Raw genomic sequence first — 57,671 nt, forward strand, 5'->3', positions numbered from 1 at the left:
ATTCACTTACCGTCATGATTGAGCTTACCGTTTCAACAACCTGCTTCCCTTCTTCGTCTGAGAGCTTATGTTCAGCAAACATTTCATTATGAAGACTTAACACAAACTGACTCTCTGGACTAGCGGCCTTGTAGATCGGAATGGCTTTTGGACGATTGAAGATGTGAATGACGTCATAAGCTTCCTCTTTAGCTAGATGCGAGGCAACATGGTAAAAATAGTTCGCTCTCGGAACGCGAATATACTTAATCTGATCAATCTCCTCGGTTGTAGGGAGGGAAGGATCACTAACGGAGAAGATGGTCAGGTTATATTTATCGGACAAAAAAGGACTGACGCCATCAATCATCATTTGAATAGCGCCGCCTTTAATGGCTGGAGAAGGAAGTTTCTCAGTACAAACGAATGCTAAATTCACAAAGGATCCCTCCCGGAAAGGTACAGTTCCTCTAAATCTTCAATTTCGTAACGCAATCCTTCTTTTAATGAGATCTGAGGTTGATAGTTTAAAATCGTTTGCGCTTTTGTAATATCAGCCCATGTTTGGAGCGGTTCACCTTTTGCTTTGTTTGTAAATATCACTTGCGCTTTTTTGTTCATTAATTGTTCCAGAAGATGAATGACTTCAAGAACGGATGCCCGTTCTTTACCTCCTATGTTAATCGTTTCACCTATCACATCTTGAGCACGACAAACGGCAGATGTTGCCTTCACACAGTCATTCACATAAGTGAAATCTCTCGTCTGCTGACCATCTCCGTAAACGGTAAGAGGCTGATCGAGGAGCAGTTGTTTAATAAACCGATGAAAGGCCATGTCTAGTCGCTGTCGAGGGCCATACACAGTGAAATAACGAAGGATAACTATAGGAACATCGTAATACTGATGATAAACTCTGCAAAGGTGTTCACCTGTTAGTTTTGTAATGCCATAGGGCGATAAAGGAATTGGTCTCATCTCTTCTGAGACGCTGCCACTTTTTTCACCATAGACGGATGACGTAGAGATATAGATGAATTTCTTGAGGGATTCATTTTTGCAGGCATCTAATAGGTTCTGTGTCAATAACGCATTATGAAGAAGATAAGTCTCAAAGTCTTTTCCCCAGCTTGATCGGACACCAGGAATACCCGCTAGATGATAAATGACGTCCACGTTGTGTATAAGGTCTGAAAGGTCGCAAGTCAATAGGTCAAGTTCGATTGAAGTAAAACGGTCGTTTTTTAGAAGAGTTGTATTTCTCGTTTTCATGTTTCGATCAACGCCAATTACGGTGTCATGTGGGTTTTGTTGCAGTAATTCCATACATAAATGTGAGCCTATAAAACCTCCTGCACCTGTGACTAAAATGTTCATGGACGAGCCACCCCCAAGTACCGTAATCCTGATGCACTGATGGCTTCTTGGTCGAGGGTATTTCTTCCATCTAGTATGATGTTTCCTTTCATCAAGTGCTTCACCCTATTCCAATCGGCCTGGTTAAATTCATCCCACTCAGTAGCGACAATTAACGCGTCTGACTGATAAACGGCATTGTAAATGTTGTTTTCTTCTTTTATGTGATTGTTGTGAGATGTGGCTTTAGGATCATACGCGATAATCGTACATCCTTTTTCAATCAGGCGTTCACATAGCGTAATCGCTCTTGAGTCTCGTATGTCATCCGTATTCGGTTTAAAGGAAAGCCCCCAAACGGTAATTTGTTTGCCTTTAAAGCCATTTAATGGTTCAGCTAATTTATTTACGTAGACATCCACTTGTTGATGATTGACTTTCCTAACAGCATCTAGCAAGTTCGTTTTAATCCTTTTCTTTCGAGCAGCAAAGCTGATGGCATCTAAATCTTTCGGAAAGCAAGATCCGCCATACCCTAATCCTGATTGAAGAAAATGGGGGCCAATTCTAGGATCGAGACCAATCGCCTTCGTCACATCAAGAATGTTTACATTATATCCATCACAAATTCGCGCAAATTCATTAATAAATGAAATTTTTGTTGCAAGAAAAGCGTTTGATGCATATTTCACCAATTCAGCTCCAGTTAAAGTCGTTTCAATACATGGCGCTTGTAAACTCTCGTAGAGCTGCTTTACCTTGTTTATCGCTTGTTTCGATTTTGATCCGACCACGACTTTATCGGGATGAAATGAATCATAGACTGCGGTGCCTTCTCTTAGAAATTCAGGGTTCGAAACAATTTCGAACATTTTCTCATCTACTCCCTGATCGATTAGGTACTGATGAAACCACTCGTTACTTCCTGGTGGCACTGTGCTTTTGACAATAATCAATTTATGAGAAGTAATGTTCATTGCAATATGTTCAAACACTTTTTTTATAGCACTTAAATCACTATCTCCATTCGGTTTAGAAGGTGTTCCGACAGCAATCAAAAGAATCGGTGAGTTAAGAATACAGGCTTCACGGTCATCAGAAAAAACTAACCGGCCTCGCTGATGGTTTTTTATTAATAATTCTTCTAAGCCTGGTTCGTGGATTGGAGATTTCCCTTTATTTAAGATCTCAATTTTAGAGATATCTTTATCAATCACATGGACGTTATGACCAAGATCTGAAAGTAGGGCAGAAGTTGTTAACCCAACATAACCTGCTCCAACAGTACAAATTTCCATCTAGAATTCCCTCCAGTAGCAGCTCTCTATACAGCATCACCTTATATCGTATTAGGCCTTATAGGTAAGGTGTGTTGAAATAGCCGTTTTCGGAGATAATTAGGCGATTGTCTAAGGAGGTAAGTATGTAAAATAATGAACATAAAGAAAAAACCTGGTTAAACGCTCCAGGTTTTACTAAATTATCAATTAACCATTAACTAAGCGAATGGCTTCAATTTTATTACAATCTGCGATAAATGTACTCGTTTCATCTAAAAAAGTTGCACAGCACGTTTTAGAATCAAAGCATGTAAAGACAAGGTTAGTAAAGTCTTCACCTGACAAGATAATATCAACTATTCTACCAGCGGTTAGTTTTCTTAGCATGTTACAAATACAACTATTGCAATGATTATCTGAATGATTCGAAGCTTTTCCACACTCATTAAATAAGCTCATTTCTAATCCCCCCTTTTCAAAACTCATAATTGTTAGAGATACTATACTTTATTTATAAATTGGAGAATTGCTTGTTTATAAGCCTATTAATCAAAATTGTTTGGAGCTAGTTCTATTCAGTTTTATAATTTTTTTTTATTTAGAAGGTATTGTCCTATACAGATTTTAGCTGACTACATAAACATGAAGGGAGTAGACTTTTTACTTATTTCAAAAGGAGGCAAAATAATGGCAAGTTCACCAGTTGTAAAATACCGGAAGTTAATTGGGGTACCTCTTACCGAAGTAATTGTTCTCGGTGCTGATGAGGACTTAGTTTTAATGAACGTTGTAATGGTAGAAGTTGGGCGTGATTATGCAGTATTAAATCAGGGTGGTTCCGGTGGCTTAGGAACAGTTATTGTTCCATTAGATAAAATCGTTGCCATCGTTTAAGTAAAGAGCTCCTTTAGGGGCTTTTTTCTAATTACACGAAAGAGGCGGTAGTGATCAAAAAGATTAAATTATTATTTATTACAAAAGACTTAACTGATTACATTGAAAAAAGCACGATTTATTTAGTGGAGGAGCTAAGGGAGTTAACAGATTTAGTTATTTGGTCGAATGATGGACACATTGACTCCATATTAACTGAAGTAGGGTTTACCCCGGATTTTATTTTGCTGAATGATTTCAAGTCAGATTACTCTCCACAGATTCATGGGTTGAAGAATTGTGGCATCCCAAGGGCGATCATCATGCATGACTTGCATTACAGGCGTTCTTCTCGGAAAAAATTTATCGAAAAAGAAGATATTAATCATATTTTTTCTATTTATAGAGATAAGTTTAATCAGTGGTATCCCGAATACAAAGACTTCATGACCTGGTTTCCGCATCACGTACCTACAACGATCTATAAAGATTATCACTTAGAAAAAGATCGGAAATTGCTCCTAATGGGCAGTACCGATCGAGAACTTTATCCGCTTCGTCATATGATAGCACAGCAGCTTAAAGGCAATCCGGATTTTATTGATTATTCTCATCCTGGTTATCTTCCCATGAATCATAAGAAAGCTGGATATAAAGTAGAGCACGAATATGCCAGAGAAATAAATCGCGCTCGCATCTTTTTTACATGTGATTCGAATTTTCATTATCCTGTCTTGAAGTATTTCGAAGTGCTCGGTTGTAGAACGTTATTGTTAGCTTCAGGTTCACAGGAACTAAAAGACCTTGGTTTTATTGATGGAAAAACATTTGTAGAGATTAACCAACAGAATTTTATGGAGAAGGCTACCTTTTACTTAAATGAAGAGGTTATTTCAAAAGAAATTGTGATGAATGGGGCAAGGTTAATTGAAGAAAAGCACTCCACTGAAATACGAGCAACGCAACTCGTGCAAAAAATCATATCACTTATAGACGATAAGTAGTTATAAAAAAACTTTCCATATGAGTGATTGGAAAGTTTTTTAGTAGCTTAAGATTTTTGTGAGATTTGTTTTAGCATTTTAGTAAAGTTTTCGTTATATTTTTTGGGATCAAGCGTGCTTTTAATTTTTTTATTTGCCTGTTTAACTAGTTGATTTTTCATTTCCGCATTATTAAATACTTCTAGGCATTCTGACGTAGCTTTATCTAAATCATCAATGTTTATTATTTTACCCGTCTCGTTATGAGTAAGAAAACTTCTTATTCCATCTGAATCAGTACTTACTACAGGACATTGGCAACTCATTGCTTCGACAACTGCATAACCAAACCCCTCTACCTGTGATGTAGCACATAGGAATCCTCCTGAGTCTGCAATAATAGAATAATAAATCGCCATTTCTTGATGTGGGATATTAGAGTGTACAGTTACAATTTCTTCTAAATGATGCTGCTGAATAAATTGTTGGAACTTTGTTTTTTCGCTTTCAGAAGCAAGCGTAGCGTCCTGAAACATCCAAACGTTAATATTTGAATTTTTACTCAAAATCATATTTACTAGTTGAAGAAATCCGTACCAATTTTTATTCGGTTCTAATCGTCCTACCCATCCAATAATAGGGTTCTTTGCATGAAATGTAGAGGTTACATAATGAAAATGGTCTGTATCAAAACAATTGTGAAAAGAGTAAGACTTTACATTTGGAATAAAGGTTTGACATAACTGTTCAAGATGCGAGGTCCGAGGATAAAAAACAGCATTAGCGTATGTTTGAATAAATGGTTGCGCGCTGACCATCCAGTTTCTTGCTTCTTTTTCTGTTCCAAGACCCTGAATTTCATATAATAGGGGTCCTGAGTAGCCTAGTTCACGAATTCGTTTTAAAAACAGATGATCCGAACATATCATTACTGCTGAATAATTTTGTTTTTCCAATAGAAGCTTTATTTCTTGATTATCGTTTGTAACATATACAGGTATATCACAGATATTGTGATAGCCGGTACCTTGTTGCATGTATAGAAGTTCGCAAAAAATCCCTGCTTCTTTTAATGCCTTACATCTTTGCCGGTTTAATGTTTCAACTCCACCGCTTGGCAAGTAATAAACAAATAAAACCTTCATAAACGATCTCCTCCTAACTAACGCACCTCTTACACAACGTATGCTAAAATATATACTTTTCTACTAAACACGAGACCAAATCGACCTCGTGTTTAAAAAAGCTTTGTTATAAGAAATCCCATTCCATTTGGTATAGCTTATCCTATGCTCCACAAAATGAAAGGAATAGACAAGTCTCTAGATAAGTAAAAAAATGATTTCACTAAACTAGGAGATTGTCCCTTGCAAGCTATTCCAATCATCATAAATTATCTAGTACAACAAAGTAATGTAGAAACGAGGTCAGAGATGAAAGTTGCGACAATTCTTGGAACGCGACCAGAAATTATTCGATTAAGCCTCATTATTGAAAAGCTTGATCGTTTAGCAGAAGAGCATATTGTCATTCATACAGGCCAGAATTCCGTGCATTCACTTAAAGAAGTTTTCTTTAAAGAAATGGGAATTCGTACACCTGATTATACGTTGAAAGGAAATACATCTTCTCTAGGAGAACAGCTTTCCATTATGTTTAAAAATGTTGAACAAATTCTGTTAAAGCACCGTCCAGATCGTATCTTAATCCTTGGCGATACGAATTCAGCCCTATGTGCCTTATTAGGTGAAAGGCTCAATATTCCGGTAACTCACATGGAAGCTGGTAATCGATGTTTTGATTTAAACGTACCAGAAGAAAAGAATCGAAAAGTAATTGATGCGATTTCAAGCTATAACCTTCCTTATACCGTTCAAAGTAAGGAAAACTTACTGCGAGAAGGTTTTCCTTCAAACCGTATCTATGTAACTGGTAATCCGATCTTCGAGGTGTTAACACATTATAAGAAAGAAATTGAGCGAAGTCAGATCCTTCACACACTTAACTTACAAAAACAAGATTACTTTTTAGTTACCGTGCATCGCGCTGAGAATGTTGATAATGCCACAAACCTTTCTGAGATTCTTAATGGTTTATCAATGATTGCGGATCAGCATAACAAAAGAATGATTTGTAGTATCCATCCAAGAACGAGGTCAAAGCTAACTTCAGATCAATTACACCAGTTAAACTCGTTGATTGAATTACATGAACCGTTTGGTTTTTTTGATTTCATTCAACTTGAAAAGTCAGCTTTTTGTGTGTTGACAGATAGCGGTACAGTTCAAGAAGAATGTTGCTTGTTTCATATTCCAGCTGTAACAGTCAGAACGACAACTGAAAGGCCTGAAACAATTTCTTGTGGAAGTAACATCGTTTCAGGACTTAATGCAAAGCAAATAAAAGAAGCTACAAATGTCATGATCAATAGTCAGCGGAATTGGTCTTTTCCAACAGGCTATGATGACCCGGATGTATCTGACCGAGTTGTGAAATTTGTATTAGGAGGAATGAAGATTGTTCCGTAATAAAGTCATTTTAGTCACAGGGGGAACGGGGTCGTGGGGTAACGAACTGGTAAAGCAGCTCTTGCAAAAATCTCCTGCTGAAATTAGGATTTTTTCTCGTAATGAAACAAGTCAGGTTGAAATGAAGAGGAAATTTCAACAGAGTCCCCTGCTCACTTTTGTTATTGGTGATATCAAAGAACGAGAAGCACTACTTGATGCGAGTAAAGGGGTTGACTATATCTTCCATCTAGCGGCGTTAAAACACGTTCCCGTTTGTGAAGATCAACCGATTGAAGCATTAAATACAAATGTCATTGGCACTCAGAATGTGATACGTGTGGCCATTGATAATAAAGTGAAGAAAGTGATTTATATCTCAACAGACAAAGCAGCCAATCCTTCAAATTTCTACGGTTTTTCCAAAGCAATGGGTGAGCGTTTAATTATCCATGCGAATACGTTGAAATCTGATACAACGTTTGTTTGTGTTCGTGGAGGAAATGTTTTAGGAACAAACGGCAGTGTTATTCATGTTTTTAATAATCAAATTCGATCAAATCGAGAGATCGGGATAACGCATCCGGATATGACCCGCTTTTTCTTAACACTTGCAGATGCGATAAAGTTATTATTTAAAGCAACCTATGAAAGTCGCGGTGGAGAGATCTTCGTCATGAAGATGCCGACATGCAAAATTTATGATCTAGCTGAAGTGTTAATCGATGCATCAGGTGTTCAGGGGGTTAAGATCGTTGAACAGGGAATACGACCAGGTGAAAAGCTTCATGAAATCTTATTCTCTGAATATGAAAGTCAAACAACCCTTTATTATGATCAAGAATATTTTGTTATTTTACCATCAATCGAAATTAAAGGTCTTGAAGAACATTATGCAGCATTCAAACCTGTTAAGTTAACAAACTACAATTCAAGCGAAGATCTTATGACAAAGGATGAAATAAAGGCGATGCTGATTAAAGGTGGTTTTATGTAATGAAAATTCTTGTGCTCGGTGGAAAAGGAATGGCGGGGCACGTGATCGTTAAATACCTTAAAGATCAACGGAAATCAGATCAAATTCTCTATACTTCAAGGGATCCATTGGATATAGAAGGATTCTATCTTGATGTTTTAAGTCAAAGCGAGTTAGAGACGCTCATTGACAAAACGGAGCCGGATTTAGTGATTAATGCAATTGGCGTACTAAATAACGATGCAGAAAAAAATGAGCAGAAGGCATTCAAAATAAATGCGCTACTGCCACACCAGCTTGTAAAACTAATGAATCGAAGACGTGGTAAGGTGATTCATATTAGTACAGACTGCGTTTTTTCAGGAAAAAAAGGGAGTTATACCGAGTCAGATGCTCCCGATGGAGATAGCGTCTATGCACGTACAAAAGCAATAGGGGAGATTACTCAAGCACCACACCTAACGATACGAACCTCCATTATTGGACCAGAATTAAAAGCGGATGGCATTGGTTTATTTCTATGGTTTATGAGTCAAAAAGGAGAAATACCAGGATATCAAAAGGTTTTTTGGAATGGGGTTACTACGTTAGAACTTGCCCGGGTAATCAACCAGTTAATTGATGAACAGGTGGAAGGACTCATTCATCTCCATTCAAAAAACACGATTTCAAAATATGAGCTGTTAAAATTGATGAAGGAAATATTTGAGAAAAAAGATGTATCGATTATTCCTTCAAATCCCTTCTTTTTAGATCGTACCATTCTAAATACACGCGAAGACTTTCGTTATACGGGTCCTTCGTACTGGGAAATGCTAATTGAACTTAAGAAATGGATGAACAACAGTGGGTAAGCCAATTCTTCTGATTACAGGGGCTGATGGATATACAGGTAGACATGCTTTAAACTACTTCAAAGATTATCATGTTATTGGAGTAACGAGAAAAAAGAATGAATCGAAAAACAAACACTTCGCTGATTTAACTAATGAAGAAAATGTTAATCGATTGATTGAGCTCATAAAACCGGATATGGTCCTTCATTTAGCTGGTCAGAACCATGTAGGAAAGTCCTGGGAATCTCCCGTATCTACAATTCAAACCAACTTTATGTCTACGTTGTATTTACTATCTGCCGTGAAAAATTATGCTTCAAAAGCTAAGGTTTTAGTAGTCGGATCAGCTTTGCAAACAGAAAGCTCATACCCACACCCTTATAGTTACAGCAAGTCGCTGCAGGGAGAATTATTAAAGGTTTGGCAACAATTCTACGGAGGAAATGCAATCTTTGTCAAAACAACAAATTTAATTGGACCGGGACCATCGACGGGCGTATGTGCAAATATTGCTAGGAGCATTGTCGATCTGGAAAATAAAAAAATAGATAACGAGGCAATCCTTTACCTTCAAAATAAACAAGTTATGAGAGATTATGTGGATGTCCGTGATGCCGTACGTGCCTATCATCTCATTTTAGAACAAGGTAAGCCTGGCCAAGAATTCGAGATTAATTCAGGAGAAGTACGTTCACTTGAAGAGATTTCACGTATTTTTCAGGAATTATCTAAGGTCCCATTTACAGTTCAATTTGCTGAAAATAAGCATGATCAACCCAAGTTACTAACTAGTTTAGCTTTGAAGAGACTAGGATGGGAACGAGGATTCGATATTCGTACTTCTTTAGAAGATACGCTAAATTATTTTAGAAAGTTTTATAGAAATGAAGGAGGAGATGGCATTTGAAGAAAGTCTCCATTATTATTCCTTTTTATAATTGTGAATACATCGATAAAGCAATAGACAGTGCATTAGGGCAAACGTATAGCAATATTGAAGTCATTGTGGTTAACGATGGGTCAACGACTTTCGCTGAAAAAATTGTTCCCTATTACAATTCAATTCGTTATATTGAACAAAGTAATAAAGGTACTGCAGGGGCTTTAAATACAGGAATTAAAGCAGCTACTGGTGATTACTTCACCTGGCTTAGTGCCGATGATCTCTACGCAAAAGATAAAGTTGAAAAGCAATTAGCTTTTTTAGTGAAAAACAAAGCCATAATCGGCTATACTTCTTACAAACTAATTGACCACAACGGGGATATAACAAGTGATTCGGTGGGCGTATCGTTTCCAAGTCGACTTGCTTTTCTTAGACACTTAAAAAAAGGCTGTGCGATTAATGGATGCACCGTTATGGTTGAAATGCAGCTATTGAGAGAGTTAAATGGTTTTGATGAAGCACTGCCTTACACACACGATTACGATCTATGGGTAAGAATTGCTGAACGATACCACTTTGTTTACCAGAATGAATGTCTTGTCTATTATCGCGTTCATAATGAAATGGGAACAAAGAAATTTCCTGAGGCGATTCGAGTGGAGCTAGCAAGTGTTCGACGAAAGCATCGTTCTGCGCTTAGTTTGGCGATTCAAGCGGAACGGAGGAAGTTATGAAATTTACTTTTCCGATCCTTACTCTTTGCAAAGGCGGCGCTCAGCGAATGCTTGCTGAGCTTGCGAATGGATTAGTTGACCGAGGACATGAAGTGATTATTCTCATGCCTTCATCAGGAGTGATTGAATATTCGGTTCAGGCAGATATAAAACGCATCCCCAATTCATACGAGTTAAAAGAACAAGATTATCCTAAAGCAGATGTGATTGTATCAAATTACTATACGTTAGTTAATGAAGCTCAAAAAGCGAGTTTAAACCAAAAAGGGATTCATATCAGGTTAAGCCTCTGCTATGAACCTACTTTTTTACCTAAACAAGACCTTTCGTTTCCAAGCTATCACGTAACACCCCATCTCCTAGTGCTGTCAAAGTGGCATCGTGACTTAATTCAACTCAATCATGGAATTAAAGGAAAAATCGTTCCCGTAGGTATAAGTAAAGATTTTCACAACCAAAATATACGGTCACAAAACAAAGTTCCCAACGTAACAGCAATTATTAGAAAGCCCGAGGGTGGTTTTTCATGGCATCGAGAACAGGAATATTTGTTGAATCAACTCATGATTGTGCGAAAAGCAAATCCAGAGGTTCAGCTAACCTTAATTACGCCACCAAATGAACTATACACTTCACCTACCCTTCAATCCATAAAAGCTTCAGGATTGTATACCTTTCGTACACCCGCAGAGGATCAAGAATTAGCATATTATTACAACCAATCGGACATCTTTGTGAATTCTTCTACTTATGACACAGCTTCACTTCCGAGTCTTGAAGCGATGAAATGTGGTGCGGCGTTAGTAACCACATATAATGGCGGTAATGCTGATTATTGTGCCGATGGTATCAATTCGTTAATTTCGTTTCGTTATGAAGACCGACTTTGTTCAGATATTCTAAAGCTTTTAAATCAACCTAATTTGAGACGGAAATTAGCACAAAAAGGAGAAGAAGAAGCGGCGAAGTGGACCTGGAATCGAAGTGTTCAAGCGATGGAAGAAGCTATTACACAACTATTAAAAACGACTTAATTTTGTCGTTTTTTTTATGTCGGTTGTTTTAACCGCCTGATTATCAACGTACAAGTTACTGTCATGATTTCTCTCGAATAACTTAGAAGGAAAGATAAAGGGGGGAGAATGGCTTGATTAAGAAGGCAATCATACCGGCGGCTGGATATGGAACGAGGAGCCTGCCTATTACAAAAGTGATCCCTAAAGAAATGTTTCCAATCGGTGGAAAACCTGCCATTCAATATGTCGTGGAGGAGGCAGTAGCTGCAGGCATTGAAGAAATTTTAATCGTCGTATCTAGGTCCAAGAATTTAATTATGGACTATTTCGACGAGTCACTAGAGCTTGAAGCTTTCCTGAAGAAAATGAACAAAATCCATTTGTTAGAGAAAACGAAATTACCAGATGTGCACATTCAGTATATCAGACAGCCTTATGCAAGAGGCCTGGGTGATGCGATCTTACACGGAAAGCATTTTGCGAACAATCAACCAGTAGCTGTGCTTTTACCCGATGATATTTTTATTGGTAAAGGTAAACTGGCGCTTGAGGAATTGCTTGAATTATATAAAGAAAAAAGAACGAACGTTATTGGGATCAAAAGCGTTGATAAACAGAATTTGAAAGACTATGGGGTTATAAAAGGAAAAGAAGTGGCAAACAACATTTATCAAATATCCGATATCGTTGAGAAGCCTGTTTATGATCCTCCTTCAAATCTTGCTGTAACAGGTAGGTACATTTTTAATGCATCTATTTTTCGTTATCTTGAAGGGTTAACAACAGGAAGAAATGGAGAAATGCAGCTAACCGATGCCATTAATGCTTCATTAAAGGAAGAAACCTGTTTTGCACGCGAATGCCTGTCAGAGAGATACGATATTGGAAAGGAAAAAGAGTACATTTCTCTTGTAAATAAGATACTAGAAAGTTGATTGTCTAAAATGCTTTGGAGTGAAAGGATTGTGGTTAGTTTGAAAGGAGTAATATTAGCGGGAGGAAGTGGCACTCGACTTTCACCCATTACGAAAATCGTGAATAAACATTTCTTACCTGTAGGGAAGTATCCGATGATTTATTGGGCACTATTAAAGCTGAAGGAAGCTAACGTAGAGAACGTGCTTTTAATTATTAATGAAGACGATCAGCCTCTCTATGACAAGTTGATTGGTGACGGAAGGGAACTAGGTCTGAATGTCACTTATAAAATTCAGGATGAACCACTCGGAATTGCTCACGGTGTTTCCTTAGCGAAATCGTTTGTTGGAGATTCTAAGTTCATCGTCTTATTAGGTGATAATTTATTTCAAGATTCGTTAAAAAAGGCAGTAAGTGATTTTGAGAAAGATCAAAAAGTGGCTCATGTCTTTTTGAAGAAAGTGACGAACCCTATCGCTTATGGGATTGCGGAAATTGATTTGAAAACGAACAAGATTAGCGCCATTGAAGAAAAACCTGTCAATCCTAAATCCGATCTTTGTGTGACTGGAATCTATCTATATGATGCTAGTGTTTTTCGCTATATGAAGCAGCTGGTGCCTTCACAACGAGGGGAATTAGAGATCACGGACTTAAACAATCTACTCATTAAAGAAGGACAATTAGGGTATCAAATGTTAAATGGCTGGTGGATTGATGCGGGTACTCATGAAAGCCTTTACTATGCAAATCAGCTAATCAATGGTGATCGAAAGGAGTCTAAACATGAGTAAACAAATTCTTGTCACCGGAGGGGCGGGTTTTATAGGGTCAAACTTTGTTCGGTTGCTTTTAGAGACAACTGATTGGTATGTCACCAATATCGATGCCTTAACTTATGCGGCTCATCCAACCATAGTGAGTGAATGGTCAAACCGAAAGAACTATCGGTTCATGAAAATCGATATCGCTGACATAGAACAATTAGAAAAAGCATTTGATGTTACCTATGATGTTGTGATCAACTTTGCTGCTGAAACACATGTTGATCGAAGTATCGAGGATGCTAATGCTTTTGTTCGTTCAAATGTGATTGGTGTATCACATTTACTCCATTTGGTGAAGCAAGGGAAAGCAAAAAAGTATATTCAAATCTCAACAGACGAGGTATACGGATCCTTAACTTCGAAGAAAAAGCCTTTCAAAGAAACTTCCAAGCTTTCACCTAATAACCCTTATTCAGCAACAAAGGCAAGTGCAGACCTACTTGTTCAATCCTTCTACCGCACGTATGATCTTCCAGTTATTATTACGAGATGCTCAAATAATTATGGACCGTATCAAAATAAAGAAAAGCTTATCCCGAAAATTATTGAGCATATATCGTTAAATAAAAAAATACCTATTTATGGAGATGGGTTAAATATACGAGAATGGCTTTATGTTGAAGATCATTGTCGAGCGATTAAAAAGGTGATGTTGTCAGGTGAAGTCGGTGAAGTATACAACATCGGCTGTCATCAGGAAAGAACAAATCTTGAGGTCGTTCACTTTATTTTGAATTATATGGGAGGGAAGGAAGAATTAATCGAGTTAGTGAAGGATCGTCAGGGCCATGATTTTAGATACGCACTTAACTACAGTAAACTTAGTAAGCTTGGCTGGATGCCGCTCGTCTCTTTTGAAGAAGGGATGTCAAAAACGATTGATTGGTATGTTCAAGGTTAGAACAGATAAACCTCTTTCATGAGGAGGAAATCAATTGAAAATACTAATTACCGGTGGAGAAGGTCAAGTGGGTAGAGCTTTGTGTAACAAATTTCCAGGTAAAGATGTGATTGCCCTTGGAAAACAAACCTTAGATATTTCGAATAAGGATCAAGTGATAACTCTGTTTCTTGATGTGAAACCTGATATCGTTTTTCACTGTGCCGCATTTACTCAAGTTGATCAATGTGAAAAGGATAAGAAAAAACCTTATGAAGTAAATGGTATTGCAACAGGGCTAATTGCTCAAGCATGTGAAAAGGCTGGAGCAAAACTCATTTATTATAGCAGTGATTATGTGTTTAATGGAGAGAAAAACAAGCCGTATATTGAAAATGATCAAACAGATCCCCTATCAACCTATGGAATGAGTAAATGGATCGGAGAGAGACTTGTGCAGCAGTTATCTTCGAATGCAACCATTATTCGTACTTCATGGGTTTTTGGTCATGGAGGGAAAAACTTTGTAAATACGATGGTGAATTTGGCTAAACAACAAAAGGTGATCCGTGTCATAGATGATCAAGTCGGTTCTCCAACCTATGCGGAAGATTTAGCAGAGTATTCCGCGTCCATCATGCTTCACACTCCAGGCATTTATCATGTGACGAATGGGGGTTCATGTAGCTGGTATGACTTTGCAAAAAGGATTTACGAAGAAAGCGGCTATGATCCATCACTGATTCAACCCATTTCATCACTAAATTATGGCGCTCAAACGAAACGACCAAAATATTCTGTTCTAGATCATCAAAAGCTACTGGAGCTTGGCTTACAGGCTCCTCGAAAATGGGAAGCCGCCTTAAACGAATATGTAAAAAAGGAGTTTGGAAATGATTGAGGGAGTGAAAATAAAGCCAATCCAAAGACACTGTGATGACAGAGGTTTTTTCGCTGAGCTCGTTCGAGATGATGAACCAGAATTATTAACGAAATTCGGGCAAGCATCGTGGTCAATGAGTTATCCAGGAGTGATTAAAGCCTTTCATTATCATGAAAAGCAAGACGACTTGTGGTTTTTTCCTTCTGGTCACGCTCAGGTGGTGTTGTTTGATCTAAGAAAGGATGCTTCCTCTTATGGTATGACAGATGTTTACTATATGGGGGAATCTAATCAATGTCTGCTGCTTATACCTAAAGGGGTAGCACATGGTTATCGGGTTTTAGGTGAGGTGCCAGCCACCATTATTTATTTTACTACTGAATCCTACGATGCTAGTAAGCCGGATGAATTTCGAATTCCATGGAATTCTGAGGAAGTTGGATTTGATTGGGAAACCAAACATAAATGAAGGTGGGAGGATGCGATGAATCGTTTTTGGGGCAGTGTGATCAAGCCCATCTTACTTTCATTAAAGTTAAATAAAATCATTGAGATTGGAGCATATAAAGGTGAAACAACCTTTCGATTACTAGAATATTGTAAAAATGTTGAAGGGAATTTAATTGTTATCGATCCCTTACCTTTATTTAACGAGGAAGAGATTAATCAAATGTACAAAGGAAGCTATCAATTATACAAAAAAACAAGCTTAGAAGTTTTACCTATGCTTAATGACTATCAAGCTGTTTTGATTGATGGAGATCATAACTGGTATACGGTTTATAACGAATTAAAAGTGATTGAAAAGAAGAGTCTTTTTAATGAGAGCAAGTTTCCGATCGTATTTCTGCATGATACGGAATGGCCATACGGGAGAAGAGATATGTATTATAATCCAGAAAAAATCCCAAAAGAATTTAGAAATCCTTATAAAACAAGTGGTATAAAACAAGGGCAATCAGAATTAGTAAGGAGTCTCGATGCGGTTAATGTTCAGTTGAACAATGCACAATTTGAAGGCGGGAAACAAAATGGGGTATTAACGGCTATTGAGGATTTTTTGGAAGAAACATCAATCCCTTTAAAACTATTAAGACTCCACTCCAACAATGGGCTAGGTATCTTATGTCAAATAGATCCTTATGAGGAAAAGGTGATTCGTTATATCTTGAATGACTCAAACCTTTAAGTTAAATGACTGCTATAGAAAGAAGGTGTGGCCATGGCAGAGAAGTATAGTAGGTTGGCTTTTGATGAGAACTATTATAGAACAGGTTTAGGTGATATTCCTTATGATAGAGATATTCAGGGAGGAAAATGGCTTAACTTCTTTTCTACTATTGCAGATCAAGTTTTGTTAAATAATGACATCAGCAGGGTTCTAGAAGTTGGTTGTGCAAAGGGGTTTTTAGTTGAATGTTTAAGAGACAGAGGTGCTGAAGCATATGGATTTGATGTATCTGAATACGCCATTTCTACTGTAAGAAATGATATTAAGCCTTTTTGTAATATAGGATCTGCGGATGATCCTAGTCAATATAATGGTGTGTATGATGTGATAATTTGTATAGAAATTTTAGAGCATCTTACTGAAGAAATGGGTATGAAAGCCATCGATTTGATGTGTAAGCATACTAAGAAAATCCTTTTTTCTTCCTCACCTGATGATTATGAAGAAAAAACACATATCAATGTTCAACCCCCAGAATATTGGGATCTCCAGTTTGCAAAACATGGCTTTATGAGAAGTTTAGAAATGTGGCCAGAGCAGGTAGTGGCTAGCCATACTGTTCTTTATGTAAAAGAAGAGGACTTGAAAATCCCTGCAGAAATCCAAATGATGGAAAAAGAACTTACGCGAATAGAAAAATTGTATCCTATTAAAGGTCAAGAAGAAGAGTTTGATATTATCAAAGCACAACTAGCTTATGAGCTTGATAGGGTCATTCACAAAAAAAGTGTCATTAATACAAAGCTCAAATACGTTGGAACTGAAATTCATACGTTAAACAATTTGGATAAGAAAACGGTTAGTAATGATGTAGATTTAGAACAAATGCAATCGTTCATCTTTGAAAAAGAGGTCGTTTTAAAGGAAACTAATGAATTTCTAATGAATTTATTACAAACCATTAATAAAAAATTGGTATATTGCCATCAATCCTTTGACGAAAAAGCGTTGCTTTGGGAAAAAGGGAAAAACAATTGGCTTATTAATACATGTGTAAACGATCCTTTAGAAAAGTTAAAACACGAAAATGAGATGAAACGATTTACTCGAAAACCGCTAATAAGTATTCTGCTTCCTGTATATATCATTGACCATCGTATTTTGAGAGAGACGATTTCAAGCGTAAGGAATCAAACTTATCAAAACTGGCAGTTATGTATTGTTTATGCTGATAAGAAAAATAGAGATAACTTAAGTTATCTTAAAACCATCGCAAGAGAAGATCATCGAATTGATTTAATGTGTTTAGAGAAAAATGAAGGTATTTCTAAAAATACAAACCACTGTCTTAAAATGGCTCGAGGAGAATACATTGCGTTTCTAGATCATGATGACTTAATCACTGAGGACGCCCTTTATGAAGTAGTCAAAGCAATAAACGAGAATGAAAAGGCGGACATTCTCTTTTCAGATCGGGATCTGATTAATCAAAATTCTGATGTTAGATCTTCTCCATTATTTAAGCATGCTTGGTCTTGGGTAACCATGCTATCCGCTAATTATGTCATCCACTTTACTGTGATGAATAAAACGCTATTTGAAAAAATTGGCGAAATTGATGCACATTGTGACGGTGCTCAGGATTGGGATCTTTTTTTAAAGGCATCAGAATTTGCTCGAGAAATTGTTCATATTCCTAAAATTCTTTACCATTGGAGAGTAATCCCATCCTCTGCAAGTTCAGGCATACAAGCTAAACCATATGTTTTAGAAGCGCAAATGAAAGCTCTAAACCGCTACGTAACAAAAAGCGGGTTTGATGCAAGTATTCAAAGGAATGCTATGGGATTTATCCAATTGAACTGGCACTTGAAGCAAAGGAAACCTTTTGAAGTAGTGATTTATTTTGATGAGAAATATAACGAGGATTTATTAAAAAAGACACTAACTTCACTTGAAAATCAATATTGCAAACCGAAAAAAGTGACTATTATTGTACCGGCTGGATTTGATGAGTTGAAACTAAAACTAGATGAACGATTTACATTACTAAAGGAAGACTCGTTTAAGAAATTAGGGGAATTGGAAGTTTTTAAACAACCCTCTGATGGTTATCTCATGATCTTATGCGCAGGTGTGAAGTTTAATAGTAAAAATACAACTAGTCAGCTCATAGCCTGGTTAGAAGAAGGAGGATTTGAAGGGGCTTCAGGAAAAATAATAAATCAAAATCAATTGATTGAAAACGCAGGGTATGTGATGGCCCCAGATGACCAATTGATTGAACCATATAAAGGTTTTGATGAAAATGCCAATACAACATATGGGAGTGTGAATTGGTATCGCGAATACCTTGCAGTATCGGAAGCTTGTATCATGATGAAGCCAAAGTGTTTTAGTAAAAAAATAGCAGAAAAACAGCGTTTGGATAGAAAGAACATTCTTGAAGCTCAATTAGCTATATGTACAGAAGATGATGTGAGAATGGTATATGATCCATTTACCATGATTGAAACGTTCATTCCTTTCATTACCCCTACTACTAATGTGAAAACATCACGACAAGATAGCTATTACAACAGCGCAATTTGGGATTGGAACAGGGATTATCTCAAAAAAAATCATGCAGACCGAAAGGCAAAACTACTGAGTGGAGTGAAGGTTAAAACTGGCGCTGGCATCGAAATTGGCCCCTTAACGAATCCAGTTGTTACGAAAAAAGAGGGCGCTGTGTATTATATTGACCATACAAGTAAAGATGAACTAATTAAAAAATACCGTCATGATCCTAATATAGATATTACACAAATCAATGATGTGGACTTCATATGGGGAGAAAAAACGTTAAGAGAAGCGATTTCACGTGATTTAACGTTTGATTATGTGGTGGCTTCACATGTTATTGAACATGTACCTGATGTGATTGGTTGGCTAGACGAAATGAACGAGATATTAAATGTAGGAGGACATATTTGCCTTGCTATTCCTGATAAACGTTATACGTTCGATTATCAAAGGCAGCTGACTACAGTTGCTGAACTGATTGATTCATACCTGAACAAACTAAGAAGGCCAAGTCCAAGACAAATTATTGATTTTTATGCAAATGCGATAAAAATTGATACCTATGATGCGTGGAATGGAAATATTGTAGTTGAGAAATGTGAGCGTTTTGGCTCAGAGGAGACTGGTTTAAAATTAGCACAAACTAGTATGAATGAAGGTATTTATGTAGATGTCCATTGTTCCGTATTCACGTTTAATTCATTTTTTAAAGTATTAGAGACATTGTTTTTGCTCGATCTGTTGAATTTTAGAGTCGCAATGGCCTATGGCCCTGAGATCTATTCAAATGAATTTATCGTGGTTTTAGAAAAGCTTCCTCAAATTGATAATTTAGAAAAAAAGCGTCGCATTCAACTACATTCGTTATCGCGTTTTCGAAATCTATAGGTTTTAACGGTGGTGAAGGTAAAGGACTACTCATAGATGTCTATGGTTAGTCTTTTATTTCTGTTAAGCCGTGTTAAAGGAGGAATTGATTTGTCAGATCTAATTACGGTAATTCTTACGAGCTATAATAAACCGGATTTAGTAGAAAAAAGCATTCAAAGCGTGATTAATCAAACCATATCAAATTGGGAATTATGGCTTATGGATGATCATTCAAATAAAGAAACTCAAAACATTATTAAAACATATTTAAACGATAAGCGAATCAATTTCTTTAACAGTAACATTAAGAATGAAGATCGTTACAAGAAAACAAGATACGCTACATTAATTAATAAAGCAATTTCTCTTTCTAAAGGAAAGTACATTACGTACCTTACTGATGATACCACCTATCGATCGAATCGTTTAAAGGTAATGGCAGAATATCTTAATCAAAATCCTTCGCATCATATCGTTTATGGTGGTCAATTACTACAATATGTTGATGAAAGTTTTAATATCTTTTATGAAAGTGAGAGCAAGGCAAAAGAAATCTTATCGAATGCAAGTAATAAGGTCGATCATTGTTCTGTCATGCACACGCGCGAAATTGCTGAAAAAGTGTATTCAACGTACGAGAGTTATTGGAATGATGACCCTATATTTTGGCATAATGCCGATGCTGAGTTCTGGAACCGTTTAACAGACTTCGCCCCCTTTTATCCAGTAGACGGCAGTTTTGAAGTGGCCCTAAAGACCCCGTCTTCTTTTCAGGTACTAAACAAAGATGTCCCAGACCCTTTACCTAATGGTGTTCTTGTTAGAGGGTTATCGCAGGATATTTATTTAATAGATAACCAGAAAAAAAGGTTAATAAATGCAAAATGGTTTAACTACTTTAAATACCAACCATCTAAAATTGTTCAAATACCTGATCCACTTTTATATAAATATGAAACTGGAAAGTCCGTCAATATGAGTGACTTACCATACCAAATTCTAATGAAGGAGGACGGGGTTGAACAATACTTTTTGTATCAAAACAATCAAAAGAGAAAGATTCCAAATAGAGAAGTTCTTCAATTTTTTTCGCTTAATCAAATGTTAGCAGTAGAACTTTCTCCTACTTTTATTTCATCCATATCTTCTGGCAGTCCTCTTTCTTCAAAGATCAATCAACTTCAATTCCTACCGGATGGAAGGCTGTTCTCTTATAAAGATGAATTGTACTTGAGTCAAAATAACCATTTGCATAATATTGATGTTAACGTGGCTTTAAAATTAAAGTTTAATATCAGAGAAGCCATTAAGTTAAATGCTGAAGAATTCGGAAGTTATCAATTAGGGAATTCATTCATTTGGACGTTTAAAACATATTAACCCTTTTTCTTTTCGACAGTGGTGAAAATGTAGTCCAAGGAATGAGAGATCGTATAATGCTCTGATACTTTTTTCTCAGCATTCTTAGCGATCGTTTTTCTCAAATCATCATTTTTTAAGTAAAAGGTTACTGTTTCTAATAATTCTTTGTCGCCTTCAAAAAATACAACTTCTTTCTTATTTTTTAGATGAATAGGCAAATCTAGAACGGGTGTGATTAATTGAAATGATTGACATGCAGCAATATCAAAAGTTCGGTTGTTTACACTCTTAGGAATGACACCACTTGAATTAGAGTTGACTTCAAGATTAAACGGACGGTGTATATTTAAATTGATTTTCGCATTAGAAAAGTAATGAGAGGCAAGTTCGGGCTTTACCCAAGGGATAATAGTAAGCGAATCTCGATGAATATAGTTCCATAGAATATCTGCCCATTCAGGGCCAACGACTGTCATTTTATAATTGGAGTTATTTAATAAATATTTGACCAATTGAATCCTATTTGGATAAGGACTACCAATTAAGCAAATATCACTGGCATAATTCATATTTTGCGCTCTTTTTTTATGGATACCACAGTCTGTGCCAAGTGGCAAATAGTAGACCTGTTTATGATCCATCTTAAGATACCTTTCATAGGCTGCCATGTCTATCGTGAAGATGTAGTCATATTTATGAATGATGGGTACAGTTAAATCGATATAGTAGGGATCTTCCGTTAACCAAATGGCAATAGGCACACGTTGCTCGTCTATCCAATCTCTTAACTGAGGAGGAAAGGTATATCCAACTGTTGTGAGGATAAGGGCTGGCTTGAATTCCAATATCATTTCTTTTAAATGATTTAATCCTTTAAATAAAGAAGCAGAGCAGCATTCATGTTTACTAGCGTGAATCGAATTAATGATTTTAGAGTCAATGTACTCGTATATACCCTGAAAGCCTGAAGAAATATAGAATACCTTCACCAATCACACCTCCATCTTTGTAAATGAGAAAAGCAGGCTGTAGAAACAGCCTGCAAAAGTATTAAAGTGGAGTTACTGAAATACTTGCAATGTCTCTGCAGTCTACAACCGTTACAGCACCACTTGTAGAAGCTTGGCTGATAAATGTTGCACAGCATGTCTCAGGATCAAAACAAGCGAATGTAACAGGACCAAGTGGTAAAGCTACACCTACGATATTGATCGTTACTCTTCGACCTGGATCCAAGTTTCTTAGTGTGTCACAAGCACACCCGTCGCACTTGTTACATTTTTGCGTCTTGTGTCCGTGATTATCATCAAAAAGACTCATAACTATGTCCTCCTTTTTTTCGAATCTCACCTGAATTTTACAGGGTTAATACACTATATTCTTTTGGTAAGCAATGGAATAGATTGATACCTATTTATCACTGTAATTGGATTAACAACCAGATGACTTTCTAAGTGTTGTTTCCATGCAGCAGCGGTTCGTTCTGCGATTGCGATAGCGATCTCGGCGATTTGTTGAATGCTTGTCTGAACATGGTTCAAGTTTTTTTACTTGCTTTTTATTGCATAAACAAGCCATTTTATTCCCTCCTTCGTACAAGCCATACTATATGTTATTGATCAGCTGTTAAGATGTGATGATGATTACGTGGAATTTTAAAGAAAATAAAAAGGAGCAGGATTACTTTCTCCATTGGTAACTTATTATGCGAAATCATATTGGAAATACATCAGGGGCAAAGCTAAACGAATAAACATCTCGACAATCAGCTGTTATGAATTCAGTGAATGGCGTTCCATTAAATTGAAACCCAATCTTAGCGCAGCACGTTGTAGGATCAATTGAGAACAAGGTGATTCCACTAATGCGGCGTGTACCTTGTGGAAGTGGTGGTTGTTGAAGTCCCAGTGTAAAGGCCTGGTTTGCTATTTGAATGGCCCCAAGCGCTACGTTTGATTTACCCGCGAAAGTTTTGCAAAAACAGCTCTTACAAGCCGTATGAACAACTTCCTTTTTATTGCAACAGCTCATTTCTTTTCCTCCTATCTTGATGGTTATGCTGGTAGTGTTTGATACGCTTGAATTCGATTACAATCAATCACGGTTTCTGCAGTATAGATGCCATTTGGGAAGCCTGGTACTACAACTGGAGCGTTAAAAAGCGTAACCACTACAAAATGCGCACAGCACGTTTCTTTATCAATTTTCGTTAAAGTGATACTTGCAACGATTAACGTGTCTCCTGTTCCTGGAACTGGCCCGACCTCAACTGGAAAAGGAGCATCTTGTACAAAAATTGCTAAGAAATTGGGTGATTTTCCCCTTGTATCTTCAAAGTTGTCACAAAAACAGCTGGTGCACTTGATTTCTTCTTCCATATCTACCTCTCCTTTCAACTGAGGATGATAAATTACTATAATAAGGTATGTGCTATATCAACTGATGTATAGATGAAAGTCTATTTATTTAAGGAGCTAAATTCATACATAAAGAGAGATGAGGGAATATTCCTCATCTCTCTTTATTGGTCGTTATTTGGTTTCCATGTTACTTTTCCACAAGACTTGCATCCAGGTTTCTTAATTGTAGGCTGAGTGGTTTCTTGTAAACCAGATCTCCTTCTTCTTTTCACTTCTTTGTATAATGCCTGTATATCTTTCTTTTTCATGGTTAGCCTCCTGCTCTCATGACTATTCGTATTGATAGTATAGCTTATTCGAGCAGGAGGGACGGGGTGCCGGCAAATCAGTGTTTATTTTGGAAAGGATTGATGATTTTGGCTTCATTTGTTTTCGTTTGAAATTTAAAAGGATTAAATGTAGTGGTCTCTTGATTTTTTTGTTGATTAGAAAAAGGAGAGAGGGAACCCTTTTTTGTTTGGTTAGGTGATGTCTCATTTAGGTGTGAAGGCATTTTAGGGAGATCTGGCCATTCGTTTAAAGTCGAAAGATGATTAAGCTGCAGCTTGGCGAAGTCAGGATTGATGGTCATTAATATCCGATCCACGATTTTTCTATAAATAGAAAAAGAAATTTCGTCGAGGGGTTGGAATGTTTTTCGATGGAAACTCTGTATGATTAAATAGTTAAGCCATTGGACGGTGTACTCTTTCAATCTAGGATGAATACGTACAATGATTGGTGAGAGCACTGCGGGGAGCCAAATCTGTTCATGAATGACTTGTTTTAGATCACCATAACGACCACATGGTTTTAGATTGTATGTCATATTCATCACAGTTAAAGAAATGGGATAGGAAAGTGTTTCTTCATATGAAATGAGAAACTCAACATCACTTGAGATACTTTTGGTGGTTGTGCATAGTGAAACTTCTGTATGACGTAATGTTTTATTGAGGTCTCTAAAGGAGGAGGAGTTCAACCCCCTCACATCAACTTTACAATCAGTCAATGCTGGGACAATTTTTGATTGGTCTAGAACGATTTTAAGGCCCCAGTATGGTAGTAGAATTTGCAGTGCTTTTATTTCTTCAGTCGGTAATGTAAACTTTGTTTTCTCCCAAAATAAAATATTCATCGAAACCTCTCCTTCAAGAATTGCACAATAAAGTTTTCATTCTTCATTCAAAAAAATTTGGGCAGCCCCGGTAGTTGCAAATCTGTGCTCTTTCCATACTATGTAGGGAATCAACCTATCATGAGAAAGAAAGGAAGGAACGATATATGGGTCACAAACCACATAAGAATCGCACTTCACCAACAGCTGCAAACAGCTTACAGGATGAGTGTATTCGCGTTCAAAAAGTATACGACTGGGTGACTGATCAATTATCTGTAAGAAAGACAATTGAATTTACAGATGAGCAGATCGCTTTGATTGAAGCAGCCATGGAAGATCCAACGAGACGTCCGTTACGTATCGTTTGTAACGTGCCAGAAACACCACCTTTGTTCCCGCTTTCTGGGAGCGACCAAGAAGGAGAAGGGTTCCTTTGTGAACAAATCGGCGATAAGAGAGATGTCAATGTTGCACTTCCTGGGGGAGGATTAGCAGACGCTCAGCTAGTGGATTTACTATTCACTGCTGATTTACAAGTTCTTGTTGTTGACCGAAATGGTGTAGTAGTAACAGAAGTTGATTGCAGTACATCAATATTAGAGTCATTTGTTCTTTGTTTTCCGGATGGAACTGACTTATTCTGCCGCATTACAAAAATTGTATGCCGAATTCCTTCGGGAACCGTGCTATTAAACTGTCCATCGCCAACTTCATTCGATCTAGAAGTGATCTTCTGTGTGGATATCCAAGTAGAAGCTGAAGTGAAGCTAGAAGTACTTGCGAAATTCTGTTCACCACGAGACAACGACTTGACAGCTGGTATTGATGATATTATTGACGAATGTCCACCGATCGAATTCCCAGCTCAGTGTCCTGATATCTTCCCTAGGCCGAACTGTGACTGCTCTCTAACTGGAGAAGCAAGTGGCAGAACGACAGGAGAAGATGAAGGTACAGCTACACTACTTGCAAACATTTGCGGAGACTGCAGTTTAAATGGAAGTACATTAAAACTCAATTTCCATGATACTGATAGTAGTGATGGAGGCCATGACTTTACCTTTACAGCCACACGTTTTGAACAGGATACCTTACACTGCAAAGAATGTGAAAGTGGACTAAAATTTGTTGTTGAAGGCTCAGGTGTGACCGATTCAGGTAAGTTACTTGATTTCAAACTAGCTGTTGTCGGAGATGGCCATGAGCAAGCGTTTGAAATGCATCTTATAAATCGTCGTGGAAAAACGGTATTTAATACTGGAACAGTTGAGGTTCATGAAGGCGAATTGGAGATTGAAGACTGTATTAATTTTGATGATGTAAAGTTTAAAAAGCAGTCATAAAGTCTAAGTGCAGGAGAATACTTCCTGCACTTTTTTGTTATGAATTGGGTTTACATTCATACATATAGAATAGTGAAAGTTTGTTTGCGAGGGGGGCGAACAGTATGCAAGGAGAAAAGCTAAGTTATTCTCGTCTCGTTACCCGAACGAAGTATTTTCAGGAAAAGTCACTAGAGCTAGAAAAAGAACTGATATTCGCTCAAGATCAGGTCAACGCTTTAAAGGGGAAATTAGCCTCTTTAGAAGAAAGTGATCAAGAACGAATCAATTTAAAAAATGAACTGGAACAATTACAGGAGGACATTGAGCAAAAGACAAAAGAAAACGTTGCTAAGATCGTTGAGATTGAAAAAAGAAGTGCCGTACAAGAAAGCATTAAAAGTTATGTCAATAAGATTAAGGGATATGAAACACTTTTAGCAGAGATGCAAATTGATATTAATGAAAAGGATAAACTGATTAATCATTTGCAGGGAAAAATAAAAAACTTGGAAAAAAGAGCGAAATTCTTAACAAAACCGAATGAAACGGAGGGAGATACGGAGACAACCGAAGTAGAGGAATCTTATGCTGTAGCCTATTTTAATACTTCCGTTATTTTGAATGGGGAAAACTCATTTATTATTCGAGGCGCCTTACAAATTGAGAATTGCGGAACGAGGAAGCTGCATAATCCGATTATTTGTTTCCGGTTCAATCCCCCTAATATCGCTGTTTTAAAAGGAAAGATTTTTCCTGTTGATGAGGCAGAAATGCGTTCAAAATCAAATAGTGAGCAAACGCAATGGGTATTTACTGAACATGATTGGCTTGAGAAAGCGAAAGAAAATGGAGAGATTTGGGTAGCGCCATTACATCCAGTGACTCTTTTACCAGGTGAGCAGATTGGAATTGACAGTTTTCAAATTCCCATTAAGTCAGAATTTAAAGAGTCAATCAATATAGAAGGGTTTGTGTATTTTCAACAGGATAACTATCGGATCAAAGTCTCCAATCAGATCGCAATTAGTTATTAAAAAGGATGCCCAAACCTAATATGGGATGTTTGCATAGAATACTACGTATTAGGAGTAAAAAGGGAGGGCATCAAATGTCAGAAAAGAAAAGAAAGCCGCAAGTTATCCATGTTAATAAGTTAATAGTAAAAGCAGACGAAGTGATCATTAAAGATGAAAGAGAGCATCATCATAAAGAGGAAAAGCACAGGGAAGAAAGACGAGAAGAAAGAAGAGAAGAAAGAAGAGACCCATGGGGGTTTTTTAATCACCGAAAGAACAATGAAGTGGAAGATAAAGAAGATAGATACAAAGAAGAGGATAAAGGAAATGAAGGTTTTTCTTGGTTTTAAGAGCAGATATTATCTGCTCTTTTTATGTGTCTGAATATATGCGCCATTAGTTAGTTGTTAGCTTATTCCATTTGAGGCTACATATTGAACAGATGAAGTCTAGTTTGATACGAAAGAATCATTGCATCTATGTAAATAATGAAATGAAAACTGAAGCATTGTTTTAAATTTTTCTCATATAAAACTTGATTAATCATATATTGTTTGAGGATATAACGTCAAAGTAGTGACATTAACAGTCAATAAAAGTGGATAACACTGAACACAAGAGAAGGGAGAGAAGGTGCTACGATTAACCACTGGTCCGATTAAAAATTCATTGCAAAATGGTTTAGGACTTCTAAGCGGGTGATGATTATGATCGTTAATAGTAGTGATGTTAATACCAGCACGGTAGAAATAGTGGGAACGAACCTAATACTGCTAATCAGAATTGATCAGTGTGGTTTCAAAGGATTATTATGCTGAACTAGATGGATTCCAGTTGTCAATTCATATTTCAGGTCTCGCACTTTCTCAAACAAGAATATCTGTTTGGGGAAACTCGGATGGAGTGATCCAATGAGCCCATAGACTTGTTCTATCTGAATTGACAATTAATTAAATAGCCTTTTACTCTTTTTTATTTTTAAATTAATGATCGTAAAAAAAGGAGGAGTAAAATGCCATTATTGTATACTGGCCCAATCGATAATGCTCCTGTAAATGGCAGTAGAACTACCCAACAGTTTTCGGTAAAAATAACAAATCGTAGTACAACAATGTATGGAACTGTTTCCATAGAGGGATATATTTTAAGCAGTACGAGAACTATATATGTTCAAGAATTATTTAGTATTGCTCCGAACCAAGTAATTACTAAGACATTTGTGGCGAATTTTAATGCCTTTGAGTTTATATTCATTACAGGTGGAGCGGCTGAGAATGTCATTGATGTATCTGCTGGGGGAAAAATGTTGAAGGTCAATTGGTTTCAGCCCATCGATTAGTGTCATCCGAATTATTAGGAGCTCAAATAGAAGGAGTAACAGGGGCAACTGGAGCAACGGGAGCGACCGGGGAGACCGGTGCAACTGGAGCAACGGGAGCGACCGGGGAGACCGGTGCAACTGGAGCAACGGGAGCCACCGGGGAGATCGGTGCAACTGGAGCAACGGGAGCCACCGGGGAGACTGGAGCAACGGGAGCAACTGGAGCCACCGGGGAGATCGGTGCAACGGGAGCAACTGGAGCCACCGGGGAGATCGGTGCAACGGGAGTAACTGGAGCGACCGGGGAGACCGGTGCAACTGGAGCCACTGGGGAGACCGGAGCAACCGGCCCAGGAGTATTTCAGTGGGGTGAAGAGACCGTTATTTGGGCGGACTCCAGTGCAACTGGCCCAGGAGACGGTACACCTTCAGACCCATTTAATTCGTTGCAAGCTGCTGTTAATGCTGCAACAAGCAGTGTTTTCGCCACAACATTTGGCATGAGAGCTCGATTAGTTATTTTAATTGCAGCTAATTCAGTATTTAATGAAGATATCGTAATACCTCCTGCCAGACATGTGCAATTGCTTGGTCTTGGCCCGTGGGTACTTGGAAGTGGCGATTTAGCATTTTTTAATTCTTCTGTTTCTAGGAATATTACGATTCAAACCGATTCTAACCTAGAAAATTCTTATAACTCTCAAGGTCCAGCTTTCCAGGCGCGACCTGTTACAGTTATCGGAACGTTAGATAATGGTACCTCAGTGAGTACCCATACTAACTATACAGATGGTGCAATTATTAGCGGTGACGTAATATTTGAGAATGTTTATCTTCCAGATCCATTCAATACGATTGAATTTCAAATATTAAATGCAAGAGTTCAAGGAAGTATCATAGGGGATTTAGTAAATCCTGCACTGGGGCAACTAAATACCTATATTTATCACAGTAGAATCAATATTGTTGATAAACCGGGTATGAGAATTAATCGTATGGTCGACACGAGGGTAGACGGAACAATGAATTTTACGGGATATTCCAATATAGTAGATTCCTGGATTCGTGGCGATGTAACCGTTACATCTGCGATTTCGGATGTACCGCCAGTCGGAATCTACGATACACAGTTCGATACGATCACCTGGAATGGGCCGCTTGTATTGGACACTTCTTCAAATTATTATTTTGTAACCTCGGGTTCTAGCTTAATAGGAATTAAAACAATCCTATATAGCTTAGCGTAAATTTAAATATGAAAACAACACTATAATTTACGATTTTTAAAAAAGTGGAAATCTCAATGTGATGTGTGTAAGTTTTTAAAAATCCTTTCTTATTTGAAAGGGATCAACATATAGTGTTTGAGATTTAACTTAGTAATGAAACACTTCATAAAGGGAATGTGGATCGATTGAGGTTATTAAAGAGGTTGAATTGTATGGGATAAGGAGGTGAAAGGTTGGTTACATTGACGACTGGGCCAATTGAAAATAAACCCACTAATGGTATCAGGACAACGCAACAGGTGACAATTAAGATTTCGAATCGTAGTTCTGTCAATACCTCTACAGTAGAAATTGTTGGAAAGAATTTAAACGGAACTCAGACTGTGTATGTCTTAGAACTAATAACCATTCCTGTGAATGGTGTCGTTTCAAAGACTTATTTTGCAGATCTTGATGGTTATCAATTTTCGTTTAATATAACTGGTCTTGCCATGACTCAAACAGGAATATCAGTTTGGGGAAAGGCGAATGGCACATTGCAACCAGCACATAGACTTGTCCTATCAGAATTGAAAGGTGATTAAACAACGCAATTTTACTTTCCTTAACAAACGGTTGGAGTGAAGCTTTAAAGGGGAAAAAGGGGGGGGTAAAATGGCAACATTATATACTGGACCAATCGAAAACAATTCTGTAAATGGCGCTCGAGCAACACAGCAGTTTTCAGCGAAAATAACAAATCGAAGTTCAACGTTGAGCGGAACAGTCTTAATTGAAGGATATATATTAAGTAACACTAGAACTTTGTATGTTCAAGAATTGTTCAGTATTGCACCGAATCAAGCCATAACTAAAACTTTCGTGGCTAACTTTGATGCATTTGAGTATAGCTTTACGACAAGTGGAGCGGCTGAAACCAATATTGAAGTATCTGCCTGGGGTAAAAACGCGGCAGGTCAATTGGTCACTGCCCACCGTTTGGTTTCTTCGGAATTGTTAGGGGCGCAATTGAATGGCGTCACAGGAGCCACCGGAGCCACAGGAGCCACAGGAGCCACAGGATCGACAGGAGCCACAGGATCGACAGGGGCCACAGGAGCAACTGGATTTACAGGGGCTACAGGAGCCACAGGATCGACAGGAGCCACCGGAGCCACGGGTGCAACTGGAGCCACGGGTGCAACTGGAGCCACGGGTGCAACAGGAGAAACCGGGGCAACGGGAGAAACAGGAGAAACCGGAGAAACCGGGGCAACCGGAGCAACAGGTGCAACAGGAGAAACCGGGGCAACTGGAGCCACGGGTGCAACGGGAGAAACAGGAGCAACGGGAGCAACCGGAGCCACGGGAGAAACCGGGGCAACCGGAGCAACGGGAGAAACAGGAGCAACGGGAGAAACAGGAGCAACGGGAGCAACCGGAGCCACGGGAGAAACCGGGGCAACCGGAGCAACGGGAGCAACAGGAGAAACAGGTGCAACGGGAGCCACGGGAGCAACGGGAGCAACAGGAGAAACCGGGGCAACCGGAGCAACGGGAGAAACAGGAGCAACGGGAGAAACAGGAGCAACGGGAGCAACCGGAGCCACGGGAGAAACCGGGGCAACCGGAGCAACCGGAGCAACGGGAGAAACAGGAGCAACGGGAGAAACAGGAGCAACGGGAGCAACCGGAGCCACGGGAGAAACCGGGGCAACCGGAGCAACGGGAGCAACAGGAGAAACAGGTGCAACGGGAGCCACGGGAGCAACGGGAGCAACAGGAGAAACCGGGGCAACCGGAGCAACGGGAGAAACAGGAGCAACGGGAGCAACCGGAGCAACGGGAGAAACAGGAGCAACGGGAGAAACAGGAGCAACGGGGGCAACAGGAGCAACAGGAGAAACCGGGGCAACCGGAGCAACCGGAGCAACGGGAGAAACAGGAGCAACGGGAGAAACAGGTGCGACGGGAGCAACAGGAGAAACCGGAGCCACGGGGGCAACGGGAGAAACAGGTGCAACCGGAGCAACGGGTGCAACAGGAGAAACAGGAGCAACGGGTGCAACAGGAGCAACAGGAGCAACGGGTGCAACCGGAGCAACGGGAGAAACAGGAGCAACGGGAGCCACGGGAGCAACAGGAGAAACCGGGGCAACCGGAGCAACCGGAGCAACGGGAGAAACAGGAGCAACGGGAGAAACAGGAGCCACGGGAGCAACAGGAGAAACCGGGGCAACCGGAGCAACCGGAGCAACGGGAGAAACAGGAGCAACGGGAGAAACAGGAGCCACGGGAGCAACCGGAGCCACGGGAGAAACCGGGGCAACCGGAGCAACGGGTGCAACAGGAGAAACAGGAGCAACGGGTGCAACAGGAGCAACAGGAGCAACGGGTGCAACCGGAGCAACGGGAGAAACAGGAGCAACGGGGGCAACAGGAGCAACAGGAGAAACCGGGGCAACCGGAGCAACCGGAGCAACGGGAGAAACAGGAGCAACGGGAGAAACAGGAGAAACGGGAGCAACCGGAGCCACGGGAGAAACCGGGGCAACCGGAGCAACGGGAGAAACAGGTGCGACGGGAGCAACAGGAGAAACCGGAGCCACGGGGGCAACGGGAGAAACAGGTGCAACCGGAGCAACGGGTGCAACAGGAGAAACAGGAGCAACGGGTGCAACAGGAGCAACAGGAGCAACGGGTGCAACCGGAGCAACGGGAGAAACAGGAGCAACGGGAGCCACGGGAGCAACAGGAGAAACCGGGGCAACCGGAGCAACCGGAGCAACGGGAGAAACAGGAGCAACGGGAGAAACAGGAGCCACGGGAGCAACAGGAGAAACCGGGGCAACCGGAGCAACCGGAGCAACGGGAGAAACAGGAGCAACGGGAGAAACAGGAGCCACGGGAGCAACCGGAGCCACGGGAGAAACCGGGGCAACCGGAGCAACGGGTGCAACAGGAGAAACAGGAGCAACGGGTGCAACAGGAGCAACAGGAGCAACGGGTGCAACCGGAGCAACGGGAGAAACAGGAGCAACGGGGGCAACAGGAGCAACAGGAGAAACCGGGGCAACCGGAGCAACGGGAGAAACAGGAGCAACGGGAGCAACCGGAGCAACGGGAGCAACAGGAGCCACGGGTGCAACGGGAGCAACAGGAGAAACCGGGGCAACCGGAGCAACCGGAGCCACGGGAGCAACCGGAGCAACAGGAGCCACGGGTGCAACGGGAGCAACGGGTCCTACCGGAACTGTAGATCCAACCGTTACGATTGCAAATGTAGGTCCAAATGTCAGTTCACAATTTAGTGAATTAAGAACGGCTGCCAAAACGCCTATTATTGAATTGACTTCCGTCTACGGTCTATCTGATTTACGAGATATTGTTTCAACTACTGGTAGTGCAACCGTTTCAAGTAATGATACTGAGTTTGTTTTAACCACCACAGCCAGTGGAGCTGATTCTGCAATATTGTCTAGTGCGGAAAAAGGTAGGTATCAATCTGGCTACTCTGGAGAGGCAGGTATTGGTGTCCGCCTTCCTGATCTACCAACAGGCACTCAAGTTGTAAGGTGGGGATTGTTTGATGATGAAAATGGTGTTTTCTTCGGAGTGGATAATACTTCATCGTTTGTAGCGATTAGGAGAGCCGGTGTAGATACGGTTATTCCGCAAGCTTCTTGGAATGTTGATCCACTCGACGGAACAGGTCCAAGTGGAGCGACCTTGGATTTATCTAAAGGTAATATATTCCAAATAGATTTCACATGGTATGGCTATGGTGTCATTGAGTTTCGAGTTGTGATTCCAAACCCAACTACTCTTGCACAAGAAGTTATAACCGTTAATCGTTATGCTCCAAGTGGAGAAACGAGTCTTGCTGATCCTAACTTACCTTTACGAGCCGAGATTAATAATGATGGAACTGCAAGTGCGCTGCAGGTATTTGTTGGAGGCAGGCAGTATTCAATTATAGGGAACTACAACCCGACATTTAGAATCACATCTGAACGACGAACGATCACAGCAACAACAACATTAACACCAGTTATTTCTTTTCAACGTAAGACTGAATTTCCTACAGGGTCAGGTAGACCTAACTCAGTAAGCGTAACTCTAGAGGGGATTGATCTAGTTACAAGTGCTGATATTTATTATCAAGTTTTACTCGGTGGAACTCTGAATGGGTCCTTTGTCACCTTTCCAACTGCAACGACGAATATTCCAAACTCCGAAACGGCATTACTTGTAAATACTACATCCACTACTTTAACGGGCGGGCAGGTAATTTTACAGGGTCTTGCAGCTTCTAGCTTTTTTAACAATCGAGTACTGGCATCTGCATCCTTGTTGGATTTCGAACTCCCTGACACCGAATTTGTGACACTAGCCGTTGCAACATTTTCCGGAAGTGGTTCCGTAGTTGGTACGTTCAGAGTAACTGAAGAATGGTGAGAACTTGCAGAGAAGGGAGGGTTGATTTTGGCAGATATAAATATTACTAATATTGGCCCAAATGTTAGTTCACAATTTAATGAGCTTCGAACTGCTGAAAGAACACCAATTGTAGAGTTGACATCCACTTATGGTGTTTCTGCTTTACGAGATATTGTAACTACGACTGGTGGGGGAACCGTTACAAATGATGCTACTGAATATAGCGTCAGTACTTCTACAGGCGGCACTGACGCGGCTACACTGGATAGTGCATTAAGAGGAAGGTATGAACCGGGGTATGCTGGTGAGGCGGGGATAGGAATCCGTCTCCCCAGTCTTCCAACAGGTACACAAGTTACGAGGTGGGGGTTGTTTGATGATCAGAACGGGGGTTACTTTGGTCGGAATGCAACAGATACCTTTGTAGCTGTTAGAAGAGGTGGAGTCGACACGGTTATTAATCAATCATCCTGGAATGTTGATCCATTAGATGGAAGCGGTCCTAGTGGAGCAACCCTTACGTTAAGTGAAGGGAATATCTTTCAAATTCTTTTTACTTGGTATGGATATGGAGTTATCGAATTTAGAGTCGTATTGCCAAATCCTACCACCCTTGCACAGGAAGTAATTACGGTTCACAGATATGCGCCAACTGGAGAAACCAGTTTTATTGATCCCAATCTTCCACTTAGGGCACAAGTCGATAACGATGGCACTGCCTCAGCACTTTCCGTTTTTGTAGGTGGGAGACAATATGGGATTGTAGGGAGATATAATCCCACATACAGGGTTACTTCTGAGAGAAGAACCGTTAGCGGGATTGGAGCAACGTTGACACCACTCATTTCTTTTAGGAGAAAATCAGTGTTCCCTGCAGGTTCAGGAAGAGCCAATTCTGTTCAAATTAGTCTGGAAGGAATTCAGGTTATTTCTTCTTTAGATGTTGCTTACCAGGTCTTGATCGGCGGCACAATTAACGGTGCATTTGGCAATTTCCCTACTGCTAATACGAATATACCAAATACCGAGACGGCTTTAGAGGTGAATAATACGGCGACAACGTATACACCGGGGGAAGTAGTTTTTCAAGGAGCAACTTCAGGCGGTGGTTTTAGCAGAGTAGTCGGCATTGATGAATTAATTGACTTCACTCTCCCAACGGATGAAATTGTTACGCTGGCAGCAGTGAATTTGGTGGGAGGTACAGCAACAGTAACGGCTACGTTTTTACTCACTGAAAGTTGGTGAAGTAAAAAATAGCAGTTCTCTAATACTTGTATAAACTTTCTAGAACGGGATCTCCCATGGTTGTGTTTAAATCTTTACTGCATACTTTGTTAGCCATGGGAGTCCTGTTATTTTTCTAATGAATGTGGGGTTTCGTAATACGTTTCACTATAAAGCAGTTGAAATAAATAAATTATACTAATTCTTAGGAGGAATGAGATTTGGTTTCAATCAGTTTATGCTTAATTGTAAAAAATGAGGAAGCTGTATTAGGGACATGTCTTCATTCGATTCATGACATTGTTGATGAGATTAATATTATCGATACAGGATCGGATGACAAGACAAAGGAAATTGCTAACAGTTATCAAGCAAATATTTATGATTTTAAATGGGTGAATGATTTTGCGAAGGCTCGTAATTTTGCTTTTTCTAAAGCTACAATGGATTATATTCTGTGGCTTGATGCTGACGATGTCTTTTTAGAAGAAGACCGTCAAAAATTAAAGGAGTTGAAGAACGCTCTCGATCCCTCTGTCGATTCAGTAAGGATGCATTACAACCTTTCCGTGGATGAATTTGGGAATGTGACTTCTAGCTTGATGCGAAATCGTCTAGTAAGGCGAGAGCGTCACTTCAAGTGGATCGGAGCAGTTCATGAGTATTTAGAAGTTGGTGGTAAAATAATCAACAGCGACATTGCTGTTCTTCATAATCCCGTCTATCACGATGCAACAAGAAACCTAAGTATCTATAAAGAAAGGCTAGAACGTGGAGAACAATTTAGTCCGAGGGATATGTATTATTTTGCTAATGAGCTTAAAGACCATAGCGAATTCGAAACGGCAATTGAGTATTATGAAAAGTTTTTGGAAGGGCAAGAAGGATGGATTGAAGACAATATAGCCGCGTGTGCAAAACTTGCTGATTGTTATGCAGCCCTTGGTAACCAGGCAAACAGCTTGCGCTCCATCCTTCATTCCTTTTCTTATACTACACCAAGACCTGAATTTTGCTGTAAGGTAGCCAATTATTTTTTTGAAAAGAAGGATTATCAACCAGCTATATTTTGGTATAAATTAGCTACGGAAACAGCTGTTCAAGAAGACAATTTAGGTATCCAAAAACGTGTCTATTCAAATTGGATTCCCTATATTCAACTTTGTGTTTGTTATGATGTTCTAGGAGATTATGAAACGGCTTATTACTTTAATGAAATTGCAGGAGTTACTAGACCAGGTGACTCTAAATATCTGCAGAATAAACAGTATCTTGAGAAAAGGCTTCTTTCAGTTAAGAAAAAGGTTTTAATAGCAAGCCCGATTCGGCAAGATCCTGAGATTCTAAGGTGTTTTCTGAAGTCATTGAAACGCCTTAATCAAGAAGGGTTATCATTTTATTATTATTTTATTAACGACAATCAGGATAAGAAGTCAACGTTATTGCTAAAAGATTTTCAAAAGGAAATGCAGGAAGTGACGATTAATGATATTGATTCTGAAGAAGAATACCGAAAAAACCAGATGACTCATTATTGGAATGAGAGCCTCGTATGGAAGGTAGCTCAATTTAAGGATTCAATGATTGAACATGCAAAAGAACATGACTTTGATTATATATTTCTAGTAGATTCAGACCTTGTCTTACAAAAGGAAACAATTCAACATTTAGTTGCACAGAAGAAAGATATTATATCTGAGGTATTCTGGACAAGATGGCAGCCTGAAGCGATGGAACAACCTCAAGTATGGCTGAGTGACGAGTATACTCAATTTGAAATAAAACCTGGCGAAGAGTTAAACGATTCAGAAGAAGCACAGCGATATCATGATTTCATCAATCAATTAAGGCAACCAGGTGTTTATGAAGTGGGCGGGCTTGGTGCATGTACATTGATTTCAAGGAATGCGCTTGAAAAAGGGGTGTGTTTCAAAAAGATCCCGAATTTAACATTTTGGGGAGAGGATCGTCATTTTTGTATTCGAGCGGGTGCCCTGGGTGTTTCTTTATGGGCGGACACTCATTATCCTCCTTATCACCTTTATCGGCAATCGGACCTTGAAGGTGTTAATGATTACTTGGAGGAAGACGTGATTGAAATGCCTGTAACGGATAAGAAAGTGGCTGCTTCTCAAAAACCACGAATAACGTTGTCCATGATTATTAAAAACGAAGAGAAAAAATACTTAGAAAAAGTATTGAGAAAACATAGTGATTATATTGATGCGGCTGTCATCATCGACGATGGGAGCACTGACAATTCAGTAGCCATTTGCAAAGAAATTCTAAAAAACATTCCACTAACAATCATTAGTAACTTTGAATCAAAATTTTCCAATGAAATCACGCTTCGTAAACAACAATGGGAGAAAACAATTGAAACAAACCCCGACTGGATATTAAACATGGATGCTGATGAGATGTTTGAAGAAGGTATCGCTTCCCAACTCCGAGCACTAACAAATCAAGAAGACTTTGATCTTTATTCATTTCGGATTTATGATATGTGGGATGAAAGCAACTATCGAGAAGATGAACAGTGGAAATCTCACCAACTTTATCGTCCATTTTTACTAAGATACAAAACCAATTTTACGTATAAATGGAAAGAGCAGAAACAGCATTGTGGAAGGTATCCTGAGAATATTTTTCAACTTCCAAATAGCATATCTCAATTAAGAATTAAACATTTGGGTTGGTCAACAAAAGACCTTCGAGCAGAGAAATACAATCGATATAAGAAACTAGATCCAAATGCTGTATATGGTAGAAGAGAACAGTATGAGAGTATTCTTGATCCTACCCCGAAACTAGTTAAATGGAATAAATAGTTAATAAACAGAGCGTGGAGTTGTCTCTATTTCGAAATGACTTAACTTATTTCAACGTCGTTCATTGCTATCCAGTTATTGGGTAACAACTTACGTATATAATGTTGATAAGGTAGAGGTGTTTTGATTATCATTCATCTACTCCTTATCTTTTTTTTGTAGAAATATACCCTCGTCCTTTTGCCATTCCAATACCAATAAATCTTCTGAGTGGTCGATGTTATTTTCCTTAAGAAACTTATATAACCATTCTTCATTGAATCCTGAATCATGTATGTTTTCCCAGTCAATTTTACCATCTGAAATAAAATCAACTGATAAATAACCTTGTTTAGACTGGAGATCAAAGTCTTTTTTTGCAGGCTGCTGATAATCTGACTTCTTTAATACGCTAATACTGCCATTCGTTTCAAGTATAGCGAATTCAACTTCTCGAAATGAAAATACATCTTTTTGACGAAGTAAATTCTTTAGTTGATTGATATCCAATTTGTTTTTCTTAAGTTGATGACGATTTATTTTTCCATGATTTATTACTATAGAAGGATTACCCTCTAAAATGTTTCTCGTACTTCTAAATTTTTGCGTAATCCATTCCACGACATAAATCAATACACCCCATAACAATACTGCATAGATAATCGATAGTAGATTGACTTCTTTATCGTAAATTGCATTTCCTACGAGTTCTCCAAGTACCAGTGATGAGATAAAGTCAAAAGGTGTGATTTGAGTAATCTGTGTTTTGCCAAGTGCCTTCGTAAGTATGAGTAAAGCGAGAAAGCCAACGAGTAGCTCTAATGTAATAGATCCTATACCCACAGATTCACCATCTCCCTTTCCATTGGCATCAATTTTAGGATGCACGAAAAAGGATGATTTAATTGGTTTTTTTAAATTTTTGTCGATAAGTACATATTTAAGAAAAACGAATAGGATAAGTCTTTAGCTCGTGGATAATCGAAAAAGCAAAAATAAAAAAGACACTGGCTAGACCAGCGTCATAATGTTTTTATCATTGTTACATGAGGAATTCCAGCGTCTATAAATTCTCCAGATACCGTTTTGTAACCAAGTTTCTCATAAAACCCTACTGCGGTCCTTTGTGCGTTAAGTTTTATTTCTTTAAGGTCTAATTCTCTCGCATGTTTTTCAATTGATTTCATGAGTAGTTGACCGAGACCTGTTTTACGATAGCTACTTAGCACGCAGATTCGTTCAGCTTTAGCTATCTGATTGATTACTCTAAAACGACCAGCAGCAGTTGGTTTACTATTATCGTAAGCCACAAAGTGATAAGCTTGGCTTTCATAATCGTCTATTTCTAATTCAGCGGGCACTTGTTGCTCTCCAACAAATACAGCATGTCTTACTAGAAAAGCATCTTCCAATTCTTGCTTCGACTCAACAATTTTCACCTGCATTAGCGAACTTTACCAAGGTGGAACGTTTCGAACACCGTCCACATCCCGTTTTCAAGCTGATAAAGTAGTTGGAAACGATCGATCATTTCTTCGTGGTTAACGTCCTTCATTTGCAAACTGCCATAAACATCAGAATGCTCATCATCTGAAAGGTTCTGTGCGATTGTAATATGAGGAACGAAGTTGTAATCCCGCTCAGAAAGTGCCTCTTCAGGATTCAACTTTCTGTGCAAATCATCTAGTACTTCATTGTCTTTTACTTTAAAGTAGATCACGTTGTTAACGGGGTTAAAAGAACCTACTTTATAAACATGCATCGAAAAAGGTTTAGATTCATCGGAGATTTTGTGTAGCACAGGTGTTAACTTCTGAATTTCTTCTTCTGTTGCCTCAAAGCCCTCACGAAGCGTCAAATGTGGTGGAATGAGCGCATAGTGCGGATCATAACGTTTTCGAAAGGAATTAGCAACGTCTGCTAGTTTTTTCGATGGGAAAATTGCAATGCCGTATTTCATATTCCATTCCCTCCTGGTTGATATACTCGATTGCCATTGATCGACAAGTCATATAATGTTCCATTTATAATTATACCAAAAATTCGAAAATAAGAAACGATAGACTCATTTAGAGTTTAAACATGTGTAGAAGTGAGCGTTTCATATCTGGTTGCCAGTTCTTCCAAAGATGACCGCCTTCGAATTCATCATAGAAGTAATCAAATTCTTTCTCAGTAATAATCTTGTTTAACGCTCGATTTGGTTCGATAAAATTCTTTGTTTTGCCATCAGTGGTAGGAACCTCTGTTTCTTCCTTTCCAATAATGTGATACAGCGAAAGAAGTTCAGGCTCTCTAAATCCTTTTACTTGATTCATGATAGCTTCATCAACATAGGGAGAGTGAAGAATCGCACGTCCAAATGTGCGTGGATAATCAAGAGCAGCTCGCAGCGCAACGGTAGCAGCTAAAGAGTCGCCGATAAGCCCGCGACCATATCCTAGGTGATAGGTTGCATATTCTTCGTCCAAATAAGGAACGAGTTCATTCGCAAGAAAACGCAGATAGTCATCACTTTGCTCTCCATCAGGATGATATTTGCGCCAGCGATCTTCTACACTTTTGTAAGGAATGCCCACTATGATCAGTTCTTCAATTTCATCATTTTCGATAAGTTCATCCGCTGTTCGCCCAAGACGTCCTAACTTAAAGTAATCGCTACCATCATTGGCGATTAAAAAGGAGTATTTGTATAAGGGAGAATAGTTATATGGTAAATAAACTTGAAAAGGTATTTCCTCTTTTAAGTACTCACTATAAATCGTTTCATCCTTGTATGTACCTCTGTTCATTGTGATGCCTCCTATAAATTGTTGCAATTGTTAGATTGTTTGACAATGTAAAAAACATTAGTGATATAATGATTCTAACACATAAGTATTTATCGTTGACAGAGAGGGGTCTTATTATGAAGAAACGCATCCATAGTAGAGAGACAGAAGCAGCAGCAAAAGCCCTGATAAAAGAACGAGGCGTTACAATAGAGGATATTGCGGAGATTGTTTATGAAATGCAATACCCTTATGTAGATGAGCTTTCCATGGATGACTGTGTGGAGAGTGTTGAGGCCGTTTTAACGAAGCGAGAAATTCAACACGCTGTTCTTGTTGGTGTTGAATTGGACAAGCTAGCTGAACAGGGGAAACTATCAGAACCACTTCAATCGATCGTGGAAACGGATGAAGGGTTATTTGGCGTTGATGAGACAATTGCGCTAGGCGCCGTATTTGGCTACGGAAGCATTGCGGTTACAACGTTTGGTCACCTAGATAAACAAAAGTTCGGTATTATACAGAAGTTGGATACAAAAGTAGGCGAAAGTGTTCATACTTTCCTTGATGACCTTATCGCAAGTATTGCCGCAAATGCGTCCAGTCGTCTTGCACACCGCCTTCGTGATCGAGAAGAAGCCTTAGATAAGGAAGAGCGTGAAAAGCGAGATAAAGAAGAACGGATCGGTTAAACAAAAGGGCATCAATCGGATGCCCTTTTTCTAATATTTTCCGAAGAAAGGATTGACAGTTGTTTAAGGAGTCGTGTATATTAATAAATGTCTTAATGATCCGTTAGCTCAGTTGGGAGAGCGCTACCTTGACAGGGTAGAGGTCGTTGGTTCGAGCCCAATACGGATCACCATACATATAACGTACAAGCTGCATCTCAATTTTTGAGTTGCAGCTTTTTTATTTGATTAATTTCTCTAAAACTCTGGCAAATGATCTAAATTATTTTCTTTAATCCCATCCGGCTCACTCCGAATGATATCTCTTCCATACTTGTGGAAAACATCAAGGCCAGAAAGTTGCCCATTTTTGGCCATTTCTAGTGTTTGTAAATAATCCAGTTCTTCACCAGTATTGGTTTTAAATGCAATGAGATCACCGTCATCATTTTTTCTGACAGCCTCAATGAAGGTGGCGTCGTCATTCGGTGTCTTGATGCTAATCTTATTTGTACCGTTTTTTAGATATTCTTCATATGTTTCAGTGAATCGATCCATTGTGTCTCACTCCTTTTAATGATTGGCAATTGTTAATAAACTTGGTATTTCAAGCTCCCATCGATTTGATATTGGATTTTTTTTGGCTGTAATCTCAACAGTCGTTGTAATAACGCCGGCATCTTTAATATAAACTTCAACCTTTGTTTTGATAAGTTGCTCAAAAGGTTTTTCGGTACTTTTTGTAACTTTCCACTTTGTAAAAGACAAGCGTGACAGAACCTTAAGATCCGTTGTTGTGACGTTTTTAGAAAGAATTTTTTTTAGGATAGAAGCATCAGTGTTATTAATCGCAAGCATCAGACTATCAACCAATTCATCAGGTGTTTGGTTCAATAAAAAATGGTCTAATTGTCCGCTCGCTTTCATGATCATTAAGCGGTGAGCAGGATCAGGGGTTGGTGTTTTATGTGTCGTACTGTTAAGAAAGTGAAGACAGAAGTGTCCATTGAATCCATTATCCAGCGCCCCTGCTCCGTGAGGCATACCGTTCATGGAAGCCGCTATTGTTCTTCCTTCGTATAAGACAATGACAGCTCTTCGCTTCCAACTCCATTCTCCATAAATCTCTTTTAGCACTCGCGTATCTTCTTTTGTTAAGGGTTGGATATCAGCATGCTTGCTTCCAGCTCTTCTCTGAACCTGAAAAGAAGCACCGCTTTCAACATCAATCATCGTAAAAATGGCTTTGCGTGGTATGACCTCATCTACTTTCTCCCATGGTAGGAGGGTAATTTCGCTATCAATTGGTAGGAGGTCATAAAAGGGTTCTACTGCAAAAGTGCTTTCAGAAACGACCATTGGGCAAAGCAACAATGAAAAAATGAGTAACCGCTTCATTAACTCCCCCCTGTTTCTGTTTATCATTCTTATTTTGCTCAAGGCATTTTGAACTATTCGATTTTATTAAATAGGAATATGAAGCATACTACGATCGAGTTTAGAAAGGGGAAATGAAATGTTTAGTCTTATTTTGGCATTATCACTTGCCTACGCAGGAGATGGAAAAGAACAAATAATCATTCATCGGAACGGAGAAAACCCACATCAGATTGAAAAACAAGCGCTTTTTTCAGAATGGCTCGGATCCCCATTTTATGAGGAGGAAGAACTAAATCACTTGATGGAGAAAGTGGAGAAGTCGATTTCAACATCTCCAATAAACGCCTCTATCGATTCACAAGGAGTTATTAAAGATGGGGTAAATGGATATGCGTTAAATCGTACTATTTTTAGAGAAGTACTTCTGCAAACGTTGTATCAAGAAGGGACGACATGGATGGAACCAGAAGTGACCATTCTTTATCCAAGAGTAAATGCAGAGCTGCTTGCTTCGATTCGAAGTAACGAAGTAGGTGCATTTGTTACCCATTTTAGAAAAAATAATCTAGAGCGAACGTCAAATATTGTGTTAGCTGCTGAAGCGATAAACAATACTGTTGTGTTTCCAGGTGAAACGTTCTCATTTAATCAAACAGTCGGAAAACGTACAAAGGAAAGAGGATACTTACCGGCTCCGATTATAGTGAAAGGGGAATTGTCTGAAGGGGTAGGGGGAGGGATATGTCAGGTGTCATCCACCCTATTTAATGCAGTGGATCAAGCTGGCGTTCAAATTATCGAACGTTATTCACACAGTCGAAGTGTTCCGTACGTAAAGCCTGGACGAGATGCAACGGTAAGCTGGTACGGTCCTGATTTTTCGTTTCGCAATAATAACCAACAGCCATTGCTCATTAGCGCAAAAGTAGTAGAAGGGTCAGTGGTCATTCGTATTTATTCATCTGAAGAGAAGGGATAAAGGTGTCATCGATCATTACTCTTAAGAATTTCTTGTTTTTTAAAGCAGTAAATCATTAAGTTCTATACGCGTCAATGCTATAATTAAATCATTCTATTCAAAAGGAGACCGCGTATGGAATCTAATAAAACAAATCATCCGAAAATTTCCATGCTTAAAGCCGGCTCTGAATTGGAAAAGCAAGATATTAACCTCGAACTAATGGAGAAAAGCAGAAAGCTTGATCACATTTTTAATCATTCCCGAGATGGTATGACTCTTTCAGATCAAAATGGAAACTTGGTGGAAATTAATCAGGCTTGTTCCGAGATTTTTGAATTAGATATGGAATCGATTCATTCTAAAAAAATTGGCCACCATGTCGCTCCTGAAGGAATTCGCACGTTTCAAAAAATGAGAAGACATTTAGTTGAGGAAGGTTATGTCATTGAAAAGCTTCCTGTTATTCTTGAGAACGGAAAGCTTAAATTCATTGAGTTATCGATAACCTATAAGGCATACCGTGATTTAAATTTATCGATCATTCGAGATGTAACAGAAGAACAGCTTCTTTTGAACAAGTTAACGGAAAGCGAAGATAAACTTACGAATATTTTTGAAAATGCTCTTGATGGTATTTTAATCTGGAATCCAGAGCGAATGATTGTAGATGCAAATCCTGCCGCGTGTAAGTTATTTAACATAAGTCTTAACGAAATAAAAACGTATCATTTATTTGATTTTCTCGAAGGTAAAAATATTTCAATTGGAAAAACTTTTCAGGAAAAAGTGGAAAGACATGGAGAGGTCCGTGGAGATATTCAGTTTACAATGCCTGATGGTGAAAAGAAACAATTGGAGTTCACAACAAAAAAAAGTGCATATGGCAATTTATATTTAACGATTTATCGTGATATTACTCATACAAAACAAATGATCCAAGAGCTTCAACAAAGTGAAGAACGCTTTCGACAGCTGTTTGAACGGGCGCTAGATGGGATGGCAATTCTCGATCATAATGGCTATATAGTTAATGTGAATGAGTCATTTTGTCAAATTTTTGAAGTAGATAAAGATCTCATTATTTCAACTCATTATTCTCATCTTGAAAATGGTTGTGATATTACCTGGGATAATCCTGCAATGTTAGGAAGAAGTGGTGAAGGTAAAAGACATCGTCAAAGTACAGGTGAAAAGCAATATTTTAGTTTTACGCTAAGTTACGAGATTTACCCGAATCACCATCTTGTTATCATTCGAGAGGTGACAGAGATTAAGAATGCTGAAGCAGATTTACGTAAGACTGAGACAACCAACGTACTCGGTGATCTTGCTGCAAGCGTTGCGCACGAAATTCGAAACCCGTTATCGACTGTAAAAGGTTTTCTCCAATTACTTGATGGAAATGAAGCTGTAAATCAAGAGTTACTAAAAGTAGTGGGAGTTGAAATGCAGCAGCTAGAGGAGATTGTTAACGAGTTTCTTTTACTTTCAAAGCGTGAATTTGTGTCATACGAAGTAGTTAATTTAAATGAAATGTTGGCTGAATTGGTTGAAGATTTATCGCAAAAAGCAGCCGATCGCAAAATTAATATTGTAGAGGCCTACGGCAGTATAGATGTGGAGTATAGATGTATTCGCTCACATATTAAACAAGTGATGATGAATTTAATCAATAACGGAATTGAGTCCATGCCAAATGGTGGTCAGTTAAAGACTAAACTATTAAAAACTGAGAATGGCGAAATTCTTATTGAAGTGGAGGATCATGGTGATGGAATACCTGACCATTTAATCAATCGCTTAGGTGAGCCTTATTACCAGACTTCCGAAAAAGGTACGGGGCTCGGATTAATGGTAAGTTATAAGGTAATTAAAGAACACGGTGGTCATATCGAGGTAACGAGTAAGAAACATGAAGGAACAGTTTTTCTTATTAAGCTACCTGCAAACCCATCATTCGTTCATATGGAAAAGGAGGAGTAGAAGTGATTGAAGTTCAAGAAATACACCACGTGAGTTTAGCGGTTACTGACATTGAAAGAGCCAAAAGATTTTATCGAGAAATTTTGTGTCTAGAGGAAATTGATCGACCGAATTTTGGCTTTCCAGGCGCCTGGTATCAAATCGGAAGTCAGCAACTTCATCTTATAGTTTATCCGGAAGCGAAAACCCTTCGCGGGACAAATGAATTATCTTCAAGGGAAGGGCATTTTGCCTTTCGCGTGAAGAGTTATGACGAAACGCTTCGCTGGTTTAAAGAAAAAGGCGTAACAATTTATGAAAACCCAACGAGTAAAAGTGGTTTTGCGCAAATTTTTGTTGCCGATCCTGATGGAAATTTAATTGAGCTAAATACAGAGCAATAAAAAGACGCCTTATGGCGTCTTTTTATTATGGATGAGAAGGAAATTCGTTCTTTTCACGCTGGGGATTAGCGTTTTTTTTCGCTTCCTTTACAACTTCCTTCGCTTTTTGTGCACGTTTTTGATCTTCCTTCGCCTTTTCTTCAATCTTTCTAATCTCTTCTCTTGAATGTTCCACTTTTATTACCCTCCTATTTTTAGCAAAAGTTGATGAGTGAATTGGATAAATGTTTATTTAACGTACCTTACCGTAATTTCATAAAAGAATCAAGTTTTTTCTGTTTATTCCGACATCTTATCTTTTCTCTACACATATGATGGAAAGAAATAAACAGAGGAGGACTTCGATGGTAGGGGTATTGCTAACGATGGTTGTACTGTTTCTTGGACTGGCTCTTTTTATGGCAGTTGTATGGAATGCAATCAAAACAGATTCTGCAAAGTCTGACCTTGAAATGGTGTGGGAAAAGTATGAAGAAGTGATTAGGAAGGAAGACGTGCTCTAGCCCGATTTGGGGCTTTTTTTCTTTGGCAAAACGAGGAAGAGTTGGCTAGAAGGTGATGATGTGTTTTTAAATCTTAGAATCAGGGTATTTTAAAATAGAATTGAGGTGAAGTAACAATGGGGATACGAACGAAATTAAGAAGAAATCGAACTCAAAAAAAAGGAATGCCACCAGGGTCTCTGGTTTATATTGGGGATGAACAAACAGAAGAAGTAACCATTTCAGCTATCGCTTTCGACAGTGATGGAATTGACGAATACGAGAATGCATCACTTGATGAAGTGAAAACGATGATTGATTCCGAAAAAGTTACTTGGGTTAATGTAAATGGTGTACATAATGTTCAACTAATTGATCAAATAAGCAAGCATGTGGGGTTACACCCATTAACAACAGAAGATATTTTAAATACCGAGCATCGACCAAAAATCGATTTTTTTGAAGATCATTTATTGGCGATTGTAAAAATGCTTGACTTACCAGAAGAAAGCCCGGATCTTGATGATGAGCAAGTGAGTTTTATCTTGATGGAAAATACCGTCATTACTTTCCAGGAAAAGCGGGGTGATTTATTTGATCCTGTTCGCCTTCAGCTACAAGAAAGTAAGGGGCGTATAAGAAAAAGCGGTTCTGATTTTCTTTTCTATTCGTTACTCGATGTCATATTTGATCAATACCTTATCATAATGGATGAGATGGATGATCGAATTGCTCAGCTTGAAGGAATGATCATGGAAGATCCTGATAATCATTCGCTTCAAGATATTAATCAGTATAAGAACACCATCCTTCAATTAAAGAAAACAGTATGGCCTGTTAGAGAAGTTGTGAACAAATTAATTAATCGCAAAGTTTCTTACATTAAAGAAGATATCTCTTTTTACTTACAAGATATCCATGACCACATCGTTCAGGCGAACGATATGGTCGAAACATCAAGAGGTCAATTATATGGCTTATTGGATGTGTATTATTCTAGTTTAAGTATGAAAATGAATGAAATTATGAAAGTGTTAACCATCGTTTCCACTATTTTTATTCCATTAACGTTTATTGCAGGAATTTATGGAATGAACTTCAACAATATGCCTGAATTAAGTTGGGAGTGGAGTTATCCAGCTGTGTGGATTGTGATGATTATCATTACTGGGGTAATGCTTGTTTATTTCAAACGGAAAAAGTGGTTCTAGGAGGAGAAATTGATGGATAAAGTCGCTGTTGTAACAGGTGCTGGTCATGGAATAGGGAGAGGCGTTGCGATTGCTTTTAGCGAGCAGGGGTATCGCGTTATCCTTGCTGATGTAAATGAAGAAGGTTGCAAAGAAACGAAACGTTTAATGACAAAAGATGCGACAGATATCATCCTAACAGATGTAAGTGAGCCAGAGGCGATCACCAGTCTTTTTAATAATGTAGAAGAGAAATATGGACGATTAGACATTTTAGTTAACAACGCAGGATTATCAGAATTCAAGCAAATGGATGAGCTAAGCGTGAACGAATGGGACAAGGTTATAAACACAAATTTAAGAAGCGTTTTTCTTGGGTCACGAGCAGCGGCAGCCGTAATGAGAAAAAATAACGGAGGATCAATCGTCAACATCGCTTCTACAAGAGCTTCTATGTCAGAACCAAACAGTGAAGCATATGCTGCTACGAAGGGTGGAATCGTAGCGCTCACACACGCGCTTGCTATTTCCCTTGCTGACGACCGTATCACCGTCAATTCAATAAGCCCTGGTTGGATTGAAGTGGAGAATTATGATTCTCTGCGTAAGGTCGATCATGAGCAACACCCGGCAAAAAGAGTGGGGAAACCTTCTGATATTGGACGTGCGTGTCTCTTTCTAACAAATGAAGCGAATAATTTTGTGACTGGTGAGAATCTGGTGGTGGATGGTGGCATGACTCGAAAAATGATTTATGAGCATTAATTGACTTACAGTTAACGGACAATCCCCATTCATGTTACTATAAAAGCAGACCTTCCTTAGAGAAAATTAACAGGGCGAATCATGCTTGAGGGGACGTTTTAAATGGCAAAACATATGGAAGTACCTAATTTGTATGAAACAGGAATTGAAGATCTTGTAATTTCAGCAGAAAAAGTGGCGCATGTACAGCTGACGAATCCTTTGGAGCACGCAATGCTTATCTTGATCAAGTCAGGCTATTCATCGATACCCGTATTAGATACAGAATATCGGTTAAAAGGATTGATCAGTCAGCCGCTAATCCTCGATTCTATATTAGGGATTGAGCGAATTGAATTTGAAAAGTTAAGTGAATTAGTTGTCCAGGAAGTCATGAATACGGATATACCGTGCATCAATGAAAAAGATGGTTTTTTTAAAGGGTTAAAGTTAGCGATTGACCACCCGTTTCTCTGTGTTGTTGATGATGAGAACATCTTCAAAGGTATATTGACGAGAAGAGCGCTTCTTAAATTCGTTAACCGTTATTTACATGAATCTTCCGTACGACAGTCATAAAGATTTACCCGGTTCTTTAACCGGGCTTTTTTACATAGGTGGAGTTGAGAAAAATGAAATCGCTAACAAATCAAATATCCTATAGTATTAGAAAAAAAGAAACAAACCGACCACTCGTTCTCGGAGCGATTATAATTGGTATGTTTATGGCGGCAATTGAAGGAACGATTGTTTCCACAGCTATGCCTGGCATTGTAGGTGATCTTGGTGGATTTTCAACATTTAGCTGGGTTTTTTCAGCATACTTATTAATGTCTGCCATCACAGTGCTGATTTTCGGGAAACTTTCTGATTTATTTGGAAGAAAGCCTATTTATACGATTGGCGTCGTGATTTTTCTAATCGGGTCACTTTTATGTGGGTTTGCGGAGTCAATGGAAGCGCTTATCCTTTTTAGGCTCATTCAGGGGATTGGAGCAGGGGCCGTTCAACCGATTGCTCTTACGATTGTAGGAGATATGTATACAATGGAAGAAAGAGCGAAAATACAGGGATATCTTGCAAGTGTATGGGGGATTTCAGCTATTGCAGGACCAGCCCTTGGCGGTGTTTTTGTTCAATACTTAGATTGGGCCTGGGTTTTTTGGATGAACATCCCGCTTGGTATTTTATCGCTGATTGGGATTGTTCTTCTGCTTCATGAATCCATTGATAAAGAAAGAAAATCAATCGATTATGCAGGAGCAGCACTTCTACTTATGTCCATCAGTGCGCTAATGGTCGTGTTAATTGAAGGAGGAGTTCACTGGGCTTGGACATCAGCTCCGATCTTAATTTTCGTCAGTATTTCAATTGTAGCGATGGTTCTGTTTTTTAGAGTAGAACGAAAGGCGAAAGAACCGCTAATGCCACTTGGGATTTGGCGGGACCCTGTTATCGCTATTTCAAATTCAGTTACGTTTACAACCGGGATGATTTTAATCGGAGTTTCGAGTTTTCTTCCGACATTTGTTCAAGGAGTTATGGAAGAGCCCCCTATCATTGCAGGTTTTACCCTTACAACGATGTCGATTGGGTGGCCGATTGCATCAACGATTGCTGGGAAGCTTGTGATCAAAATTGGATTTAGAGTCACTTCAGTGCTCGGAGGTATCGCGCTTATTAGTGGTTCTGCCATCTATCTTTTAATGACTCCTGCACTTGGCCCTATTTTTGCAGGAGTTGGTTCGTTTTTCATTGGGGTAGGAATGGGGTTAACCTCTACAACGTTTATCGTAGCCATTCAAAGCGCTGTCTCATGGAAACAGAGAGGCATTGCAACTGCTACAAATATGTTTATGAGAACATTAGGAAGTGCAGTCGGTGCAGCATTACTTGGCGGTATTTTAAATAGCCGTCTGCAGAAATACTTAGCAAATCATACCTCAAGTGATGAGGTGAATATCAATACAGCGAATCAGTTACTTGATGAAGCAAAGAGAAAAAGTCTTGACCCAACAGTTCTTGAACTGTTACAAAATGGATTAACTACTTCATTAAAATGGGTATATGGGGGAGTAGCTGTCTTCGCACTCATAAGTTTTGTTCTGGTTCTTTTTTTACCCAAAAAAGCGGAGTCAACTTCCGACGAAAAAGAATTTCATCATGAATAAAATTGAGGAAAAACCCGGCTCGGTCAAGAGTCGGGTTTAGCTATACGTGAAAGGAATTCAATTCGATTACAGAAAGGATCAAAGAAGGTAAAGCGCTGAAGACCTTCGATTGGTGTTTCTTCTTGAATCGTAATGCCACGTTTTTCGAGATACGCTCTTACATCATTTAGGTTATTAATCTCAAATGCAGGGTGTCTTTTACCAGGAATGATCGTGTCCTCTGTTCCAATATGAAGCTCAATGTTCGCTCCTTTAAGCCAGAAGCCACCATTTTTCTTTAACGCTTCTGGTTTATTTATTTCTACAAAGCCTAATGTTTCAATATAGAATTGTTTCGCTTTCTCTTCCTTCCCTGTCGGTATGCAAATTTGAACATGGTGAAGGCGTAGATAGTCGATAACCATTTCAGCTCACTCCTAAAATTGAGTTTTTATAAGGCTATAGCAAACTTGAAAAATCAAAAGAATCGTCATCGACCGTAGTAACCAGTTTACTTGACGAAAAGAAAGTTTATTTGCCATTCGAACAGAAAGTTGAGCCCCGGTAATGGATCCAGCTGCAAGAGGAAGGGCAATTGCCATACTAAGATGACCGTTAAGTAAATAGACGATGACGGCTCCCGTACAGCTTAAAAATGTATTAAATCTTGTGAGTCCAATGGAAGTCAGATAGGCGATTCCGCTTTGACGAAAGAGATGCATCTGTAGGGTCGCCTGTCCAGGACCGAATGTTCCGTCATACCACCCAATAAGACCAATGAAAGGCAAAGATTTACCGGGTACCTTATGCGATGAATGATTTGACTGCCCTTTTTTTATAAAGGATAAAGCTAATGCAAGAACAAGCATTGTACCTGCGAAAATTTGAAGGGCCTGCTCGGAAAGTAAGGAGGCAAATAGACCACCAAGAACGCCACCACATAGCGCAATAGGGCCAGTTTTTAGTGCTTCCTTCATTGATAATTCTTTTCTCTTCAATAATACATAAAAGCTAGAGAATGAGCTTAGCATATTGGAAAACTTGTTCGCTGAAATAATAGAATGAATGGGAAGGCCTAGTAACATCATCGAAGGCACGTTAATCAGACCTCCGCTTCCTGATAAAGTGCCGACAAAGGTGGCAATAAGCCCAATGCCAAATAAGAAAAGCGAATCCATGAACATCATCTCCATACGAAAGATCTCATTCATAGTATAGTCACCTTTCTTCCATAATGAAATTAGATTATAATAATGAATTACGATAAGTTATTCTTATAATTAAATCTTATTGGTGAGAAAGGAGGGCTTCGATGAGCTCTGAATATCAAGTGTTATCGATCCTAGCTGAAGAAGCAAATATGCGAAGAGCCGCTGAAAGATTGTATGTTTCCCAACCAGCGTTAAGTCAACGACTTCAAACAATTGAAAAAGCGTGGGGTGTTCCGATTTTTCTTAGATCCCAAAGAGGATTAACGATTACACCAGCGGGTGAGCGAATTATTGCTTTTGCGAATGATACGATTCGGAGAGAAGAAAAAGTGTTTGAAGCGTTGACTGCGTTAAGCTCAGAAGTTCACGGAACGTTAAAATTAGCTGTTGCGTCGATTATTGGACAATATTGGCTTCCGGCAGTGTTGAAGAAGTTTGTTGAACATTATCCAAGCGTAAAAATCTCACTTGTTACAGGATGGAGCAGTGACATTTTACGCTACTTGTATGAAGATGATATTCACATTGGGATCATTCGAGGAAAGCCGGATTGGCGAGGGAGAAGTCAGTACTTGCTTTCAGATGAGCTTTACCTTGTGGATACAGCGATTCAATCGATGGAAGAGTTGAAGGAAACAGAAAAACCGTTTATCCAGTTTAAGAGTGATTCGACTTATTTTCAGGAAATACAAGAGTGGTGGCAAACTCAGTCATTCGCACCCCCAAAGAAAACGATCGTCGTAGATCAAATTGAAACGTGTAAGCAGATGGCGTTAAATGGGATCGGCTATGCCATACTACCTTCGATTAGCATTACAGAGAATGATAAAGAGTATTTTCGCATTCCTCTAAAAGATGGTGAGGGATTGCCATTAAAGAGAGATACGTGGTTATTAACCAATGATACCGCAATGCAATTGAAGCAAGTTCAAAAGTTTGTGGAATTATTAAGTGAATAGCTTGTAAGATTAGACTTCACGTAAACGATCATGTACGATAAAATGTGTAACATGCTTTGTTTTATAAGCATGATAACAAAGGAGGAATTTTCCAATGAAAATGATGGATGCAAACGAAATTATTAGCTTTATTCAAAACAGTGAGAAATCAACTCCTGTGAAAGTACATATTAAAGGAAACCTTGAAGGAATTGACTTTGGTAGTAACACGAAGTCATTCATTACAGGGAATACTGGTGTTCTTTTCGGAGAGTGGAAAGACATTAAAAAGGCACTTGACTCTGAAGCTTCAAATATTGAAGATTACGTTGTAGAAAACGATCGCCGTAATTCTGCAATTCCAATGCTTGATCTTAAAGGTATTCAAGCACGTATTGAGCCTGGAGCTGTTATTCGCGATCAAGTGGAAATTGGAAATAACGCTGTTATCATGATGGGCGCAATGATCAATATTGGATCTGTTGTGGGTGAAGGAACTATGATCGACATGAACGTTGTTCTTGGTGGACGTGCGACTGTCGGTAAGAACTGTCATATCGGCGCAGGTTCTGTTCTTGCAGGTGTTATTGAGCCTCCATCTGCTAGCCCTGTTGTCATCGAAGACGATGTTGTGATTGGTGCAAACGCAGTCGTTCTAGAAGGCGTGAAAGTAGGAAAAGGTTCAGTAGTTGCAGCTGGTGCGATTGTCACAGAAGATGTTCCAGAGTATACGCTAGTTGCTGGAACACCAGCACGAGTACTTAAGAAAATTGATGATCAAACTCGTTCGAAAACAGAAATCAAAAAAGAGCTTCGTCAGCTACAAAACGACTAATTCCGATGGATATGACATCTGTCCGAAGAGATTTACATCGAATTCCTGAACTAGGTTTCCAGGAATTTAAGACGCAGCAGTATTTGCTTCATTTTATTGAAAACTTACCACAGGACCGTCTCCAGGTGAAAACCTGGAGAACGGGTATTCTTGTGTTAGTTCAAGGAGAAAGTCCGTCAAAAACAATCGGGTATCGAACCGATATTGATGGCCTTCCGATTAAGGAAGAGACTGGGTATGAGTTTCAATCTGAGCATGAAGGATACATGCACGCATGTGGACATGATCTTCATATGACAATTGCACTCTCAATCCTTGAATACTATGCAACTCATTGCGTGAAAGATAATTTGTTATTTGTTTTTCAACCGGCAGAAGAAGGCCCGGGCGGTGCGCTACCAATGCTAGATAGTGAAGAGTTTAAAGCGTGGAAGCCTGATCAAATGATGGCATTACACATAGCGCCTGAATATCCAGTTGGAACGATCGCAACAAGACCGGGTTTGCTTTTTGCGAATACATCTGAGCTGTTTATTGATTTAACTGGTAAAGGTGGGCATGCCGCATACCCACATCATACGCGTGATATGGTCGTTGCTTCTAGCCATCTTGTTACCCAGTTTCAATCTATTGTAGCGAGGAATGTCGATCCGCTCGACTCAGCTGTTGTCACAGTTGGGAAGATCGACGGAGGTACGAAGCAAAACATCATTGCAGAAAAAGCGCGATTAGAAGGTACAATTCGTACGCTTTCGGCTGATTCAATGTCAAAAGTAAAGACACGTATTGAAGCGATGGTAAGAGGGGTTGAGGCCTCATTTGAGTGTAAAGCTTCTATTGATTACGGTTCAAACTATTATCAAGTGAACAATACGCCTGAGCACGTACAGACGTTTATGGATAACATGAAGCGTCTTTCTGACGTATCATTAGTTGAATGCCGAGAAGCCATGACTGGTGAAGATTTTGGTTATTTCTTAAAAGAAATTCCTGGATTTATGTTCTGGCTTGGTGTAAATTCTTCATCGGGTCTTCATACATCTACATTAAAACCAGATGAATCGGCAATGGAGACGGCGTACCTTGCGCTAACATCCTACTTAAATGAAATAGCAAACTAAGTACATGAGCCTTCAGGTAACTATACCTGAAGGCTTTTAACGTTTCGTAGTGTATATTTCAACGATCGTTGGGGAACATAAGGGGGTGTCATGTTACATAATTAAAAGGGAAGGATTGATTAAAATGAAACGAATCGCTGTTGAAGACACGCTTTCTGATGTGGCTCAAGCTTTACAAGCAAAAGGATATGAGGTTGTATCTCTAAAGCAAGAAAGTGATGCAAATGGCTGTGACTGTTGTGTTGTCTCTGGTCAGGATCAAAATGTGATGGGGATGCAGTCGGTTAGTACGCAAGGATCAGTGATTAATGCGGATGGCATGACAGCTGATCAAGTATGTCAGCAAGTGGACAGTCGCTACCAATAAGAAACGCAAAAAAACCCCTAATGCGATATTAGGGGTTTTTGCTTAGCTATTCATTATCTTTTTTTACCCAGTTTCCATCGTTATTCTTTTCGTATTTCTCTTCCACTGCACTCCAAGCGACTTTAAAGGCCGTTTTCTCAGCATCATATTGCTCAGAAGCGGAGTTGAACGCTTCTTTGAAAATATCCTGTGCGTGGCTCGGTAAGTTGTCTTTCACTTGATCTGGCAATTCACTTTTAGAATTGTAAGGCAACTGAATCACACTCCTGTTTTGTATGTGTGATTATATTACCCATGAAAAATCGGTGTTAAACTACTGTTCTTTCTTTTCGATAAATACTTGGTGAGGAAATGGAATTTCAATTCCGTTGGCATCAAGTGCTTCTTTAATTTCTTTGCGAAGCTGTCGTTCCACACCCCATTGTTCCATGTTTTGTGTTCGACATAGTACACGAAGAACAACATCAGATGAACCAAGATTTTGCACGCCTAGAACATCAGGTCCTTCGACAACGGCTTCGTTTGTTGCAGCAACGTTGTCACATACTTTTTGAATGACCCGGATCGCTTCATCAATGTTGTCACTGTAAGAAATGCCGATGTCAACAAGCGCCCGCATGTTACCACGAGAATGGTTGCTTAGTGAGCTAATTTCACGGTTAGGTACATAGTTCAATGTTCCATCGAATGAACGGATATGTGTGGTACGAAGACCAACTTCCTCTACAATTCCACCGAAACCGCCTGCAGTGACGTAATCACCAACATCCATTTGCTTCTCAAGAAGAATGAAGAAACCTGTGACAACGTCACTCACAAGACCTTGAGCCCCAAAACCGACAGCAAGTCCGATAATACCGGCCCCAGCAATTAACGCTTTAATGTCAAAGCCAAATGTTTCAAAAATAATAGCAACAGCCATAAAGAGTAGAATGTACGTAAAAATGCTTTTTGATAGATTCTTCAGCGTGTTCGCTCTTCCAGGGCTCATGTTTTGTTTCTCAGATACTTGAGTAAAGGTTCGTTCAATAAATCGGTTTCCAATTGCTTTTACAATGGCGTAAATGATTAAGATAGCAATAAGCTTAAGAACAATTATGCCCGTATCCACTAAGAAACCTTCCCAGTTAATGTTGTCAAATAAATTCAATAGACTTCCTCCTTTGGTTCCTACTACATAAATAGGATAAGCACTCGGTCAAATTATAGCGAAAATTGTCATCATAATTCAAGTAAAGCGTTAATACGCGACGAATGAAATGATTTTCGATATACTAAAACTACCCTGTTTAGTACGCGGTAAACGTGGGTACGATAGTGGGGGAAGGTAATTAACCCACATTAAATTAATTATCATTTAATATTGACTAAAAATAAATCGTGTACTATAATGTCATTTGTGGGCGAAAGCCGCAGGATATTTTCTAGGAGGGATTTACACATGGTAGAACGCATGGTAGGTAAACAAGCACCTCGCTTCGAAATGGAAGCAGTGATGACAAACAAAGAATTTGGCAAAGTAAGCCTTGAAGAAAATATGAAGAACGATAAATGGACAGTCCTTTTCTTCTATCCAATGGACTTTACATTCGTATGCCCAACTGAAATTACAGCACTAAGCGATCGTTTCGAAGAATTCGACGATCTTGATGCTGAAGTAATCGGTGTATCAACTGATACAATTCATACACACCTTGCATGGATCAATACAGACCGTAATGATAATGGTCTTGGTGATCTTAACTATGCACTAGCTGCAGATACAAACCACAAAGTATCAAAAGAATACGGCGTATTCATTGAAGATGAAGGTGTTGCACTTCGCGGACTATTCATCATTAACCCTGAAGGTGAGCTTCAGTACTCTGTTGTGAACCATAACAATATTGGCCGTGACGTAGACGAAACACTTCGCGTCCTTCAAGCACTACAAACTGGTGGCCTTTGCCCGGCTAACTGGAAGCCAGGCCAAGAAACACTTAAATAAAATCAACTAACCCCAGAGAGCGCTGCTCTCTGGGGTTTATTTTAGTTTAATTAACCTTTTTGTCTTGGAAAAACTCTGCACAGTTACCACTCATTTAAAAAATTCCGAATTTTAGGCCGAATAGGTGGTTATTTATTTCGAATTCCGATATATTATGTATATTGTCACTCTATTTATCATTACATACTGTCAAAAGGTGGTGTTGGAATGGAAACGTTTAAAAGATTGAAAGACTTTTATTGGCCATATAAGAACCTTTTTCTATGGTCTGTGTTTTCCCTTCTATTTGTAACAGGTATTACCGTCCTATATCCTATGCTTCTTCAATTCACAATTGATGACGTCATCCTTAAGCAAGAATACAAATGGGTTCCGTATCTTGCATTTGGTTTTATAGGAATTATGATCGTGAAAGGGACAGCTACATTTTTTCAACAATATTTAGGAGATCTGTTTGGCGTTACCGCTGTTTACAGGCTAAGAGAGGAGCTTTATAAAAAACTGCAGTATTTGCCTTTTCGTTATTATGATAATGCAAAAACGGGAGACTTAATGTCGCGTTTAACCGCTGACGTAGAAGGTTTTCGCTTTTTCTTATCGTTTGGATTTGCTCAGGTGATCAATTTTGTTCTTATCATAAGCTTTAGTTTAATCGTAATGTTTAGCTATTCAGTTCCGCTAGCTTTCGTTACGTTAGGGATGCTGCCTTTTCTTGCGATTGTCGTTTAT

Annotated in this window: 63 protein-coding genes and 1 tRNA gene (2 of these 64 only partly in view); 41 read left to right on the top strand and 23 right to left on the bottom strand. The window is 39.0% G+C overall.

Annotated elements, in window-relative coordinates; translation table 11 throughout:
• From ATG70_RS04470 to ATG70_RS04485, 4 genes are all read right to left on the bottom strand, one after another.
• On the bottom strand, positions 1-418 hold the 5' end (the start) of the coding sequence (locus ATG70_RS04470) for a glycosyltransferase family 4 protein (protein WP_098443165.1). It extends 887 nt beyond the left edge of the window; only the first 418 of its 1,305 coding nucleotides appear in the window; the start codon lies at positions 416-418; its stop codon lies beyond the left edge, outside the window.
• Entirely contained in the window at positions 415-1,356 is a 942-nt protein-coding gene (locus tag ATG70_RS04475) for an NAD-dependent epimerase/dehydratase family protein (protein WP_098443166.1), read from the bottom strand. The genes ATG70_RS04470 and ATG70_RS04475 overlap by 4 nt, the downstream gene beginning before the upstream one ends.
• Positions 1,353-2,633, bottom strand: a complete 1,281-nt coding sequence (locus tag ATG70_RS04480) for a UDP-glucose dehydrogenase family protein (protein WP_098443167.1) — start codon at positions 2,631-2,633, stop codon at positions 1,353-1,355. The genes ATG70_RS04475 and ATG70_RS04480 overlap by 4 nt, the downstream gene beginning before the upstream one ends.
• A gap of 189 nt (positions 2,634-2,822) precedes the next feature.
• Entirely contained in the window at positions 2,823-3,074 is a 252-nt protein-coding gene (locus ATG70_RS04485; protein ID WP_098443168.1) for a hydrolase, read from the bottom strand.
• A 228-nt stretch (positions 3,075-3,302) separates the two neighbouring features.
• Between ATG70_RS04485 and ATG70_RS04490 the strand changes: the two genes are divergently transcribed.
• Together ATG70_RS04490 and ATG70_RS04495 are read left to right on the top strand one after the other, a co-directional pair.
• A complete protein-coding gene (locus tag ATG70_RS04490; RefSeq protein WP_098443169.1) occupies positions 3,303-3,509 on the top strand; it encodes a hypothetical protein in 207 nt (68 codons plus the stop codon).
• Between the two features lie 50 nt (positions 3,510-3,559).
• A complete protein-coding gene (locus tag ATG70_RS04495) occupies positions 3,560-4,492 on the top strand; it encodes a glycosyltransferase (RefSeq protein WP_098443170.1) in 933 nt (310 codons plus the stop codon).
• Positions 4,493-4,539: 47 nt separating this feature from the next.
• Here ATG70_RS04495 and ATG70_RS04500 read toward each other — a convergent pair whose 3' ends face one another.
• Positions 4,540-5,616 (bottom strand): glycosyltransferase family 4 protein, encoded by a 1,077-nt coding sequence (locus ATG70_RS04500; RefSeq protein WP_098443171.1) that lies wholly within the window; start codon positions 5,614-5,616, stop codon positions 4,540-4,542.
• A gap of 288 nt (positions 5,617-5,904) precedes the next feature.
• Here ATG70_RS04500 and wecB point away from each other — a divergent pair, with 288 nt between their 5' ends.
• The 14 genes from wecB (at position 5,905) to ATG70_RS04570 (ending at position 20,920) form a co-directional block, all read left to right on the top strand.
• Positions 5,905-6,999, top strand: coding sequence for a non-hydrolyzing UDP-N-acetylglucosamine 2-epimerase (wecB, locus tag ATG70_RS04505; RefSeq protein ID WP_098445715.1), 1,095 nt, complete (start codon positions 5,905-5,907; stop codon positions 6,997-6,999).
• Positions 6,989-7,975, top strand: coding sequence for a polysaccharide biosynthesis protein (locus ATG70_RS04510; RefSeq protein WP_098443172.1), 987 nt, complete (start codon positions 6,989-6,991; stop codon positions 7,973-7,975). Before wecB ends, ATG70_RS04510 begins: the two co-directional genes overlap by 11 nt.
• The gene (locus ATG70_RS04515; RefSeq protein ID WP_098443173.1) at positions 7,975-8,808 is read left to right on the top strand and encodes a dTDP-4-dehydrorhamnose reductase family protein; all 834 of its coding nucleotides are present in this window, start codon (positions 7,975-7,977) and stop codon (positions 8,806-8,808) included. Before ATG70_RS04510 ends, ATG70_RS04515 begins: the two co-directional genes overlap by 1 nt.
• Positions 8,801-9,697, top strand: a complete 897-nt coding sequence (locus tag ATG70_RS04520; RefSeq protein WP_098443174.1) for an NAD-dependent epimerase/dehydratase family protein — start codon at positions 8,801-8,803, stop codon at positions 9,695-9,697. Before ATG70_RS04515 ends, ATG70_RS04520 begins: the two co-directional genes overlap by 8 nt.
• Positions 9,694-10,410: a glycosyltransferase family 2 protein gene (locus tag ATG70_RS04525; RefSeq protein ID WP_098443175.1), complete on the top strand. Its 717-nt coding sequence runs from the start codon at positions 9,694-9,696 to the stop codon at positions 10,408-10,410. Before ATG70_RS04520 ends, ATG70_RS04525 begins: the two co-directional genes overlap by 4 nt.
• Positions 10,407-11,444 carry a glycosyltransferase family 4 protein gene (locus ATG70_RS04530; RefSeq protein WP_098443176.1) on the top strand — a complete coding sequence of 346 codons (1,038 nt, stop codon included), beginning with the start codon at positions 10,407-10,409 and terminating at the stop codon, positions 11,442-11,444. The genes ATG70_RS04525 and ATG70_RS04530 overlap by 4 nt, the downstream gene beginning before the upstream one ends.
• 113 nt (positions 11,445-11,557) lie before the next feature.
• Positions 11,558-12,361 (top strand): UTP--glucose-1-phosphate uridylyltransferase, encoded by an 804-nt coding sequence (locus ATG70_RS04535; protein WP_098443177.1) that lies wholly within the window; start codon positions 11,558-11,560, stop codon positions 12,359-12,361.
• Between the two features lie 39 nt (positions 12,362-12,400).
• Positions 12,401-13,138, top strand: coding sequence for a sugar phosphate nucleotidyltransferase (locus ATG70_RS04540; RefSeq protein ID WP_098445716.1), 738 nt, complete (start codon positions 12,401-12,403; stop codon positions 13,136-13,138).
• A complete protein-coding gene (rfbB, locus tag ATG70_RS04545; RefSeq protein ID WP_098443178.1) occupies positions 13,131-14,072 on the top strand; it encodes a dTDP-glucose 4,6-dehydratase in 942 nt (313 codons plus the stop codon). Before ATG70_RS04540 ends, rfbB begins: the two co-directional genes overlap by 8 nt.
• A gap of 34 nt (positions 14,073-14,106) precedes the next feature.
• Positions 14,107-14,952, top strand: coding sequence for a dTDP-4-dehydrorhamnose reductase (gene rfbD, locus ATG70_RS04550; RefSeq protein ID WP_098443179.1), 846 nt, complete (start codon positions 14,107-14,109; stop codon positions 14,950-14,952).
• Positions 14,945-15,403, top strand: a complete 459-nt coding sequence (locus ATG70_RS04555) for a dTDP-4-dehydrorhamnose 3,5-epimerase family protein (RefSeq protein ID WP_098443180.1) — start codon at positions 14,945-14,947, stop codon at positions 15,401-15,403. The genes rfbD and ATG70_RS04555 overlap by 8 nt, the downstream gene beginning before the upstream one ends.
• Before the next feature lie 15 nt (positions 15,404-15,418).
• Entirely contained in the window at positions 15,419-16,123 is a 705-nt protein-coding gene (locus ATG70_RS04560; protein WP_098443181.1) for a class I SAM-dependent methyltransferase, read from the top strand.
• A 33-nt stretch (positions 16,124-16,156) separates the two neighbouring features.
• On the top strand, positions 16,157-19,558 hold the full coding sequence (locus tag ATG70_RS04565) for a glycosyltransferase (protein WP_098443182.1): 3,402 nt from the start codon (positions 16,157-16,159) through the stop codon (positions 19,556-19,558).
• A 90-nt stretch (positions 19,559-19,648) separates the two neighbouring features.
• On the top strand, positions 19,649-20,920 hold the full coding sequence (locus ATG70_RS04570) for a glycosyltransferase family A protein (protein WP_179886185.1): 1,272 nt from the start codon (positions 19,649-19,651) through the stop codon (positions 20,918-20,920).
• Here the strand turns inward: ATG70_RS04570 and ATG70_RS04575 are convergent.
• The 7 genes from ATG70_RS04575 to ATG70_RS04595 all read right to left on the bottom strand — a co-directional run bounded on the left by ATG70_RS04575 (position 20,917) and on the right by ATG70_RS04595 (position 24,439).
• On the bottom strand, positions 20,917-21,891 hold the full coding sequence (locus ATG70_RS04575; protein ID WP_098443184.1) for a CgeB family protein: 975 nt from the start codon (positions 21,889-21,891) through the stop codon (positions 20,917-20,919). The two genes, ATG70_RS04570 and ATG70_RS04575, sit on opposite strands and share 4 nt — an antisense overlap.
• A gap of 61 nt (positions 21,892-21,952) precedes the next feature.
• Positions 21,953-22,222, bottom strand: a complete 270-nt coding sequence (locus ATG70_RS04580; protein WP_098443185.1) for a hypothetical protein — start codon at positions 22,220-22,222, stop codon at positions 21,953-21,955.
• 111 nt (positions 22,223-22,333) lie between these two features.
• A complete protein-coding gene (locus ATG70_RS22350; protein ID WP_179886186.1) occupies positions 22,334-22,480 on the bottom strand; it encodes a hypothetical protein in 147 nt (48 codons plus the stop codon).
• 135 nt (positions 22,481-22,615) lie between these two features.
• On the bottom strand, positions 22,616-22,933 hold the full coding sequence (locus ATG70_RS04585; protein ID WP_098443186.1) for a hypothetical protein: 318 nt from the start codon (positions 22,931-22,933) through the stop codon (positions 22,616-22,618).
• 23 nt (positions 22,934-22,956) lie between these two features.
• Positions 22,957-23,280, bottom strand: a complete 324-nt coding sequence (locus ATG70_RS04590) for a hypothetical protein (RefSeq protein WP_098443187.1) — start codon at positions 23,278-23,280, stop codon at positions 22,957-22,959.
• Between the two features lie 143 nt (positions 23,281-23,423).
• Positions 23,424-23,570, bottom strand: coding sequence for a hypothetical protein (locus ATG70_RS22355; protein WP_160919193.1), 147 nt, complete (start codon positions 23,568-23,570; stop codon positions 23,424-23,426).
• A gap of 77 nt (positions 23,571-23,647) precedes the next feature.
• Positions 23,648-24,439, bottom strand: a complete 792-nt coding sequence (locus tag ATG70_RS04595) for a hypothetical protein (RefSeq protein ID WP_098443188.1) — start codon at positions 24,437-24,439, stop codon at positions 23,648-23,650.
• A 146-nt stretch (positions 24,440-24,585) separates the two neighbouring features.
• Here ATG70_RS04595 and ATG70_RS04600 point away from each other — a divergent pair, with 146 nt between their 5' ends.
• From ATG70_RS04600 to ATG70_RS22910, 9 genes are all read left to right on the top strand, one after another.
• A complete protein-coding gene (locus ATG70_RS04600; protein WP_098443189.1) occupies positions 24,586-25,764 on the top strand; it encodes a hypothetical protein in 1,179 nt (392 codons plus the stop codon).
• A gap of 104 nt (positions 25,765-25,868) precedes the next feature.
• Positions 25,869-26,780, top strand: coding sequence for a hypothetical protein (locus ATG70_RS04605; protein WP_098443190.1), 912 nt, complete (start codon positions 25,869-25,871; stop codon positions 26,778-26,780).
• A gap of 74 nt (positions 26,781-26,854) precedes the next feature.
• Entirely contained in the window at positions 26,855-27,112 is a 258-nt protein-coding gene (locus ATG70_RS04610; RefSeq protein ID WP_098443191.1) for a hypothetical protein, read from the top strand.
• A 662-nt stretch (positions 27,113-27,774) separates the two neighbouring features.
• Positions 27,775-28,101: a hypothetical protein gene (locus ATG70_RS22660; protein WP_098443192.1), complete on the top strand. Its 327-nt coding sequence runs from the start codon at positions 27,775-27,777 to the stop codon at positions 28,099-28,101.
• A complete protein-coding gene (locus ATG70_RS22360; protein ID WP_218925487.1) occupies positions 28,080-29,330 on the top strand; it encodes a hypothetical protein in 1,251 nt (416 codons plus the stop codon). The genes ATG70_RS22660 and ATG70_RS22360 overlap by 22 nt, the downstream gene beginning before the upstream one ends.
• Before the next feature lie 215 nt (positions 29,331-29,545).
• Positions 29,546-29,896 carry a hypothetical protein gene (locus ATG70_RS04625; protein ID WP_098443193.1) on the top strand — a complete coding sequence of 117 codons (351 nt, stop codon included), beginning with the start codon at positions 29,546-29,548 and terminating at the stop codon, positions 29,894-29,896.
• A gap of 70 nt (positions 29,897-29,966) precedes the next feature.
• Positions 29,967-33,749 (top strand): hypothetical protein, encoded by a 3,783-nt coding sequence (locus ATG70_RS22905; protein WP_218925488.1) that lies wholly within the window; start codon positions 29,967-29,969, stop codon positions 33,747-33,749.
• Positions 33,750-33,776: 27 nt separating this feature from the next.
• On the top strand, positions 33,777-34,979 hold the full coding sequence (locus ATG70_RS04635) for a hypothetical protein (RefSeq protein WP_098443194.1): 1,203 nt from the start codon (positions 33,777-33,779) through the stop codon (positions 34,977-34,979).
• A gap of 200 nt (positions 34,980-35,179) precedes the next feature.
• Entirely contained in the window at positions 35,180-37,789 is a 2,610-nt protein-coding gene (locus tag ATG70_RS22910; protein WP_098443195.1) for a glycosyltransferase family 2 protein, read from the top strand.
• 138 nt (positions 37,790-37,927) lie between these two features.
• Here the strand turns inward: ATG70_RS22910 and ATG70_RS04645 are convergent, their stop codons facing one another.
• From ATG70_RS04645 to ATG70_RS04660, 4 genes are all read right to left on the bottom strand, one after another.
• Complete coding sequence (locus tag ATG70_RS04645) at positions 37,928-38,611, bottom strand: DUF421 domain-containing protein (RefSeq protein WP_098443196.1); 684 nt, start codon at positions 38,609-38,611, stop codon at positions 37,928-37,930.
• 179 nt (positions 38,612-38,790) lie between these two features.
• The gene (locus ATG70_RS04650; RefSeq protein ID WP_098443197.1) at positions 38,791-39,213 is read right to left on the bottom strand and encodes a GNAT family N-acetyltransferase; all 423 of its coding nucleotides are present in this window, start codon (positions 39,211-39,213) and stop codon (positions 38,791-38,793) included.
• Entirely contained in the window at positions 39,213-39,728 is a 516-nt protein-coding gene (locus ATG70_RS04655) for a YjcG family protein (RefSeq protein WP_098443198.1), read from the bottom strand. Before ATG70_RS04655 ends, ATG70_RS04650 begins: the two co-directional genes overlap by 1 nt.
• Positions 39,729-39,837: 109 nt before the next feature.
• Complete coding sequence (locus ATG70_RS04660) at positions 39,838-40,560, bottom strand: alpha/beta hydrolase (RefSeq protein WP_098443199.1); 723 nt, start codon at positions 40,558-40,560, stop codon at positions 39,838-39,840.
• A 116-nt stretch (positions 40,561-40,676) separates the two neighbouring features.
• Here ATG70_RS04660 and ATG70_RS04665 point away from each other — a divergent pair, with 116 nt between their 5' ends.
• Together ATG70_RS04665 and ATG70_RS04670 are read left to right on the top strand one after the other, a co-directional pair.
• A complete protein-coding gene (locus ATG70_RS04665) occupies positions 40,677-41,231 on the top strand; it encodes a phosphatidylglycerophosphatase A family protein (protein WP_098443200.1) in 555 nt (184 codons plus the stop codon).
• 97 nt (positions 41,232-41,328) lie between these two features.
• A tRNA-Val gene (locus ATG70_RS04670) sits at positions 41,329-41,404 on the top strand.
• A gap of 64 nt (positions 41,405-41,468) precedes the next feature.
• Here ATG70_RS04670 and ATG70_RS04675 read toward each other — a convergent pair.
• Positions 41,469-41,768 carry a DUF3892 domain-containing protein gene (locus ATG70_RS04675; protein WP_098443201.1) on the bottom strand — a complete coding sequence of 100 codons (300 nt, stop codon included), beginning with the start codon at positions 41,766-41,768 and terminating at the stop codon, positions 41,469-41,471.
• 15 nt (positions 41,769-41,783) lie between these two features.
• Positions 41,784-42,608 carry a hypothetical protein gene (locus ATG70_RS04680; protein WP_098443202.1) on the bottom strand — a complete coding sequence of 275 codons (825 nt, stop codon included), beginning with the start codon at positions 42,606-42,608 and terminating at the stop codon, positions 41,784-41,786.
• A 118-nt stretch (positions 42,609-42,726) separates the two neighbouring features.
• On the opposite strand from ATG70_RS04680, the gene ATG70_RS04685 reads away from it, so the two are divergent.
• The 3 genes from ATG70_RS04685 (at position 42,727) to ATG70_RS04695 (ending at position 45,917) form a co-directional block, all read left to right on the top strand.
• Positions 42,727-43,569, top strand: a complete 843-nt coding sequence (locus tag ATG70_RS04685) for a VanW family protein (RefSeq protein ID WP_098443203.1) — start codon at positions 42,727-42,729, stop codon at positions 43,567-43,569.
• A gap of 114 nt (positions 43,570-43,683) precedes the next feature.
• Positions 43,684-45,534, top strand: a complete 1,851-nt coding sequence (locus ATG70_RS04690; protein WP_098443204.1) for a PAS domain-containing sensor histidine kinase — start codon at positions 43,684-43,686, stop codon at positions 45,532-45,534.
• A gap of 2 nt (positions 45,535-45,536) precedes the next feature.
• Complete coding sequence (locus tag ATG70_RS04695; RefSeq protein ID WP_098443205.1) at positions 45,537-45,917, top strand: VOC family protein; 381 nt, start codon at positions 45,537-45,539, stop codon at positions 45,915-45,917.
• A 25-nt stretch (positions 45,918-45,942) separates the two neighbouring features.
• On the opposite strand, the gene ATG70_RS22375 is transcribed toward ATG70_RS04695, so the two are convergent.
• Positions 45,943-46,092 carry a hypothetical protein gene (locus ATG70_RS22375; protein WP_160919200.1) on the bottom strand — a complete coding sequence of 50 codons (150 nt, stop codon included), beginning with the start codon at positions 46,090-46,092 and terminating at the stop codon, positions 45,943-45,945.
• A gap of 169 nt (positions 46,093-46,261) precedes the next feature.
• Between ATG70_RS22375 and ATG70_RS22380 the strand changes: the two genes are divergently transcribed.
• From ATG70_RS22380 to ATG70_RS04715, 5 genes are all read left to right on the top strand, one after another.
• Positions 46,262-46,420 (top strand): hypothetical protein, encoded by a 159-nt coding sequence (locus ATG70_RS22380; RefSeq protein WP_160919201.1) that lies wholly within the window; start codon positions 46,262-46,264, stop codon positions 46,418-46,420.
• Positions 46,421-46,536: 116 nt separating this feature from the next.
• Positions 46,537-47,610, top strand: coding sequence for a magnesium/cobalt transporter CorA (gene corA / locus ATG70_RS04700; protein WP_098443206.1), 1,074 nt, complete (start codon positions 46,537-46,539; stop codon positions 47,608-47,610).
• 12 nt (positions 47,611-47,622) lie between these two features.
• On the top strand, positions 47,623-48,354 hold the full coding sequence (locus ATG70_RS04705; RefSeq protein WP_098443207.1) for an SDR family NAD(P)-dependent oxidoreductase: 732 nt from the start codon (positions 47,623-47,625) through the stop codon (positions 48,352-48,354).
• A 102-nt stretch (positions 48,355-48,456) separates the two neighbouring features.
• A complete protein-coding gene (gene cbpB, locus ATG70_RS04710) occupies positions 48,457-48,912 on the top strand; it encodes a cyclic-di-AMP-binding protein CbpB (RefSeq protein ID WP_098443208.1) in 456 nt (151 codons plus the stop codon).
• Between the two features lie 53 nt (positions 48,913-48,965).
• Positions 48,966-50,504, top strand: coding sequence for an MDR family MFS transporter (locus tag ATG70_RS04715; protein ID WP_098443209.1), 1,539 nt, complete (start codon positions 48,966-48,968; stop codon positions 50,502-50,504).
• A 23-nt stretch (positions 50,505-50,527) separates the two neighbouring features.
• Here ATG70_RS04715 and ATG70_RS04720 read toward each other — a convergent pair whose 3' ends face one another.
• Together ATG70_RS04720 and ATG70_RS04725 are read right to left on the bottom strand one after the other, a co-directional pair.
• Positions 50,528-50,908 carry a VOC family protein gene (locus tag ATG70_RS04720; protein ID WP_098443210.1) on the bottom strand — a complete coding sequence of 127 codons (381 nt, stop codon included), beginning with the start codon at positions 50,906-50,908 and terminating at the stop codon, positions 50,528-50,530.
• 12 nt (positions 50,909-50,920) lie between these two features.
• A complete protein-coding gene (locus ATG70_RS04725; RefSeq protein ID WP_257147617.1) occupies positions 50,921-51,694 on the bottom strand; it encodes a sulfite exporter TauE/SafE family protein in 774 nt (257 codons plus the stop codon).
• Between the two features lie 101 nt (positions 51,695-51,795).
• On the opposite strand from ATG70_RS04725, the gene ATG70_RS04730 reads away from it, so the two are divergent.
• The 4 genes from ATG70_RS04730 (at position 51,796) to ATG70_RS04745 (ending at position 54,955) form a co-directional block, all read left to right on the top strand.
• On the top strand, positions 51,796-52,653 hold the full coding sequence (locus tag ATG70_RS04730) for a LysR family transcriptional regulator (RefSeq protein ID WP_098443211.1): 858 nt from the start codon (positions 51,796-51,798) through the stop codon (positions 52,651-52,653).
• A gap of 94 nt (positions 52,654-52,747) precedes the next feature.
• Positions 52,748-53,467, top strand: a complete 720-nt coding sequence (gene dapD / locus ATG70_RS04735; protein ID WP_098443212.1) for a 2,3,4,5-tetrahydropyridine-2,6-dicarboxylate N-acetyltransferase — start codon at positions 52,748-52,750, stop codon at positions 53,465-53,467.
• Positions 53,468-53,472: 5 nt separating this feature from the next.
• Positions 53,473-54,588, top strand: a complete 1,116-nt coding sequence (locus ATG70_RS04740) for an N-acetyldiaminopimelate deacetylase (RefSeq protein WP_098443213.1) — start codon at positions 53,473-53,475, stop codon at positions 54,586-54,588.
• A 124-nt stretch (positions 54,589-54,712) separates the two neighbouring features.
• A complete protein-coding gene (locus ATG70_RS04745; RefSeq protein WP_098443214.1) occupies positions 54,713-54,955 on the top strand; it encodes a YkuS family protein in 243 nt (80 codons plus the stop codon).
• A 46-nt stretch (positions 54,956-55,001) separates the two neighbouring features.
• Here ATG70_RS04745 and ATG70_RS04750 read toward each other — a convergent pair whose 3' ends face one another.
• Both ATG70_RS04750 and ATG70_RS04755 read right to left on the bottom strand, forming a co-directional pair.
• Positions 55,002-55,208: a ChaB family protein gene (locus ATG70_RS04750; protein WP_098443215.1), complete on the bottom strand. Its 207-nt coding sequence runs from the start codon at positions 55,206-55,208 to the stop codon at positions 55,002-55,004.
• 60 nt (positions 55,209-55,268) lie between these two features.
• A complete protein-coding gene (locus ATG70_RS04755) occupies positions 55,269-56,105 on the bottom strand; it encodes a mechanosensitive ion channel family protein (protein WP_098443216.1) in 837 nt (278 codons plus the stop codon).
• A 291-nt stretch (positions 56,106-56,396) separates the two neighbouring features.
• Between ATG70_RS04755 and ATG70_RS04760 the strand changes: the two genes are divergently transcribed.
• A complete protein-coding gene (locus ATG70_RS04760) occupies positions 56,397-56,942 on the top strand; it encodes a peroxiredoxin (protein ID WP_098443217.1) in 546 nt (181 codons plus the stop codon).
• A 207-nt stretch (positions 56,943-57,149) separates the two neighbouring features.
• Positions 57,150-57,671, top strand: partial view of an ABC transporter ATP-binding protein gene (locus ATG70_RS04765; RefSeq protein WP_098443218.1) — the beginning only. Its footprint extends 1,233 nt past the window's final position; the window shows 522 of its 1,755 coding nt (coding positions 1-522); it begins with the start codon at positions 57,150-57,152; its stop codon lies beyond the right edge, outside the window.

The organism is Bacillus sp. es.036, from assembly GCF_002563635.1.
GTDB lineage: Bacteria > Bacillota > Bacilli > Bacillales > Guptibacillaceae > Guptibacillus.

Bases quoted from the DNA above. Each gene is read 5' to 3' on its own strand.
- ATG70_RS22380 (WP_160919201.1), top strand. From the start codon at position 46,262: ATGGTAGGGGTATTGCTAACGATGGTTGTACTGTTTCTTGGACTGGCT.
- ATG70_RS04685 (WP_098443203.1), top strand. From the start codon at position 42,727: ATGTTTAGTCTTATTTTGGCATTATCACTTGCCTACGCAGGAGATGGA.
- ATG70_RS04690 (WP_098443204.1), top strand. From the start codon at position 43,684: ATGGAATCTAATAAAACAAATCATCCGAAAATTTCCATGCTTAAAGCC.
- corA (WP_098443206.1), top strand. From the start codon at position 46,537: ATGGGGATACGAACGAAATTAAGAAGAAATCGAACTCAAAAAAAAGGA.
- ATG70_RS04715 (WP_098443209.1), top strand. From the start codon at position 48,966: ATGAAATCGCTAACAAATCAAATATCCTATAGTATTAGAAAAAAAGAA.
- ATG70_RS04485 (WP_098443168.1), bottom strand. From the start codon at position 3,074: ATGAGCTTATTTAATGAGTGTGGAAAAGCTTCGAATCATTCAGATAAT.
- ATG70_RS04730 (WP_098443211.1), top strand. From the start codon at position 51,796: ATGAGCTCTGAATATCAAGTGTTATCGATCCTAGCTGAAGAAGCAAAT.
- ATG70_RS04580 (WP_098443185.1), bottom strand. From the start codon at position 22,222: ATGAGTCTTTTTGATGATAATCACGGACACAAGACGCAAAAATGTAAC.
- ATG70_RS04760 (WP_098443217.1), top strand. From the start codon at position 56,397: ATGGTAGAACGCATGGTAGGTAAACAAGCACCTCGCTTCGAAATGGAA.
- ATG70_RS04585 (WP_098443186.1), bottom strand. From the start codon at position 22,933: ATGAGCTGTTGCAATAAAAAGGAAGTTGTTCATACGGCTTGTAAGAGC.
- ATG70_RS04675 (WP_098443201.1), bottom strand. From the start codon at position 41,768: ATGGATCGATTCACTGAAACATATGAAGAATATCTAAAAAACGGTACA.
- ATG70_RS04610 (WP_098443191.1), top strand. From the start codon at position 26,855: ATGTCAGAAAAGAAAAGAAAGCCGCAAGTTATCCATGTTAATAAGTTA.
- ATG70_RS04480 (WP_098443167.1), bottom strand. From the start codon at position 2,633: ATGGAAATTTGTACTGTTGGAGCAGGTTATGTTGGGTTAACAACTTCT.
- ATG70_RS22350 (WP_179886186.1), bottom strand. From the start codon at position 22,480: ATGGCTTGTTTATGCAATAAAAAGCAAGTAAAAAAACTTGAACCATGT.
- ATG70_RS04665 (WP_098443200.1), top strand. From the start codon at position 40,677: ATGAAGAAACGCATCCATAGTAGAGAGACAGAAGCAGCAGCAAAAGCC.
- ATG70_RS04655 (WP_098443198.1), bottom strand. From the start codon at position 39,728: ATGAAATACGGCATTGCAATTTTCCCATCGAAAAAACTAGCAGACGTT.
- ATG70_RS04590 (WP_098443187.1), bottom strand. From the start codon at position 23,280: ATGGAAGAAGAAATCAAGTGCACCAGCTGTTTTTGTGACAACTTTGAA.
- ATG70_RS04745 (WP_098443214.1), top strand. From the start codon at position 54,713: ATGAAACGAATCGCTGTTGAAGACACGCTTTCTGATGTGGCTCAAGCT.
- ATG70_RS04720 (WP_098443210.1), bottom strand. From the start codon at position 50,908: ATGGTTATCGACTATCTACGCCTTCACCATGTTCAAATTTGCATACCG.
- ATG70_RS04725 (WP_257147617.1), bottom strand. From the start codon at position 51,694: ATGAATGAGATCTTTCGTATGGAGATGATGTTCATGGATTCGCTTTTC.
- ATG70_RS04705 (WP_098443207.1), top strand. From the start codon at position 47,623: ATGGATAAAGTCGCTGTTGTAACAGGTGCTGGTCATGGAATAGGGAGA.
- ATG70_RS04530 (WP_098443176.1), top strand. From the start codon at position 10,407: ATGAAATTTACTTTTCCGATCCTTACTCTTTGCAAAGGCGGCGCTCAG.
- ATG70_RS04515 (WP_098443173.1), top strand. From the start codon at position 7,975: ATGAAAATTCTTGTGCTCGGTGGAAAAGGAATGGCGGGGCACGTGATC.
- ATG70_RS04595 (WP_098443188.1), bottom strand. From the start codon at position 24,439: ATGAATATTTTATTTTGGGAGAAAACAAAGTTTACATTACCGACTGAA.
- ATG70_RS04555 (WP_098443180.1), top strand. From the start codon at position 14,945: ATGATTGAGGGAGTGAAAATAAAGCCAATCCAAAGACACTGTGATGAC.
- ATG70_RS04605 (WP_098443190.1), top strand. From the start codon at position 25,869: ATGCAAGGAGAAAAGCTAAGTTATTCTCGTCTCGTTACCCGAACGAAG.
- rfbB (WP_098443178.1), top strand. From the start codon at position 13,131: ATGAGTAAACAAATTCTTGTCACCGGAGGGGCGGGTTTTATAGGGTCA.
- ATG70_RS04740 (WP_098443213.1), top strand. From the start codon at position 53,473: ATGGATATGACATCTGTCCGAAGAGATTTACATCGAATTCCTGAACTA.
- ATG70_RS04475 (WP_098443166.1), bottom strand. From the start codon at position 1,356: ATGAACATTTTAGTCACAGGTGCAGGAGGTTTTATAGGCTCACATTTA.
- cbpB (WP_098443208.1), top strand. From the start codon at position 48,457: ATGGCAAAACATATGGAAGTACCTAATTTGTATGAAACAGGAATTGAA.
- ATG70_RS04560 (WP_098443181.1), top strand. From the start codon at position 15,419: ATGAATCGTTTTTGGGGCAGTGTGATCAAGCCCATCTTACTTTCATTA.
- ATG70_RS04500 (WP_098443171.1), bottom strand. From the start codon at position 5,616: ATGAAGGTTTTATTTGTTTATTACTTGCCAAGCGGTGGAGTTGAAACA.
- ATG70_RS04600 (WP_098443189.1), top strand. From the start codon at position 24,586: ATGGGTCACAAACCACATAAGAATCGCACTTCACCAACAGCTGCAAAC.
- ATG70_RS04490 (WP_098443169.1), top strand. From the start codon at position 3,303: ATGGCAAGTTCACCAGTTGTAAAATACCGGAAGTTAATTGGGGTACCT.
- ATG70_RS22660 (WP_098443192.1), top strand. From the start codon at position 27,775: ATGCCATTATTGTATACTGGCCCAATCGATAATGCTCCTGTAAATGGC.
- wecB (WP_098445715.1), top strand. From the start codon at position 5,905: ATGAAAGTTGCGACAATTCTTGGAACGCGACCAGAAATTATTCGATTA.
- ATG70_RS22905 (WP_218925488.1), top strand. From the start codon at position 29,967: ATGGCAACATTATATACTGGACCAATCGAAAACAATTCTGTAAATGGC.
- ATG70_RS04565 (WP_098443182.1), top strand. From the start codon at position 16,157: ATGGCAGAGAAGTATAGTAGGTTGGCTTTTGATGAGAACTATTATAGA.
- ATG70_RS04650 (WP_098443197.1), bottom strand. From the start codon at position 39,213: ATGCAGGTGAAAATTGTTGAGTCGAAGCAAGAATTGGAAGATGCTTTT.
- ATG70_RS04660 (WP_098443199.1), bottom strand. From the start codon at position 40,560: ATGAACAGAGGTACATACAAGGATGAAACGATTTATAGTGAGTACTTA.
- dapD (WP_098443212.1), top strand. From the start codon at position 52,748: ATGAAAATGATGGATGCAAACGAAATTATTAGCTTTATTCAAAACAGT.
- ATG70_RS04680 (WP_098443202.1), bottom strand. From the start codon at position 42,608: ATGAAGCGGTTACTCATTTTTTCATTGTTGCTTTGCCCAATGGTCGTT.
- ATG70_RS22355 (WP_160919193.1), bottom strand. From the start codon at position 23,570: ATGAAAAAGAAAGATATACAGGCATTATACAAAGAAGTGAAAAGAAGA.